This window comes from Lysobacter antibioticus (genome assembly GCF_001442535.1).
GTDB lineage: Bacteria > Pseudomonadota > Gammaproteobacteria > Xanthomonadales > Xanthomonadaceae > Lysobacter > Lysobacter antibioticus.
In genome coordinates this window covers 5,015,056-5,058,972 of the sequence record NZ_CP013141.1, presented here as the reverse complement: position 1 = coordinate 5,058,972, position 43,917 = coordinate 5,015,056, and the positions used below count along the sequence as shown (strand labels likewise).

General features: G+C 66.0%; 22 protein-coding genes and 1 pseudogene. 17 read left to right on the top strand and 6 right to left on the bottom strand.

Features of this window, described 5'->3' with window-relative positions; translation table 11 throughout:
• Positions 1-45 precede the first annotated feature (45 nt).
• The 9 genes from GLA29479_RS20460 (at position 46) to GLA29479_RS20420 (ending at position 12,817) form a co-directional block, all read left to right on the top strand.
• Positions 46-2,409 (top strand): DUF2339 domain-containing protein, encoded by a 2,364-nt coding sequence (locus tag GLA29479_RS20460; RefSeq protein WP_057972680.1) that lies wholly within the window; start codon positions 46-48, stop codon positions 2,407-2,409.
• Positions 2,406-3,794 (top strand): DUF3999 domain-containing protein, encoded by a 1,389-nt coding sequence (locus GLA29479_RS20455; RefSeq protein WP_057972679.1) that lies wholly within the window; start codon positions 2,406-2,408, stop codon positions 3,792-3,794. Before GLA29479_RS20460 ends, GLA29479_RS20455 begins: the two co-directional genes overlap by 4 nt.
• A 1,178-nt stretch (positions 3,795-4,972) precedes the next feature.
• Positions 4,973-6,148 (top strand): phosphoglycerate kinase, encoded by a 1,176-nt coding sequence (locus tag GLA29479_RS20450; RefSeq protein WP_057972678.1) that lies wholly within the window; start codon positions 4,973-4,975, stop codon positions 6,146-6,148.
• 2 nt (positions 6,149-6,150) lie between these two features.
• A complete protein-coding gene (locus GLA29479_RS20445; RefSeq protein ID WP_057920184.1) occupies positions 6,151-6,798 on the top strand; it encodes an HAD hydrolase-like protein in 648 nt (215 codons plus the stop codon).
• A 505-nt stretch (positions 6,799-7,303) separates the two neighbouring features.
• A complete protein-coding gene (locus GLA29479_RS20440; protein WP_057919018.1) occupies positions 7,304-7,525 on the top strand; it encodes a DUF6289 family protein in 222 nt (73 codons plus the stop codon).
• A gap of 148 nt (positions 7,526-7,673) precedes the next feature.
• Positions 7,674-7,892 carry a DUF6289 family protein gene (locus tag GLA29479_RS20435; protein ID WP_144436652.1) on the top strand — a complete coding sequence of 73 codons (219 nt, stop codon included), beginning with the start codon at positions 7,674-7,676 and terminating at the stop codon, positions 7,890-7,892.
• Positions 7,893-8,084: 192 nt separating this feature from the next.
• Positions 8,085-8,951 carry a PhzF family phenazine biosynthesis protein gene (locus tag GLA29479_RS20430; protein ID WP_057972677.1) on the top strand — a complete coding sequence of 289 codons (867 nt, stop codon included), beginning with the start codon at positions 8,085-8,087 and terminating at the stop codon, positions 8,949-8,951.
• An 878-nt stretch (positions 8,952-9,829) separates the two neighbouring features.
• Positions 9,830-10,906 carry a collagen-like triple helix repeat-containing protein gene (locus GLA29479_RS20425; protein ID WP_057972676.1) on the top strand — a complete coding sequence of 359 codons (1,077 nt, stop codon included), beginning with the start codon at positions 9,830-9,832 and terminating at the stop codon, positions 10,904-10,906.
• 204 nt (positions 10,907-11,110) lie between these two features.
• Positions 11,111-12,817, top strand: a complete 1,707-nt coding sequence (locus GLA29479_RS20420; protein WP_169795702.1) for a ShlB/FhaC/HecB family hemolysin secretion/activation protein — start codon at positions 11,111-11,113, stop codon at positions 12,815-12,817.
• 963 nt (positions 12,818-13,780) lie between these two features.
• On the opposite strand, the gene recQ is transcribed toward GLA29479_RS20420, so the two are convergent.
• From recQ to GLA29479_RS20405, 3 genes are all read right to left on the bottom strand, one after another.
• The gene (recQ, locus tag GLA29479_RS20415; protein WP_057919013.1) at positions 13,781-15,595 is read right to left on the bottom strand and encodes a DNA helicase RecQ; all 1,815 of its coding nucleotides are present in this window, start codon (positions 15,593-15,595) and stop codon (positions 13,781-13,783) included.
• A 96-nt stretch (positions 15,596-15,691) separates the two neighbouring features.
• Complete coding sequence (locus GLA29479_RS20410) at positions 15,692-16,141, bottom strand: nuclear transport factor 2 family protein (protein WP_057972674.1); 450 nt, start codon at positions 16,139-16,141, stop codon at positions 15,692-15,694.
• On the bottom strand, positions 16,138-17,046 hold the full coding sequence (locus GLA29479_RS20405; protein WP_057972673.1) for a nuclear transport factor 2 family protein: 909 nt from the start codon (positions 17,044-17,046) through the stop codon (positions 16,138-16,140). Before GLA29479_RS20405 ends, GLA29479_RS20410 begins: the two co-directional genes overlap by 4 nt.
• Before the next feature lie 185 nt (positions 17,047-17,231).
• On the opposite strand from GLA29479_RS20405, the gene GLA29479_RS20400 reads away from it, so the two are divergent.
• Positions 17,232-18,140 carry a LysR substrate-binding domain-containing protein gene (locus GLA29479_RS20400; protein ID WP_211265006.1) on the top strand — a complete coding sequence of 303 codons (909 nt, stop codon included), beginning with the start codon at positions 17,232-17,234 and terminating at the stop codon, positions 18,138-18,140.
• Between the two features lie 120 nt (positions 18,141-18,260).
• Here the strand turns inward: GLA29479_RS20400 and GLA29479_RS20395 are convergent, their stop codons facing one another.
• Entirely contained in the window at positions 18,261-18,842 is a 582-nt protein-coding gene (locus tag GLA29479_RS20395) for a Dps family protein (RefSeq protein WP_057919009.1), read from the bottom strand.
• 135 nt (positions 18,843-18,977) lie between these two features.
• On the opposite strand from GLA29479_RS20395, the gene hrpA reads away from it, so the two are divergent.
• The 6 genes and pseudogenes from hrpA to GLA29479_RS23925 form a co-directional block, all read left to right on the top strand.
• Positions 18,978-23,060, top strand: coding sequence for an ATP-dependent RNA helicase HrpA (gene hrpA, locus GLA29479_RS20390; protein WP_057972671.1), 4,083 nt, complete (start codon positions 18,978-18,980; stop codon positions 23,058-23,060).
• Positions 23,061-23,482: 422 nt separating this feature from the next.
• On the top strand, positions 23,483-25,618 hold the full coding sequence (locus tag GLA29479_RS20385; RefSeq protein WP_057972670.1) for a peptidase domain-containing ABC transporter: 2,136 nt from the start codon (positions 23,483-23,485) through the stop codon (positions 25,616-25,618).
• The gene (locus GLA29479_RS20380; protein ID WP_057972669.1) at positions 25,608-26,993 is read left to right on the top strand and encodes an HlyD family type I secretion periplasmic adaptor subunit; all 1,386 of its coding nucleotides are present in this window, start codon (positions 25,608-25,610) and stop codon (positions 26,991-26,993) included. Before GLA29479_RS20385 ends, GLA29479_RS20380 begins: the two co-directional genes overlap by 11 nt.
• Positions 26,993-29,140 carry a type I secretion system permease/ATPase gene (locus tag GLA29479_RS20375; protein ID WP_057972668.1) on the top strand — a complete coding sequence of 716 codons (2,148 nt, stop codon included), beginning with the start codon at positions 26,993-26,995 and terminating at the stop codon, positions 29,138-29,140. Before GLA29479_RS20380 ends, GLA29479_RS20375 begins: the two co-directional genes overlap by 1 nt.
• 74 nt (positions 29,141-29,214) lie before the next feature.
• On the top strand, positions 29,215-38,439 hold the full coding sequence (locus tag GLA29479_RS20370; RefSeq protein ID WP_082638843.1) for a C80 family cysteine peptidase: 9,225 nt from the start codon (positions 29,215-29,217) through the stop codon (positions 38,437-38,439).
• A gap of 119 nt (positions 38,440-38,558) precedes the next feature.
• Positions 38,559-38,831, top strand: a pseudogene (locus tag GLA29479_RS23925) (DUF3418 domain-containing protein); the annotation flags it as partial.
• Positions 38,832-38,867: 36 nt separating this feature from the next.
• On the opposite strand, the gene GLA29479_RS20360 reads toward GLA29479_RS23925, so the two are convergent.
• Positions 38,868-39,347 carry a hypothetical protein gene (locus GLA29479_RS20360; RefSeq protein ID WP_057972666.1) on the bottom strand — a complete coding sequence of 160 codons (480 nt, stop codon included), beginning with the start codon at positions 39,345-39,347 and terminating at the stop codon, positions 38,868-38,870.
• An 89-nt stretch (positions 39,348-39,436) separates the two neighbouring features.
• Positions 39,437-39,961, bottom strand: a complete 525-nt coding sequence (locus GLA29479_RS20355) for a hypothetical protein (protein WP_057919001.1) — start codon at positions 39,959-39,961, stop codon at positions 39,437-39,439.
• 76 nt (positions 39,962-40,037) lie between these two features.
• On the opposite strand from GLA29479_RS20355, the gene GLA29479_RS20350 reads away from it, so the two are divergent.
• Positions 40,038-42,227: a RelA/SpoT family protein gene (locus GLA29479_RS20350; RefSeq protein WP_057919000.1), complete on the top strand. Its 2,190-nt coding sequence runs from the start codon at positions 40,038-40,040 to the stop codon at positions 42,225-42,227.
• Positions 42,228-43,917: the final 1,690 nt, after the last annotated feature.

The following is a 43,917-nucleotide window of genomic DNA, read 5'->3' as shown; positions in this document are numbered from 1 at the left end:
GCGCCCGCGGCTTGGCGCGCGCCGGCCGCACCGCCGCCGCCGGACGTGTTCACGGTCGCCGCGCGTTGGCTGCGGCGTTGGTTCACCGAAGGCAACGTGCCGGTCAAGGTCGGCATGCTGGTGTTGTTCGCCGGCGTCGCCGCGTTGTTGAAATACGCGACCGACCAGGGTTGGCTGCACCTGCCGATCGAACTGCGCCTGGCCGGCGTCGCCCTGGCGGCCATGGCCGGGCTGGTGTTCGGTTGGCGCCAGCGCGAACGCAAGCGCAGCTTCGCCTTGAGCCTGCAGGGCGGCGCGATCGGCGTGCTGCTGTTGGTGGTGTTCGCGGCCTTCAAGCTGTACCAGCTGATGCCGGCCGGAGCGGCGTTCGCGATCAGCGTGGTGCTGGTGGCCGGCGCCGGCGTGCTGGCGGTGAAGCAGAACGCGATGGCGCTGGCGGTGTTCGCGATCCTCGCCGGCTTCCTCGCACCGATCTGGTTGTCGACCGGTTCCGGCAACCACGTCGCCCTGTTCGGTTACTACGCCGTGCTCAATGCCGGCATCTTCGCGATCGCCTGGTGGCGGCCGTGGCGGGTGCTCAATCTGCTCGGCTTCGTCTTCACCTGGGGCATCGGCACCTTGTGGGGCGTGCTCAAGTACCGCCCCGAGCATTTCTCCACCACCGAGCCCTTCCTGCTGCTGTTCTTCGCCTTCTATCTGCTGATCCCGGTGCTGTATGCGCGCAAGCGTCCGGCCGGGCGCCGCGACCTCATCGACGGCTGCCTGGTGTTCGGCACGCCGCTGGTCGCGTTCTCGCTGCAGGCCGGTTTGCTCGAAGGCGATCGCATGCCGCTGGCGTTCTGCGCGCTGGGGCTGGGCGCGTTGTACGCGGCGCTGGCGTGGTGGCTGCGTCGCGACGAACGCTTCCTCGCCCTGTCGACGCCGTATGCCTTGCTCGCCGCGGGTTTCGCGACTCTGGCCATTCCGCTCGCGCTCGCCGCCGAGGCCACCGCCTGCGTGTTCGCGCTGGAAGGCGCGGCGATGGTCTGGCTGGGCTTGCGCCAGCAGCGTCGCCTGCCGCAGTTGGTCGGCTTCCTGCTGCAGGGCGCCGCCGCATTCGCCTTCGTCATCGGCGCCAGCGATGCGGTCTGGGACGCCGAAGTAGCGGTGCTCAACGCCAGCTTCGCCGGCGCTCTGCTGATCGCCATCGCCGGTTTCGCCAGCGCCTGGAGCCATCGCCGCAGCGACAGCCTAGGGCCGGCCTTGCCGTATTACCTGTGGGGTCTGGCCTGGTGGCTCGGTGCGGTCGGCAGCGAGATCGCCGACTTCGTCCCCGACCGTCACAGCGCCGATGCGGTGCTGATGCTGACCGCGGTCAGCGGTTGGATCGCCGCCGAAGTGTTCCGTCGCCACACCTGGAAAGCCTTGTCGTTGACCGCGATGTTCGCCCTGCTGTCGGCGCTGCCCTTGTTGTTCGTGCAGGCCGACTTGCACGACTACCCGCTGGCCGGGTTCGGTTGGCTGGCCTGGGCGCTGTATGCGGTGCTCGGCTGGCGCAACCTGATCGGCCTGCGCGAGCGCGCCGGCGGCGAACTCGGCGTGGGCCATTCGGGTTGGTGGTGGGCGTGGGCCTTGGCGATCGGCGTGACCCTGCTGCGCGTGTCGACCTTGTGGGAGCGCAACGGCATTCCCGCGCTTGGCACCGGCTGGACCGTCGCGGCCTTGTTGCTGCCGATGCTGGTCATGGCCGCGGCGATCCTGTGGCGCCCGGGTCTGGTCGCACAGCCCTTGCCGCAGCGCTTCGCCGCTTGGCGCGCGCCGCTGATGGCCTCGTTCGCCATCGTGCTGGCGCTGGCGATCGGCTTCATCCTGGCCACCCCGGCCAATCCGCATCCGCTGATGTGGCTGCCGCTGGTCAACCCGCTCGGCCTGATGCAGTGCGCGGTGTTGACGGTGTTCGGCGCATGGCTGGCCTCGCCGCTGGTCGGGGCCGAACTGCAGCGCCGCCGTGTGCCCTTGCTGGCCGCCGCCGGCTTCGTCCTGGTCACCGTCGAAGTGCTGCGCAGCGCGCATTACTGGGGCGGGGTGGCGTGGTCGTCGTCGATGTTCTCGACCAGCCTGGTGCAGACCAGCCTGACCGTGGTCTGGAGCGTGCTCGGCGTGGCCGGCTGGATCGCCGGATCGCGCCGCGGCCAGCGCGGCCTGTGGCTGGCCGGTGCGGTGCTGATGGCGGTGGTGTTGGCCAAGTTGGTGTTGGTCGATCGCGGCCATCTCGGCAACCTGCTCGGCATCGCCTCGTTCATCGCCTACGGCCTGCTGTGCACCCTGGTCGGCTATTTCGCTCCGGCGCCGCCCGGTGCGCCGATGCCGCCGCGCGACGATACGCGGCCCGACCGCGATCCGCGCGACACTCACGAGGCCCAGGCATGAGCATGATTTCCAGATTCCGCCGCAGCGCCTGGTTGCTCGCCGTGGTGCCGCTGTTGGCCTGGGCCGGCCCGCGCGAGGACTACGCGCGGCAATGGCCCTTGAACCTCAGCCGCGACGACGGCGGCGCCTATCGCGTCGTGCTCGACGAGAATGTCTATCGGCAGGCGCAGAGCCCGCAGTTGCGCGATGTCGAGGTAATCGACGGTAGCGGCACGCCGGTGCCGGCTTCGGTGTTCGCCCCCGAACAGCCCTTGGCGCGCGCGCCGCAGCGCGTGGCCTTGCCGTGGTTCGCTTTGCCGGCGTCGCCGTCGGACTCGGCGACCCAGGGTTGGGAGTTGATCAGCGAAGTCGAGACCGACGGCCGCCTGCGTCGCGTCGAAGCGCGCAGCACCGCCACCGACACCACGCGTTTGCCGCAGACCGCCTTGTTGATCGACGCCAGCCGTTTGCGCCGGCCGATCCTCGCGCTCGAACTGGAATGGATGCCTGGCGCCGCGCTCGATGCGGCCTACAGCGTCGAAGCCAGCGACGACCTCGATCAATGGCGCAACCTGAGCAGCAGCGGTCGCCTGGTCGACCTGCAACGCGGCGGCCAACGCCTGCTGCAGCGGCGCATCGTCTTCGACAGCGTCGGCGAACAAGCGCGCTACCTGCGCCTGACCCCGCAAGACCCCAAGGCCGCCGCGCAGATCAGCGCGGTCAAAGCCGAGCTGGCCGGTAACGCCGCAGCCGCGCCGCTGCAATGGCGCGAGCTGAAAGGCCGTCGTATCGAGCAGAAGGACGGCGGCGTCGCGTTCGAATACGAACTCGACGGTCGCTTTCCGATCCAGCAGATCGATGTCGCCCTGCCGGGCAACCATGCCTTGGAATGGCGCCTCGACAGCCGCGACGCCGCCGAGCAGGGCTGGCATCCACAGGCCGGCCCGTGGATGGCATTCCGCGTCGCCGGCCAGGGCGAGGGCGATCGTTCCGCCGCGCGCCAACTCGCCGCGACCGTGCGCGACCGCCACTGGCGCCTGCGTGCGAACGCCGCGGTGCCCGGCGAACCGGTGCTGCGCCTGGGCTATCGTCCCGAAGTAGCCGTATTCCTGGCCCAGGGCGCACCGCCCTACGCTCTGGTTGCTGGCAGCGCGCGCACCGCCCGCGCCGATTCGCCGCTCGCGCATCTGATCGAAGCCCTGCGCCAGACCCGCGGCAAGGACTGGCAACCGGCCGAAGCCAGCCTCGGCGAACCCGCGCCTTTGGCCGGTCCCGCCGCCCTGGTGCCGCCGGAACCGAAGCGCGACTGGCGCTCGTGGCTGCTGTGGGCGGTGCTGGTCGCGGGGGCGCTGATCGTGGCCGGGTTTGCTTTCAGTTTGCTGCGTAGCTCGAAGCCGGTGGGGTGATGGGAGGGGCCGCGGTCGCGTTGCCTGGCCTTTAGCTGCAGCTCCAGCTCCGCATTCGCCACGGCTATGACTTCAGTTTTTCTATAGCGGTGACTTTAAGTTTTTTGCTGTTGCTGTTGCTGTTGCTGTTGCTGTGCGCAGTGCTGCACTCGCGAAGGCGATAGAAGACCCGGAGGGCGGCGCGCAGGGATGCGCGCCGTTTTTCATCGGGACAGGGATGTCCCGTATGAAAAATCCCTGCGTATGCATCGCTCGTGCGGGCCTGTGATTCAAAGAGAAGCATTTTTCTTTGGTTACCTTTGACCGAAGGGAATCCAGACGGACTTTTGTTGCTTATGACAAAAGAAAGTAACCCGCCGCTTTAGTGGCGGAAGCTTTTGGCGTTTGATCCTGATCTTGCTTAAAAGAGGCGCGGCAAGACCATCGCAGCGCGGTCGCGGCTTGCGCCGCTCCTACTCTGGCGAAAGCACGCCACTTCGATGGATGACGTTGGCCTTGCTACCTCTACGCGTCCCGCGGTCGCGACTCACGTCGCTCTACAGGGGTGGGTTCGCAGCGGCACGCCTATGGGGGCGCTCCAGGGTAGGAGCGACGCAAGTCGCGACCTCGTCCTGGCGACTGCCGGCGTGTTCTTCAAGCAAGTGCAGAGCTTCCGTCCGATGACGCGGCCGGGTTACTTTCTTTTGCTGGCCCAAAAGAAAGATAACCAAAGAAAAGGCCTTCCTTGACGAAGCTCCCCTGCGAGCACGCAGCCCGCGCCGGGATTTTCCGATAAGACGTCCCTGTCTTATCGGAAAACGCCGCACGTCCTGTGCGGCGCCCTCCGGGTCTCCACTTGACCGGCAAAGCGACAAATCAAAATCACAGCAACGACAACGACAACGGCAACGCGGTCGCTCTTGGGTAGGAGCGGCGTCCCACAGGGACTCCTTCGGTCACGAGCCGCGACCGCGCCACTTCGGTCTCGCCGCGCGGCCAGCGCCGAGCACAGGCCCAGTCGCCGGCCCCATGCCAAGCCGTTTTCACACGGATGAGCCCCGCCAATGCCTCCGTTCAGACACGAAGGTTTATTTCGGCCCCCCGCGCCGCGACAATAGCCACCCCGGCGCCGGCTCCCCCGAGCGAGCCACGTCCCCGTTCGACTCATTCCATCCCCCCGCAACGCCTCAGGAGGCCCCGTGCCCATCGTTCGCATGACCGATCTCGATCTCGCCGGCAAGCGCGTGTTGATCCGTGAAGATCTCAACGTCCCCATCGACGATGGCCGCATCACCTCCGAACTGCGCATCCTCGCCGCGCTGCCGACGCTGAAGCTGGCGCTGGAGAAGGGCGCGGCGGTGATGGTCACCTCGCACCTCGGCCGTCCCAAGGAAGGCCAGTGGAGCCAGGCCGATTCGCTGGCGCCGGTGGCGCAGCGCTTGTCGGAACTGCTCGGCATCGAGGTGCCGTTGATCAAGGATTGGGTCGGCGGCGTCGAGGTACAGCCCGGTCAGCTGGTGCTGCTCGAGAACTGCCGCATGAACGTCGGCGAGGGCAAGGACGACGAGGCGCTGTCGAGGCAGTACGCCGCGCTGTGCGACGTGTTCGTCATGGACGCCTTCGGCACCGCGCACCGCGCCCAGGCCTCGACCCACGGCGCGATCCGTTTCGCCAAGGTCGCCGCCGGCGGTCCGCTGCTGATGGCCGAGCTCGACGCCTTGGCCAAGGCGCTCGAACACCCGGCGCGTCCGCTGCTCGCCATCGTCGCCGGCTCCAAGGTGTCGACCAAGCTCGAACTGCTGTCCTCGCTGGTGTCCAAGGTCGACCAGCTCATCGTCGGCGGCGGCATCGCCAACACCTTTATCGCCGCGATGGGCCACAGCGTCGGCAAGTCGCTGGTCGAGCCGGACCTGATCGACACCGCCAAGCAGATCATGGCCGACGCCAAGGCGCGCGGCGCCGACATCCCGGTGCCGACCGACGTCGTGGTCGCGCCCAAGTTCGCCGCCGATGCGCCGGCGACGGTCAAGGCCGTCGATGCGGTCGACGCCGAGGACATGATCCTCGACATCGGCCCCGACACCGCCGCGCGCTATGCCGAGCTGATCAAGAACGCCGGCACCGTGGTCTGGAACGGCCCGGTCGGCGTGTTCGAGTTCGATGCCTTCGGTCATGGCACCGAGACCCTGGCGCGCGCCATCGCCGCGTCGAAGGCGTTCTCGATCGCCGGCGGCGGCGACACCCTGGCGGCGGTCGACAAGTACGGCATCGCCGACGAGGTCAGCTACATCTCCACCGGCGGCGGCGCCTTCCTGGAGTTCCTCGAAGGCAAGGAACTGCCGGCGGTGACCGCGCTCAAGCAGCGCGCGGGTTGATCGTGGGCGCACCGATCACCCTGTTCTTCGATCTCGACGGCACCCTGATCGACTCGGCCGAGGGCATCACCCGCAGCGTGTCGTATGCCTTCGAGCAGCTCGGTCATCCGGTGCCGTCGCAGGCCGAGCTGCGCGGTTGGATCGGCCCGGCCCTGCGCACCAGCTTCCTGCCCCTGCTCGGCGACGAGGCTCGCGTCGAGCAGGCGGTCGCGCTGTACCTGGAGCGCTACAGCCGCGAAGGCTGGACCGAGCTCTCGGTCTACGACGGCGTCGCCGAGATGCTCGATGCGGTCCACGGCGCCGGCCATCGCCTGGCCGTCGTCACCGCCAAGAACGAAGACAACGCACGCAAGATTCTCGGCGGCCTGCCGTTCGGCGACCGTTTCGACGACGTCATCGGTTCCAGCCGCGATGGCCGCCTGACCCACAAAGTCGATCTGATCGGCGAGGCGCTGCGCCGTTTCGAACTGTCGGCGGAACAGTGCCTGATGATCGGCGACCGGCGCATGGACATCGAAGGCGCGCGCGAGCACGGCATGCGCAATATCGGCGTGCTGTGGGGTTTCGGCAGCGAAGACGAACTGCGCCAAGCCGGTGCCCAGCACCTAGCCACCGCGCCGGCGCAATTGCCGGCCTTGCTCGCGGCCTGAGGGAGGCCGCGCGGGCATCCGAAGCCCGGCGGGTTTGGGGTAGGAGCGGCGTCCTACTGGATTTCCTTCGGTCACAAGCCGCGACCGCGCCGTCGCCCGTGGCGGCGTGAGCAACGGATTGCAGGCGAGTTTCAACGAGCGGGCGGAAGGCTGCGCGAGTTTGCTCGTGGCTGCACCGCCATCGGATCGGACGCGGTCGCGGCTCGCGCCGCTCCTACCCAGAGGCGGCGATGCAGTTGTCCGTCGTAGCGCCGCGCACCATGCATGTGCGCTGCAGCATCGTCCGTGCTGAATGCGCCGGCACGACCCCGCAGACTCGCCCGGACGCGTCGCGAGGAGTGCGATCGCAGGCGCTTTACGCAGCGGAAAAACAGCCAATAGCGATAGCAATCACGAATTCGATAAGTGGATACAAGCTCGGACGCCCGATCGCGCCGCTGCGCTCGCGCGCTGGCATAAGGTGCCCGAGCGGCGAATGACGCCGCGCAATCGGGAGAGAAATCGCATGCGTCGTATCGGATTGTTCGCTGCCGTCATGGCGGTGGCGATGGTGGGTGGCGTGTCGTTCAATGCACTGGCCTACAACTGGCAGGGCACCTGGTACTACTACGACGCCGAGGGCGCGCAGGTCGGCAAGTGGACCGCCGGTTGCGGCGCCGCCGACGGCCGTTGGGGCCAGACCACCGAGAACAAGCGTTTCGTGCAGGGCTGCGCAGCCGAAAGCTGAGGCGTCGCGCATACGGTTCGCGGCGTTCGCGCCGCAGGAAAGCTCCGGTCTTCCGGGGCTTTCCGCTTTGCGCGAGCGTCGCGGGGTTTCCAGCGCTCCGGCGAGGCATGGCCCGGCGGGGCACGAATCAAGCAAGGGGAGAACGACGATGCGTCTTATCGCAATTGCAGTGGCGACGGTGGTGTTGGGTGGATTTGCTCTGGCCGGCAGCGTCAAGGCCGCGCCTCCGTGGCAGGGTTATTCGATTCTGTATTTCAACGAGGCCGGCGAAGAAGTCGGCGGCGCCGTCGCAAGCTGCGGCGGCCAGTACAGCTCGTGGGGCGAGCGCACGGCGATCTTCCAGAAGCAGACCTGGTTCTGCGACTGATCGGCGAACCGCAGCGCAAGGGGCGGCTGCCTTGGCCGCGCCCTTGTGCTGCATCGCTGCCGCTTCGCTCGCACGACATCGTTCGCTTCGGCCGCACGCGTTCGCGCTAACGGCGTCGAACTCCTCATCGGTCGCGTCAATCGTGCCGAAGGCACATGAACGTACGCGCCGCGGGCTGTACGCTCGGCATCCATGAGCCTGCGCCGTTTTCTGCAACTCGATGTCTTCGCCCACCGCATCGGTGCAGGCAATCCGCTCGCGGTGGTGTTCGATGCGCAAGGCCTCGACAGCGAGGCGATGCAGTCGTTTGCGACCTGGACCCATCTGCCGGAAACGATCTTCCTGTTGCCGCCCGAGCAAGGCGCCGATTATCGGGTGCGTATCTTCACTCCGCGCCAGGAGCTGTCGTTCGCCGGTCATCCGAGCATCGGCGCGGCCTGGGCGGTGCTCGATGCGGGACGCGTTTCGCCGCGCAGCGAAGCCTTGGTGCAGCAGTGCGCGGCCGGGCATTTGCCGGTGCGCATCGTCCACGACGCGAACGGCCTGCGGGTCAGCATCCGCACGCCGCGCGCGCAGCGTTGCCTCACCGGCGACGACGAGCAGGCCTTGCTCGACGCGGCGTTGGCCGGAGTGCCATGGGGGCCGTTGGTGCCGGCGTTGTGGGACAACGGGCCGCGTTGGTGGGTGGCCGAACTCGCCGACGCCGCCGCGGTACGCGGCATGCGCCCCGACTTGGCGGCGATCCAGGCCTTGAGCGGCGAGGATGCGCTGGGGCTGGCGGTGTTCGCGCGAACCCGGGAGCCCGGATTCGCCTACGTGGTGCGGGCCTTCTGCCCGAGCGACGGCATCGCCGAAGATCCGGTGACCGGCAGCGCTAATGCGGCGATCGCGACGGCCTTGCTCGCCGCCGGCCGCATCGAGGCCGGCGATGCCTACCAGATCAGCCAGGGGCGCGAGGTCGGCCGCGATGGCTGCATCGAGATCCGCATCGACGACGATCGCGAAGTGTGGATCGGCGGACGCGTGCAGGCGGTGGTTCGCGGCACGGTCGAGTGGTGAAGCCGGTCCGGCACGAATCGTCGTGCGTAGTCCTGTTTGCGCCGATAACGCTTACTGCATAAGCGTTCGAAAGAAGAAAACCGTGCGACACCACTGAACAGATCGCGCCGCATCGGCGTGGCCGGGGCGTATGCATGCGCGCCCCGCAGAAGACACGTTCGAGTTGTGATTTAACACTTGCATTCAGAACGCTGAAGGGCGTAACCGTACGGTTACGCAGGGCGGTGTCCGCTCTTGTGCCGGTCGCTCGTTCCAGCGCTCATCGATGAACGAAAATCACCTTTTCTCACCGGTTTAACCGGCTATCGGAAATATGCGCACGTCTCCATATAAACGTGATGAACATCACATTTTATAAACGATGAATCGGAGCAGCCTTGGGCGACTACACACCAGAAAGGCAACTGTAAGTGTGATAGGGGAGCTTGCCCGTGTCGCCGCATAGAGCGAACGCAGGCGTAGCCACATATACGCGCACGAAGCAGCACGCGCTGCATTCGGAGGGACCTAATGGAATCTCACGGCATTCGTAAAGCCCTTTCTTACAGCCTGCTTGCAGCCTGCATCCTGACGGTCACGGTATCGACCACGGGTTGCTCGGGCTCGGGCGGCGTCAAATCGAGTTTCAATCCTAATCCCGGGGGGGCGGCGACGGGGGTGGCGGTTCGGGCGGCGGCGGCTCAGGAGGCGGCGGCACGGGTGGTGGAGGTTCCGGCGGCGGCTCGGGCGGTGGCGGCTCTGGCGGCGGCGGTTCCGGCGGCGGTGGCCCCGGCACTCCCGGTGGCCCCGGCACGCCTGGCGGACCGGGTAATCCACCCGGCTCCACCACGACCCCGCCCGGTAGCGTAGTCGGCTCGATCGGCACGACCGGCGGCGGCTTGCTCACCGGCGTCGGCGGCGCGATCAGCGGGCTCGGCGCGCAAATCCCGAACCAGGTACTGCTTGGCGGCAACACCCCGACCACGCAAGGTCTTGCGACCGTCGTCGACGATATCGGCGACACCATCACGGCTTTGGGGCAGGCGACCAGCGCCGGCATCGGCCAGACCGGCAACATCGCCAACCCGGTCGGCACGACCGCGGCCGGCGTCGACAACGTCGTGGTCAACGTCGGCAACACCGTGGACGACCTCGGCAAGACGGTAGCGACCGTAGGCGCCTTCCAGGGCTCGCCGATCCAACCGCTGACCAGCACCGCCGGTGGCTTGATCTCCGGCGTAGGCAACCAGGTCGAAGGCCTGGCGCCGAAAGTCGGTGGTCTGATCGAAGGTCAGACCGGACAGGCACTGACCGGCGCGGTCAGCAACGTGCTGACCCCGGTTGCCGGTATCGGCCAGGCCAACGGCGGCACCACCGGCGGTAGCGGCGGCAGCAACCTCGTCGCCAATGTCTCGCGCAGCGTAGGCGGCACGACCAGTGGCGTGGCCGCGGCGGGCGGCACGGTCGGCGCGCAGCTCAGCGGCGTTCCGGTTCCGGGCGGCGCGGCCGGCGTGATCGGTGGCGCGGTACAGAGCGTCAGTGGCAGCCTCGGCACGGTCGGCTCGGGCATCACCGCAGGCATGGGCAATGCCGGCAGCATCGCCAATCCGGTCGGGGTGACCGCGACCGGCGTGACCACCAGCGTCGCCGGTCTCGGCGGCACGGTCGGCGGCACCGGTGCGGCACTGACCAGCACCGGCGCCACCACGCCGTTGGCTCCGGTCACAGGCCTGGTCGGCGGTGCGGTGACGAGCGTCGGCGGCGGCGTGGCCACGGTCGGCACGACCGCGACCACCGTGGTCAATGGTCCTTTGCAGCCGGTTACCCAGGGGCTGAGCACGGTCGTCAACGGCGTAGCCGGGGCGACCGGGCTCAATGGCACCAGCACCACTACCGGCCTGCTCGGCGGCGCGTTGGGCGGTACCACCACCCAGGGTGGACTGCTCGGCACCAGCCTGCTGAAGAAAGATCCTTGAGCGCAGTTTGTGATGCAACGCGCGGGAACGGGCAAGGCCCCGTTCCCGTCGCGCAACAACGGCGTATGGTGACCGCATGAGTCTTGGGGAGGCGCGTTCCGCCGAACGGCGGACGCGCCATTCCAATGCAGATCTTCCCAGTGCAGATCTTCCCAATGCGAACCATTCGACTGGATGGACCACGCTAAACGCAGGGGCGCGTGCATGCGAACAGGCCTTTCGGGAAAACGCTACTTACTCGCGCTGACGGTCACCGCGCTTTTGTATTCGACCTTGCCGGCGTATTCCCAGGACCGCCTGCCGACCGGCAACCCGTTGCAGACCCTGCCGCAGGCGCCGTTGCCCAAGACCGACCCGAAAGTCAGCACCACGGTCGCGCCGCAACAGAACCCCGAAATGGCCGCCTTGCTCGCCGTGCAGATCACGCCGAGCAAGTTCGACGTGTCCGGCGTCAAGGCCATTCCGTTCGAGCAGGTCGCGGGGGTGTTCAGTCCGCTCGCCGGCAAGAACATCACTGTCGCCGAGCTGCTGCAGGCCGCCGAGGCCTGCAGCAAGCTGTATCGCGAACACGGCTACGCGCTGTCGTTCTGTTATCTGCCCACCCAGGATTTCGCCAACGGCGTGGTCCGCGTGATCGCGGTCGAAGGCTATGTCGCCGAGCTGCGCCTGAGCGGCAAGCCGGGCAAGCTCGAACGCAAGATCCGCGCGATCGCCCAGCACATCCTCGACGACCGGCCGCTGCGCCAGAGCACGTTCGAGCGTTACTCGCAGATCCTCGGCTTCCTGCCCGGCGCGAAGATGGCGATCAACGTGCCCGCACCGACCACCACCGACGGCGCGACCGCGCTGGAACTCAACGTCGGCGGCAAGCGCTACGACGCGACCTGGGCGCTGGAGTTCAACCATCCCGGCACCCAGGGGCTGATGAATCTGCAGCTCAACGCGCTGACCCCGCTGGCCGAGCAATGGACCTTGTCGACTCTGTATCCCGATGGCCGCGGCGACGAGCGTTTCTACGGCGCCGGCTATTCGCAGTTGTTCGGCAGCGACGGTTGGATCGGGCGCGTCGACGGCTCGCGCTATCGCGGCGAACCGGCCAGCCGCACGCCGTTGCCGGAGTTCCTCGATCACCGCGTCGAACAGGATCGTCTCGCGTTCGGCGCCCGCTACCCGTGGTTGCTGCGCAACGAACGCTCGATCTTCATCGGCGCCGGCATCTACGGTGCCGACCAGGTCGATGCCTACCGCAACACCGCGACCGGTGCGACCCTGGAGCAACGCTCCAAGACGCGCGTGTTGCAGGCGACCCTGGACTACACCAAAGCCAAGAAGAACAGCGCCCGCCAGATCAGCCTGTCGATCGCGCGCGGCCTGGATGCCTGGGGCGCTTCGGCGAGCACGGTCACCAACGTCGCCGGCGTCGAATTCGCCACGCCGAACGATGTTTCGTTCCGGCGCTACAACCTCGGTTACGCACAGAGCCGGAGCTGGGCCGAACAGCGTTATCTGGCGATCCTGCGCGGCACCGCCCAGTACAGCCGCAACCGCCTGCCTTCGTCCGAGCAGATCAGCTTCGGCGCCTCGCGTTTCGCCTTGGCCTACGACCCCGGCGAAGTGTCGGCCGACAAGGGCTGGGGGTTGTCGCTGGAACTCAGCCGCAACTTCCGCCCGCAATCGCGCTGGTTGAAATCGGTATCGCCCTATCTGGTCGTGCAACATGCCCAAGTGTCGATGACCCAAGGCCGCCCGCCGATCGACAAGCTGGGATCGGTGGGGCTGGGCATTCGTTTGTCCGACAACCATCACTACAACGTCGACTTCGCCTATGCCCGGCCGACCGCGGACCTGCCGCTGGAGGCCGACGACCGCAAGGCGCGCTGGAATCTGAGTTTCTCTTATCAGTTGCAGTAGGGGTGCGGCGCTGCTGTGTGAGGCGTCCTGTAGGAGCGGCGTGAGCCGCGACCGCGTTCTCTCGATCTAGCGTCGTCACTTGCCATCGCTTCAGGGTAGGAGCGACGCGAGTCGCGACCGCGCAGCTGACGGTTGCTGCGCTTCTTACCGCAGAGCGATGAAGCCACATCCACTGCAAAGCTTCCGCCCGCTGAAGCGGCCGGGTTACTTTCTTTTGCTAAGCCCAAAAGTCCACCTGGATTCCCTTCGGTCAAAAGTAACCAAAGAAAAGGGCTTTCCTTGCAAGGGCACAGGCCACGAGTGCGATGCCTGCGCCGGGATTTTCCGATAAGACGTCCCTGTCTTATCGGAAAACGGCGCACGTCCTGTGCGCCGCCCTCCGGGTCTACGGTTGCATCGTTAGTTCGGAACTGCGCCAAGCTCCACAGCAACAGCAACAGCAACGAATATTGCCGTTGCCGTTGCCGTTGCCGTTGCCGTTGTTTGCTGTGCGTCGCGACGAGCTAGCGAAGGCCATAGAAGACCCGGAGGGCGGCCTGCATGGATGCAGGCCGTTTTTCATCGGGACAGGGATGTCCCGTATGAAAAAGCCCCGCGTCCGAGTCGCTCGTGCGGGCCCTTGACTCAAAAAGAAGCATTTTTCTTTGGTTACCTTTCTTTTGTTGCTTATGACAAAAGAAAGTAACCCGCCGCTTTAGTGGCGGAAGCTTTTGGCGTTTGATCTTGGTCTTGATCTGATCTTGCTTGAGCGGTGCGCCGCGAACCGGACACAGCGCGGTCGCGGCTCGCGCCGCTCCTACCCCCCGCGGAAGTGCGCGGCTTCGATGGGCGTCATCGGCGTTGATGCTCTGCGCGTCCCGCGGCCGCGACTTATGACCGAAGGAAATCCAGTAGGACGTCGCTCCTACACGGATTCTATGGAGCTACGAAGCGAGATCACGTCCCAGCCCGCCAGCGCAGTCGTCACCCTTGATCGAACAAATGCTGCAACACCGCCTCGCCATAGCGATCCAGCTTGCTGGCGCCGATCCCGGGAATACGCGCCAGTTCGTCGAGATCGTCCGGCGCATGCTCGGCGATCGCGCGCAAGGTGCTGTCGTGGAAGATCACATAGGCCGGGACGTTCTGCTCGCGCGCGGTGGTCGAACGCCACTCGCGCAGGGCGTTGAAACGCACCAGCGATTCCGGGTCGAGGTCGATCATCGGCGCCGCGCTCGCACCGCCGCGGGACTTGCGCGCGCCGCCCGCGGCCTTCGGTGCTTCGGTGCGGAAGCGCAGGCTGCGTTCGCCGCGCAGCACCGGGCCGCTGTCGGCGGTCAGGCGCAGGGCGCCATGACGTTCGATGTCGGCTTCGAGCAGGCCGCCGGCGACCAATTGGCGGAACACGCTGCTCCATTGCTTGGCGTCGAGATCGCTGCCGATGCCGAAGGTGCTGAGCTGTTCGTGGTTGAAGCGGGTGATCTTCTCGGTCTCGGCTCCGCGCAATACGTCGATGACGTGGCCGGCGCCGAAGCGTTGGCCGGTGCGGTAGACGCAGGACAGGGCCTTGCGCGCGGCCTCGGTGCCGTCCCAGCTTTGCGGCGGCTCCAGGCAGTTGTCGCAATTGCCGCAGCCGCCCGGATGCGGTTCGCCGAACCACCCGAGCAGACTCTTGCGCCGGCACTCGGTGGATTCGCAGAACCCCAGCAAGGAATCGAGTTTGCGCAGTTCCAGGCGCTTGCGCTCTTCGCCGGCTTCGCCTTGTTGGATGAGCTGGCGCAGGTTGACCACGTCGCCGAGGCCGTAGCACAGCCAGGCCTCGGCCGGTTCGCCGTCGCGGCCGGCGCGGCCGGTTTCCTGGTAATAGCCCTCGATCGACTTGGGCAGGTCGATGTGGGCGACGAAACGCACGTCGGGTTTGTCGATGCCCATGCCGAAGGCGATGGTCGCGACCATGACCACGCCGTCTTCCTGCAGGAAACGCCGCTGGTTGCCGGCGCGCAGCGAGGCGTCCATGCCGGCGTGGTAGGGCAGGGCGCGGATGCCGGCGGCGACCAGTTGCTCAGCGATCGATTCCACGCGCTTGCGCGAGAAGGCGTAGACGATGCCGCTGTCGCCGCGATGCGCGCTGAGGAAATCGAGCAGCTGGCGGGTGCCGTTGTCCTTGTGGACGACGCGGTAGCGCAGGTTAGGCCGGTCGAAGGAGCTGACGAAGCGGCGCGCGTCTTCCAGGTTCAGGCGTTCGGCGATTTCGCGCTGGGTCGGCGCGTCGGCGGTCGCGGTCAGGGCGATGCGCGGGATGTCCGGCCAACGCTCGTGGAGGATGGTCAGTTCGCGGTATTCGGGGCGGAAGTCGTGGCCCCATTGCGATACGCAGTGGGCCTCGTCGATCGCGAACAGCGAGATCCGCGCGCGGTCGATCAGCGACAGGCAACGCGGGCTCAGCAGGCGCTCGGGAGCGACGTAGAGCAGGTCGAGTTCGCCGTCGAGCAACTGCCGCTCGACCGCCGCGGCTTCGGCGGCGTCGAGGGTGGAGTTGAGATAGGCCGCGCGCACGCCGAGCTGGCGCATCGCCTCGACCTGGTCCTGCATCAGCGCGATCAGCGGCGAAATGACCAGGCCGCAGCCTTCGCGCAGCAAGGACGGGATCTGATAACACAGCGACTTGCCGCCGCCGGTCGGCATCAGCACCAGGGCGTCGCCGCCGTCGATCACGTGTTGGACGATTTGGGCTTGTTCGCCGCGGAACGCGGTATGGCCGAAAACGCGATGGAGGAGTTCGAGTGCGGGCTGCTGCATGCGCCTAGTCTAGCGGCGCGGCGTCGCAGGCGGTCGCGACGACGCCGTGAGCGCCGCTGAAACGCTGTCGCCGTCAGGGTGCGCCAGGGCCGCGGCTCAGCGTGAGCGCCGCTTGATGTGCCAGACGTTGCAGATCTTGTCGTTACGGACCTGATAGACCGTCAGCCCGTCGACGGTTTTGCCGTCGGCGGTGCCGGTGACGCGTTCGCGCGCCACCACCATGTCGTCCAGCGATTGCAGGCCGAGGATCTCGACCCGCGGATGCGGGCGCTTGGCGAAAGCGGCGCGGTAATAGCGCGAACGCGCCTGCGGCGAGGCTTCGGCGACCAGGGGCTGGCCGGGCAGGTTTTCGTCGTCGCCGCGGCGCCAGGCGCCGGCATCGGCGGTGGCCTGGGCCAGGAAAGCCTCGGCGTCGGCGTCGTTCCAGGCCTGGACGTAGCGGCGGACCACGACTTCCTGGGCATTGTCGGCGGCGACGATGGCGGCGCCGGCGGCGCTCGCCGAGAGCGCCGACAGTGCAATCAGCAGGGCCCGCATCCGCTTCATGGCTGCGCCCCGGCGGTGGCCGTGACGAGCGCCGCATCGGCGGGGCGGGCGATCTTCTCCAGCGGCCACAGGTCGAGGACGCGACCGTCGCGGACCCGCAGGATCGCCAACATCTCGTAGCTTTCGCCGGCGCTGGCCGGGGTGCTGCGTTTGTGGATGCGTTCGTGGGTGACGACCAGGTCGCCGACCGCGAAGGCGTCGAGCAGGTCGACCTGCACCGACGGGCCGTGCGCATACAGCGCCCGGTAGGTCTTGACGCGGCTGGCCTCGTCGACGACCGCCCGCGAGGGCAGGTCGGCGAGCCGGTGCGGGTCTTCGGCGCGGCGGAAGTGGCGGGCGTCGGCGGCGAACAGGGCGAGGAAGCGCTCGGCATCGGCGCGGTTGTTGGCCTCGACCAGGGCGCGCGCGGTCGCCACGGCGCCGGCGGCCTGCGTCTGGTTGTCGGCGGTTTCCTTGCCGACATGCCACAGGTCTTCGATCAGGCCGTCGCGAACCCGGTACACCACCAGCAGCACCTGCGGCTCGGCGCGCTTGGGGTCGGTGATGTGGACCCGCGACACCACCAGTTCGCCGAGCGCGACGGTGCGGGTCTGCTCGATATGCGGGGTGTCGGGTTGCGCCATGGCCTTGGCGAAATGCGCGCGCAGGCGTTCGGCGCCGTACATCTGTTCCAGGCGCTTGCCGACCAGGACGTGCGGATCGGCGGGCAGGCCGAAGATCTGGGCCTGCGGGGCGTACAGGGCGAGGAAGGCTTCCAGGTCGTTGCGATTGAGCGCGTCGAAGTCGGCGGCGACCACGGCGGCGGGCTTGGCCGCGGAGCCGGTCCCGGCATTGGCCTCGGCCGGGATCGGGCCCGTCAGGCCCAGCAGGCCCAGCGAAAGCAGAAGCGTGAATCGACGTTGCATGGCGGTGCTCCGGAGAGAGAGGCGAGGCCTGTTTGCCCAAGCTCGGCTTTTGGCAGATAGTCGTGCCACGCGAGGCGTCGGCCGATCGTGGCGATGCTGGGCTTGAACCTCGGACTAGGCTAGGAGCGGGGGCGGCCGCCGGCAACGCGAAAATCGCGCCGGATATATAAGGTCAGATTATGGATATGCCGACATTACCGCCGCTCAGCGCAATCCGCGCCTTCGAGGCCGCGGCGCGCTTGCAGAGCTTCACCCGCGCGGCCGAGGAGCTGGACATGACCCAGGCCGCGGTCAGTTACCAGATCAAGCGGCTGGAACAGCGGCTGGGCCTGGTGCTGTTCCAGCGCCTGCCGCGCAAGGTGGTGCTGACCCGGGCCGGCGAACGGCTGGCGCCGACGGTGCTCGACAGCTTCCAGGCGCTGCGTTCGGCCTTCGCCCAAAGCCAGGCGCGCTCCGAGGCCGAACTGGCGATCACCTCCCTGCCGACCATCGGCGCCAACTGGCTGGTACCGCGCCTGGGCGGGTTCCAGTTGGCGCATCCGCAGTTGGCGGTGCGCCTGGACACCGGCGTGCCCCTGGTCGACCTGGCCCAGGGCGAGTTCGACGTCGGCATCCGCAACGGTCGCGGCGAGTGGCCGGGCTTGTGCGCGCATTTTCTGTTGCCGGGGTTGTATACGCCGCTGTGCAGCCCGGGCCTGCTCGAAAGCGGTGCGCTGCGCACGCCGGCGGATCTGTTGACCCTGCCGCGGATCGGCCGCGAACGCTGGTGGCGCAGTTGGTTGGAGGCGGCGGGTGTCGGCGACGCCGATCTGTCGGCGCGGCCCGGGGTCGAGCTGGGCGTCGAGCAATACGAGGTGACCGCGGCGATCGCCGGGCATGGCGTGGCGATCACCTCGCCGCTGTTCTTCCGCAGCGAACTCGCCTCGGGGCGGCTGGTGCAGCCGTTCGAGCCGGTGCTGCGCGACGAGCGCGACTACTGGCTGGCCTATCCCGAGGTGCGCCGCGGCAGCGCCAAGATCCGCGCCTTCCGCGACTGGTTGCTGGCGCAGGCGCAGGCCGACGCGCAGGGCTGGGACGGCGGCGGGCGGCCGTGAGAACCGGCGCCGAACCCGGCGCCAGGCAATGAAAAACCCCCGTCCCGCGGAGCGAAACAGGGGTTCGGTACGGCGCGGCCGGCCGGCACGGACGCTCCGCGCCGGCCCGTCTTCAACGCTTTACTGCAGCAGCGAACGCAGCATCCACGCATACTTCTCGTGGGTCTGCAGACGCTGGGTCAGCAGGTCTTCGGTCGGCGCGTCGTCGACGTCGTCGGCCTGGTCGAGTACCTTGCGCGCGGTGCGGCACACCGCCTCGTTGCCGACCACGAGCTGGCGGACCATCTCGCGCCAGTCGGCGCTGTCGGTCAGGCCCGGCTCTTCGCTGATCGAGGACAGCTTGACGAATTCGGCGTAGGAACCCGGTGCGTTGAAACCCAGGGCGCGGATGCGCTCGGCGATATCGTCCAGCGCGGTCCACTGCTCGGTGTACTGGGTCTCGAACATGACGTGCAGGGCGTTGAACATCGGGCCCGTCACGTTCCAATGGAAGTTGTGGGTCTTCAGGTACAGGGTGTAGCTGTCGGCCAGGAAGCGCGACAGACCTTCGGCGATCTTCTTGCGATCGCCCGACGAGATCCCGATATCGATCGAGGGTGCGCTATCGGCGGCCGACGGCGACGCGGCCGGGGTGACCGACACCTTGTCCGATTTGGTCTTGTCCGTTTTGCTGGTCTTGGCGGGCTTGTTGGGCTTGGCCATGTGCGACTCCTTCTCCGATGCGGGCGATCGAACGGTTTCGATCGGGGGTTTTTTAAACAATGCGGCGACAATAGGCGCAGTCGGCCGCGAAGTGAAATGGTTTGTGCCTAGTGTTGCGATACGAACGATCTATCGATGAAGAGTACCGATTTCAACCAGTCTAGCCACGAGAATGCTAGTGCCGCGTTACGACAGGCGCGGCATGCGATCGATGGCGCCTTGAGCCGCGACCGCGGTCGCTTGCACGGCCTGTGGTCGCGTTGGAGCGGCAAGCCCGGCGACGAGCGCGCGCGCGACGCATTCGCGCAGGCGCTGGCGGCGTCGGTGGCGCAACGCGAAGCGCGGGCGGCCTCGCTGCCGCGCGCGCCGGTCGACCCGGGTTTGCCGATCGCGGCCGAAGCCGAGCGCATCGTCGAGTTGATCCGCAAGCATCCGGTGGTGGTGATCGCCGGCGAGACCGGCTCGGGCAAGACCACCCAGCTGCCGAAGCTGTGCCTGGCCGCCGGGCGCGGCGCCGCCGGCATGATCGGCTGCACCCAGCCGCGCCGCATCGCCGCGCGCGCGGTCGCCCGGCGCGTGGCCGAGGAATTGCAGACGCCGCTCGGCGAGACCGTCGGCTACCAGGTCCGCTTCAACGACAACGTCGGCGAGCGCACCGCGATCAAGTTCATGACCGACGGCATCCTGCTGGCGGAGATCCAGTCCGACCGCTGGCTGTCGGCCTACGACACGATCCTGATCGACGAAGCCCACGAGCGCAGCCTCAACATCGACTTCCTGCTCGGCTATCTGAAGCAACTGCTGAAGAAACGGCCCGACCTGAAGATCATCGTGACTTCGGCGACGATCGACACCGAGCGCTTCGCCGCGCATTTCGACGGCGCGCCGGTGGTCAGCGTCGAGGGCCGCGGCTATCCGGTCACGGTGCGCTACCGGCCTTTGGACGATCTGGGACTCGTGACCCGGGACTCGGGACTCGCAGAAGCGGTTCGTCGCGGCCCTTCGAGTCCCGAGTCCCGAGACCCGAGCCCCGTAAGAAGCGTCAACGACGGCATCGTCGCGGCCTGCGACGAAATCACCCGCGAGGACCCGCGCGGCGATGTGCTGATCTTCTTGTCCGGCGAGCGCGAAATCCGCGACGCCCACCAGGCGCTGGAGCGGCGCAAGTACCGCGAGACCGAAGTGCTGCCGCTGTACGCGCGGCTGTCGGTGCGCGACCAGGACCGGGTGTTCAACCCCGGGCCGAAGCGCCGCATCGTGCTCGCCACCAACGTCGCCGAGACCTCGCTGACGGTGCCGCGGATCCGCTACGTGGTCGACCCGGGTCTGGCCCGGGTCAAGCGCTACAGCCCGCGCGGCAAGCTCGACCGCTTGCATATCGAGCCGGTTTCGCAGGCCAGCGCCGACCAGCGCAAGGGCCGCTGCGGCCGGATCAGCGAAGGCACCTGCTACCGCCTCTACAGCGAGGCCGATTTCGAGTCGCGGCCGCGCTACACCGATCCGGAAATCCGCCGCGCCGCCTTGGCCGGGGTGATCCTGCGCATGCTCTCGCTCGGCCTCGGACATATCGAGGACTTCCCGTTCCTGGAACCGCCGGATGGCCGCGCCATCGCCGACGGCTGGCAACAGTTGTCGGAACTCGGCGCGGTCGGCGAGGACAAGAAGCTCACCGCCACCGGCCGGACCATGGCGCGCTTGCCGGTCGACGTGAAGCTCGCGCGCATGTTGGTGGCGGCCAATGCCCACGGCTGCCTGCGCGAGATGATCGCCATCGCCGCCTTCCTCGGCATCCAGGACCCGCGCGAGCGTCCGTCCGATCAGCGCGCGGCCGCCGACAACGCGCATGCCGAGTTCGCCGACCCGCGTTCGGAGTTCGTCGGCATCCTTAAATTGTGGGACGCCTACCAGAGCGCCCACGAAGACCTGACCCAATCCAAACTGCGCAGCTGGTGCGAGAAGCATTTCCTCGGCTTCCTGCGCATGCGCGAGTGGCGCGAGCTGCACCGGCAGTTGAAGTTGGTTTGTGAGGAAACGGGGCTCGGGACCCGGGACTCGGGACTCGACAAGCTTGCCGTCACCGCTTCTGCGAGTCCCGAGTCCCGAAACCCGAGTCCCGAAAAATACGCCAGCCTGCACCGCGCCCTGATCGCCGGCCTGCCGACCCAGATCGGTTTCCGTGCCGACCGCGGTTTCTACGACGGCCCGCGCGGGCGCAAATTCCAGTTGTTCCCCGGTTCGCCGCTGGCCAAGAAGCCGCCGCCGTGGGTGTTGTCGGCGACCCTGCTCGACACCGAGCGGGTGTGGTCGATGACCAATGCCACGATCGAGCCGGACTGGGCGATCCAGGAACTGCCGCACCTGCTCGCGCGGCGTCATCACGACCCGCGTTGGGCGCGCTCGCAAGGGCGGGTGGTCGGCAGCGAGCAGATCAGTCTGTTCGGCCTGGTGCTCGCGCCGAAACGGCCGATCCACTATGGCGCGCTGTATCCCGAGGAAAGCCGCGCGATCTTCGCCCGCGACGCCCTGGTGACCGGCGAGATCAATACCCGCTCCGCGTTCCTGGCGCGCAACCTCGCCACCCTGGCCAAGGCCCACGACGAAGAAGCCAAGCAACGCCGCGCCGGCCTGGTGGTCGACGAGGAATGGATGGCGCAGTGGTACCTCGACCGCCTGCCGGCGCAGGTCCACAACGTGCAGGCGCTGGACGCTTGGTACAACAAGCTGCCGGCCGAGGAAAAAGCCAAGCTGGAGTGGTCGAACGCCGAGCTGATGATCGGCGGCGAAAGCGAGGCCGCGCGGTTCCCGCCGTATCTGCAGCTGGGCAATGCGCGGCTGGCGGTGAGCTATCGCTTCGAGCCGGGCGCGGCCGACGACGGCATGACCCTGGCAGTGCCGTTGCATCTGCTCAACGCACTCGACCCGGCGCAGCTGTCGTGGCTGGCGCCGGGGTTCGTCGCCGACAAGGCCGCGGCCCTGATCAAGAGCCTGCCGAAGATCCTGCGCCGCAACTTCGTGCCGGCGCCGGATTTCGCCAAGGCCTTCCATGAGGCGCACGGCAAGCCCGAGGCCGACGACCTGGTCGGCACGCTCGCGCGTTTCCTGCGCAAGCTGACCGGGGTCGAGGTGGCGGCGACGGATTTCGATCCGGCTTCGATCGAACCGCATCTGCGCATGAACCTGCGTCTGCTCGAAGTCGCCGAGCCGCGCGGCAAGGGCGGCGGCAAGGGCGAGGCCGCGGTGGTGTTGGCCGAGTTGCGCGATCTCGACGAACTGCGCGCGCGCTTCGGCGAACGCGCGGCGCGCGCCTTCGCCGCGCGCGCCGCCGACGGCCTCGGCCAGCGCGGCCTGACCGCGTTCCCGGAGCAGGCGATCCCGATGTCGGTGCCGGGCGCGGCCGGCGTGCCGGCGTTCCCGGCCCTGCACGACGACGGCGATACGGTGTCGCTGCGCGTGCACGCCGAGCGCGAGGCCGCGTTGCGCGCGCACCCGGGCGGGGTGCGGCGTCTGCTGGCACTGGCGATGGCCGACAAGCTCAAGCAGGCGCGCAAGCAACTGCCGGTGCAGGCCAAGACCGGCCTGCTGTATGCCGCGATCGAATCGGCCGCGCCGCGCCAGAACGGCTTGCGCGACAGCTACCGGCTGCGCGAGGACCTGGTCGACGGCGCCCTGCAGTCCCTGCTCGGCGACGATGCCGAACTGATCGCCGTGCGCGATGCGGCGGCCTTCGAGGCCCGCCGCGACGCGGTCGCGCGCAAGCTGTTCCCGGAGGCGACCGAACGCCTGGCCCAGGCCGAGGCCATCCTGAGCGCAGTGGCCGACGTGCGTTCGCGCCTGGAGTCGTCGTTGATGGGCTGGGCCAGCGGCAACCTCGACGACATGCGCGCGCAGCTCGCGCGGCTGACCCCGCCGGGTTTCCTGCGCAACGTCGCCACCGCGGCCTTGGCCGAATACCCGCGTTATCTGAAGGCCTTGGCGGTGCGCAGCGAACGCGCCTTGCGCGATCCGGTGCGCGACCAGGCGCGGATGCTCGAACTCAAGCCCTTCGTCGAGGCTTTCGATGCGGCCAATGCCGGCGGCCGGGCCGACGACGCCGGCTGGCAGGCGCTGCGTTGGGAGATCGAGGAACTGCGAGTGTCGTTGTTCGCCCAGGAGCTGGGCGTGCGCGGCGGGGTGTCGCCGAAGAAGCTCGCGCAACGGCTGGCGTCGTTGCGCGGCTGAGCGTATTCGGGTCGCGAGGGCTTCCCGAAGAAGGCAATTGCGTGCGCAGCGATTGTCGATGAGTGGGATGGCGCAGTTCACATTCGACTGAAGCCGGTGGCGCGACGGGCCGGCCGAAGTCGATGGCCGTCCGGCCCGCACTGCGATTTGCGCAGAAGCAGAAAGCGATCCGAAACTGCTCGTTCCGATTACGGAAGGGCCTGTGCGACCTCACCCGGCACTTGCGCCGACAGCGTGGGCGAAGCCGGTGCGGTGCCTATATGTGCCACAAGGCACATTATGAGTTTTTTACATCTAAGACTTTTCCCTATTGCAAGGCCTGGGGAAGCGGAGCAGCTTCTTCGATATAAGGGACATCCGTCACGTTTTTATGAGGCGCATCGTCGATAGCGCGCCGTGACTGGTCCCTTGGGGGGAGGGGGATGTCAAAAAACCAAGATATCGACGATCGAGCCCATGAGCTGAGTTCAGCCCTGGGTTGCTGCCGCATTCTGCTCTCCTTGGTGAAAGGGAAAGAGCAGGATCCCGGCTACGCGGCATCGGTCGTCGACCTGAAACATGCGATAGCGCTTTATGGCCGGGCGCACGATGCCAAGTTTTCCGTAGCCAGCCTGCGTTATTCGAGGCTGGGCACAGTCCGGTTGCCCGTGGCCTTTCGGACCGAGGCGGACGGGTACCAGGTGCTTCTGAACCGATCGCCCGCTCAGGCCCTGGTGTTTCAACCCGGCAGTGCGGCCCCGAAAGTGATCAGTAGCGAGGAGCTGCAAACGAGCTGGACAGGCGAGAGCATCAGGTTGCTCGATTCGCCGCCGAAGTTCGATATCCGCTGGTTCATTCCCGAGTTCGCCCGCCATAAGCGCCTGTTGGCCGAGGTGCTGTTCGTCTCTTTGATCCTGCAGCTGCTCGCGCTGGGGTCGCCGCTGGTATTCCAGGTGGCGATGGATAAGGTGCTGGTGCACAAAGCGTTGTCGACGCTCGATGTCATTACGGTCGCGCTGGTTGCGATCGCGGTGTGGGAAGCGGTCTTGACCGGACTGCGAGGTTACATCTTCACCCATACCACCAACCGGATCGACATCGCCATTGGTGTCAAGTTGTTCAAGCATTTGATGGGTCTGCCGCTGCGCTACTTCAAGGCGCGGCAGATCGGAACGATCGTCGCCCGTGTGCAGCAGTTGGAAGGGATTCGGTCTTTCCTTACCGGTTCGATGCTTACTCTCTGCGTCGACCTGGCGTTCGCCTTGGTATTCCTGTACTTGATGTCGCGTCTGTCGTGGAGCCTGACCTGCATCGTCCTTGCCGGGTTGCCGTTCTACTTCGCTGTCGCTTATGCGAGCACCGGCCCGCTGCAGAGCCGGATCGAGCGCCAATTTCAGGTCGCTGCGCTGAACAAGTCTCTGCTGGCCGAGTCGGTTGCCGGGGTGGAGACGATCAAGAGCATGGCGGTCGAGCCCGGGATGCTTCGCCGTTGGGAGGCGCAAGCCGCGGAAGCGGCGGAGGCGGGATTCCGGACCCAGAGTTTGAACAGTCTGGTCAGTCATGGAGTGACGCTCCTGCAGAAGGTGATCTCTGTCGCCATCGTCTGGTACGGAGCCCAGTTGGTGACTTCGGTGCAAATCACCATCGGGCAGCTGATCGCCTTCAACATGATGGCGTCGCATATCAATGCGCCGATCTCGAGGCTCACCGATCTCTGGCAACAGTTCGTTCAAGCTCGGGTCGCGGTGGACAGGTTGGGCGACATGCTGAACTTGCCGGTCGAGCAGGATCGGGCGGCAGTGGAGCCGGCTGGGCCGATCAGTGGTTCGATCGAGATACGCCAACTGGTGTTTCGCTATCAACCGAACTCGGAGCCGGTACTGAAGGGAGTGTCGCTCCGCATCGAGCCGGGAGAGAGTATCGGCATCGTCGGCCCCTCGGGGTCGGGAAAGAGCACCCTGGCCTATCTTCTGCAGAAACTCTATGCCCCGGACGCGGGCGAGATTCTTGTAGACGGAATACCGCTGCCGAGGCTGAGCGCCAAGTACCTGCGCAGTCAGATAGGCGTGGTGCAGCAGGAAAGCTATCTCTTCAATCGAAGCGTTCGCCACAACATCGCCATTCGGGACGCCTCGGCGCCGCTGGAGGATGTCATAAGAGCCGCGAAGCTCGCCGGCGCCCACGACTTCATCCTGCAGCTTCCGACGGGGTACGACACTATCTTGGCCGAAGGAGGAAGCTCCTTGTCCGGTGGGCAACGCCAGCGCGTCGCTATCGCTCGCGCACTGATGGCCGATCCGAGAATCCTGATACTCGACGAGGCGACCAGCGCTCTCGACGACGAATCCCAAGCGCTGATCCAGCGGAACATGGCGGAGATAGCCAAAGGGCGCACCGTCGTCACCATCGCCCATCGTCTTTCCGCGGTGCGGCGATGCGATCGCATCGTCTCGTTGGAGCACGGGCGCATTACCGAGGTGGGAAGCCACGACGAGTTGGTCGCGCGAGGCGGGTGCTATGCCAAGTTATGCGATCTGCAACGTTCATTCGGAAATCCGGGGGCGGGGCATGCTGCTTGATCGCGTCAAATCGGTTCTCAAGACTGCCTGTCCAGCCGGTAGGACGGTGTCCGGCCCGAACAAGACGCGGGACGAACACGAGTTCCAGCCGGGCTATCTGGAAGTCATCGAACGTCCGCCGGCGCCTTGGTCGCGCCGCACCGCCGTTGCGCTGGCGGCGACCTTCGCGGCAGTCCTGGTTTGGGCGATTTTCGGGCACCTGGATATCCAGGCCAACGCGTCGGGGCGCCTGTTAGTCCCCAGCAACTCCAAGGTGGTCCAGTCCGTCGAAGGCGGCGAGATAGCCGCGATCCACGTGCGCGACGGCGCACGCGTCGAAGTCGGCGACGTACTGGTCAGCCTGAATCCGATCGGCGCCGACGCAGAGTTCAGAGAGTTGCGCGGCCAGCTGAACTTCAAGTTGCTGGAGCAGGCCAGGCTGCAAGCGCTGCTGACCGACGACCCCGTGGCTAACTTCATCGCGCCGGAGGATGCGTCAGCGGAGCACGTGGCGATCGCCCGCGAACATCTGCTCAGCATATCGAGAGAGCTTCGGGCGAACATAGCCGGCATCGAAAGCGAAATGGCGGTCAACCGGGCCAATCAGAACGGGCGCGAAGCGGACATCGCGGCCTTGCAAAAGCTGGCGACGAACGTCATGCAGCGGTTGGATGCGTACCGCGTCCTGGCTGCCGGAAAACTTATTTCCAATGTGGAGCTGCAGCAGCAAGAACGAGAGCGTCTGGAGATAGAACGCGCGGTCTCGCAGCAGCGATCCGAACTGGGGGTGATGAGGGCCCAGTATCAGTTGCTGGCCCATCAGCGCAGCGCCTACCTGGCGAAGACGGCGAAGGAATACCAGGACAGTTTGGCTTCTGTGCGGGTGGAGGTTTCAAATCTCGCTCAAAAGCTGGTCAGGGCTAAAGAGAAAGTGCGTTTGCAAACCTTGAGGGCGACCGTCGGCGGCGTGGTGCAGCAGCTTGCAGTGCATACCCGGGGAGGTGCGGTGCAAGCCGGCCAGCAGCTGATGGTGATCGTGCCCAACGAAAAATCTCTGCAGGCCGAAGTCATGGTGCTGAACGGGGATGTGGGATTCGTAAGGCCAGGGCAGTCGGTCGAGCTGAAGATCGATTCTTTCGCTTACACGCGATATGGCACGGTGCCGGGAAAGATACTCAACGTATCGCGCGATGCGGTGAAGGACGATCGGCTCGGGTTGGTGTTCCCGGCCAGGGTCGAGTTGCGCCGGCTGCATATGGCTTCGGACGGCAAGACTTTTCCTTTGCAGGCGGGCATGGGCCTGAGTGCGGAAATCCGCACGGGCAGACGACGGGTCATCGACTACGTTCTCGGTCCTTTGCGCGAATACCAGTCCGAAGCGCTTAAGGAACGATGATGTCCAAGTCGACCGAAAGCTCTCGCCCCATCGAAGGCGTCGGCGGTGCCTTCGTCGATGAAGGCTTGGCGGCTCTGGCCTACGCCGCCCGCCATTACCAGATTATGGTCGAGGCCGAGCAGCTCTGCCATCAACTCGGCCGAGCGCAGGGGGCGGCCAGCGGAGTCGACATTTGCCGTTGCGCGCGTTCGATCGGATTGAGAGCGAGAAGTATCGACAGCGGCATCGAGCGGATCGCGGCATTGCCGCTGCCGGCGTTGTTGAAGACTGCCGACGGATGGCGAGTTCTGGAATCGGTGAGCGAGGCTGGCGCGCTTGTGCGTGTTCCGACGACAGGGGAGCGCCAGCTCTCGTCTTTCGACGACCTTGCCGAGCGCTGGCAAGGCCACACGATCCTTCTGGGCGAAAAGAGCGAACCATCGGGACGACAGGCGTTCGGCTTCGCCTGGTTCATTCCGTCGGTGATCAAACACATCCGGCAGTTCAGAAATATTCTGTTGGTGTCGATGATGCTGCAACTGATCGCGTTGGTGACGCCTGCGGTGTTCGAGAACGTCATTGATCGGGTCTTGCTGAATCGAAGCACCTCAAGCTTGCAAGTGCTGGGAATAGCGCTGCTCGCATTGGCGGTATTCGATTTCGTCTATGGATTCCTGCGTTCCTGGTTGTTCTCCAATCTCGCGGCGAAGATCAACTCGGAGCTATCCGCCCGCGTCTATCGGCATCTGATGGCGTTGCCCATCGGCTACTTTCGCAAGCGGCAAACCGGCGAAATCGTCGCTCGCATGAGCGAGCTGGATAGCATCCGCCAGTTTCTGACCGGATCGACGCTGACCGTGGTGCTGGACCTGCTGTTCCTGGGGCTGTTCGTCGCGGTAATGCTTTCCTACAGCGTCGAGCTGACGTGGGTCGTCCTGGGAACTTTGCTGGTCTATTTTTCATTGTGGATGGTGTTCGGCCCTGTGTTGCGCAACCGCACCGAGCGCGAATACGAATTGAGCGCCGATAACACCGCGTTCTTGACCGCGTCGGTCATGGGCATCGAGGTCATAAAGACAACGGCCACGGAGGAGAGCTCCCTGCGTCAATGGGAGAGCGGGTTCGCCAGGTTCGTACGCGCCTCGTTCCGGGCCAGCGTGCTGGGCATATCGATCGGTCAATCGGTCGATCTGGTGCGGAAGCTGTCCAGTGCGCTGCTGCTGTGGTGGGGCATTAGCCTGGTGATGGAAGGCAAGCTGAGTCCGGGCGAGCTGGTGGCGTTCAATATGCTCGCGGGGCATTTGACCCAGCCGATTCTGCGCCTGGCCCAGGCGTGGCAAGACTTGCAGCACACGACCATCTCCTTGCGCCGCATAGGCGACGTGCTCGATGAGCCGACCGAGCACGGCAACGGCGGGTTGGCTTCGATCCCGGCCCTGCAGGGCGGCGTCTGCTTTCGGAATGTGCACTTCCGCTATGGCGAAGACGGTCAAGAAGTGTTGCGCAATCTCTGTCTGGACGTGCGCCCCGGCGAGTTCGTCGGTATCACCGGGCCCTCCGGATCGGGCAAGAGCACGATCAGCCGATTGTTGCAACGTCTCTACCTGCCCCAGCGCGGCCAGGTACTGGTGGACGGAATCGACATCGCGATCGCGGATCCGGTTGCGCTGCGTAGGCAGATCAGCGTGGTTCCGCAGGAAAGCGTGCTGTTCTCGGGAACGGTGAGCGAAAACATCAGCTTATGCAGGCCGCAAGCGTCCGAAGCCGAGATCGTCGAGGCAGCTACCCTAGCCGGTGCCGATTCGTTCATACGATGCCTGCCTCGCGGGTACGACAGCCAGGTCGGCGAAAAGGGATCGGGTTTGTCGGGCGGGCAGCGCCAGCGCATCGCGTTGGCCAGGGCGCTGCTTGCCCGTCCCAGGCTGTTGTTGCTCGATGAAGCCACCAGCGCGCTGGATTACGAATCGGAGGCGGCGATCATGGCCAATCTGGAGGCCATCGCCAGAGGACGCACGGTGATCAGCATCGCGCACCGGCTAAATACGCTGCGCTATGCCGACCGCATCCTGGTGGTCGATCGCGGAGCGGTCGTCGAAAGCGGGTCGCATCGCGAGCTGGTCGCGCGCGACACGGCCTATGCCCGATTGTGGCGATTGCAAATGGGCTGAACGGAAGCGGCTGTCAGTGGATCAGCCAGCGAGCGCGAGACAACTAGAACCGATCGACAACAGGGGGCTTCGTCATGGCATACAAAATCTTCAAAGAGAGGCTGAAGAATGGCAATACGGTGGAGCTGGTCAGCTGGGAGGGCGTGGTGCCGCCCAACCACTCCTCAACAATAGCCGGCAGACCCTGGTTGGGGACCGAACCCCGCTCCAGCTTCAGCTTCTACGATGCCACTAACGAATACATGCGCAACGATTGGGCGAGCCTGAACATGCAGCCGCAGTCGTTCACTTTTCCGTCTGCGTCGGGACAGAACGCCGCTACCGTGATGCTGTACCACCACGCCGAAAGCAATACCTGGCACACGAGCGATGCACTCGATATCGACCACATCGTGCAGTGGCGCGACTATTTCGGCCAGCTCGGGGTGGCGAATCACGCCGAAGCGAATATGGCCTACAACGACGTGCATAATTTGCGGATGCTGCCGTCGGTCATCAATCGCGCCCGCGACAGCGCCGATCGGATACTGGCTATCTTCGGCGCCGACTCGAGGGAGTGGCGCACCTGGGTCGACAATCACTTTGCATTCGATCCGACAAAGAATCATCCGGATTTCGACCCGGACCTGGATTGGGCGGGCCGGACAGCGGCCACACAGGACAAGCACTGGGTGCCGGAGGACGGCCGCGTTGGATTGAGGTTCGATACCAAGGTGCTCGGGAAATGGTTCGAGGCCGAGCTGCAAAAGTCCTATGTGCGCAGTGTGACGGTAACCAATGCCGCGGGCCAGACGCAAGAAGTGCCGCTGTTTCGCTGCGCAGCCTCCGGGCAACTCGTCACTCGGGACGCGCTCGACATCGATCATCATGTGCCATTCGACGTACTGTCGAAGAAGATAGTGGAAGATGCGGCGGGCCGCGCGGTGAGCGTGGCCGAAATGTTGGATGCCTATAACGACGTGAGCAACCTGCGCTTGGTCAGTCGTAGCGTCAACAGTTCGCACGAGTTCGAGGTCGACGCCCACAACGAGTTTCCGGACGAGGAAATGCCGGAGATCCCAGGCGAGTTCGACGACTTCATCGACGACAGTCCGCAGTTGGGCGTCGCGCCGCGATTGGTGACCGGAGTCGATGTCGAGGAGTGGGCTACTGCGCAGGTCGGCACGAGCTATGCGGACAGCGATAGCCGCTATGGCCGGCAGATCATTATTCAGCTCGAGAACGACCCGGCCGCGGCCGAGGCCGCCGCCCGCCTTGCGGCGAAGCATCCCGGCACCAGCGTCATTGTGCAACTGGACGAGCTTGGCAATTACCGGGTGGTCTACGGCGATATGGCGGCTTTGGCCCGCGGCGATGCGCCGATGCGTTGGCAGATAGTCGGCCACGGCCGCAGCGATGCGAACGGCCGACGCACGCTGGGCGGGATGGGGGCCGCGAATCTGGCTCAACACCTGACGGCTTTCCACGCCAAGTTGACCGAGACCATCCAGAAGCCCATCGGTACGCCGGCGCGGATCAGCCTGGTGGGGTGCACCCTGGAGCGAAACGGCGAGCAGGAAGGTTTCGGCCACCGCTTCGCCAGCGCGCTCAAGTCACCCTTGATCGAGGTGTCGATCCACACCTCGGACTTGGCGATCGATCGCGAAGGCCGCAAATGGCCGACCTCTGCGTCGGGAGAGATCGCGTCGGTCGTAGACGACAATAAAGTGGTCTATCGATGGCGCTGGGAGGGCGGCGTCGTCCAGACCCGTGAACAGTCCAAGCGGATTGTGCTGATCGGGCCGGACCGGATCAACGTCGAGGAGCTGGTCGAAGACATCCGCGCCTCAAACAGGCCGCTGTCACAGCTCAACGCCGCCGAGAGGGAGGCCCTGAGTCGCTTCTACCCGAACGCGATGGGGGCCGGTCTCGACGAAACCGGATTGTTGACGGCGCTGGCAAGTCCCGTCGAGTACGCCAAGCTGCTTGATGTCATCGAGCGCATCGGCACGGTACACCTTGGCTTGCCCAATACTGTCGGTCTGGGCGACCGTGCACTGGTGAACGCCGAGGACGCCCCCGCGTATCGCGCCGCCGCACGTCAGCAACTGGCGTCGAGGGGTACAGTCAGGATCGATGGAGCGGATATTTCGCTGGCCTTGTTGTTCGACCTGGGGGCGACGTTCGATGGACGTCCGCTTACTCCGGAACTTGCGACAACATTAGGTGCGGAGGTTTCCGGCAAAAAGATCGCTTTCGACCCGGTTCGGCTGGTTAGCACGATGGCCGAGGTGCCGACGCAGGCGGAGCTCGAGGCGTTGGCGAGTATCGTGAAACGCCAGTTGTCGGGTAACGGGGGCAATATCGCGATGCTGCTGCGCGACGGGCCGTTGACCGATGCGCGAGCCGGCGATCTGCTCGAAACCCTCAAGAACTCGGTCCCCTCGGCCCTGGAGGTTACGGTCGCCGACAGGATAAAAGGTTGGTACGGCGACAGCGCATCGGTGCGCGCGAACTGGTTGTCCATGGCGCAGGGCTTGGATCCGGCGCAACGGCAGCTGGTGCAGAAGCTGTATATCGAGGCCAGCGAGGCGTCCGGCTTCGATGTCGCAGAGTTCAAGAAAATCAGTACCGCCAATCCCGGTCTGTCCCAGATCGAAATCCTGCAGAGGATGGCGATGGATGCGGCCGAAAGGAGGGTCCGGTACGACAGCGATGCCAGCGCCGCGATGAAGATAGCGGCATGGACCGAACAGGATGCCGGGCAATTCCTGATTCATTCCAAGTTAGCCACGCGAAGCGAAATCGGTGGTATCAACATCGATGTCGCCAGAATGAATCAGTTCATCGACTCGGCCAGTGCAATGGATCGCATCCGCATCACTGCGGCGATGCTGAAGCTGTCGGGCGAGGCATATCGGACGCTGCGGGGGCAGGTGGAAGGGACTGGCACGCAGGCTTCGAAGGAGTTCTTCAGCAAGCTAGATAGCGAACGCACCGTCCTGTCCAATCATGGTGGGGAGATCGCAGTTAGCCGAGCCGGCCATGCACTGAACGCGTTCGTGACCTTGAACTCGGTGCGCCAGCTGGTGGGCGATTGGAACCGGATGAGCGCCAGCGACAAGTCCCTCGGCCTGGCGATGACGGTCGGCGGTGTCGCGATGTCGCCGCTGAGCACCGGGATCGCGAAAGCCCTGGGCCAGTTCGGCAAGGCGCTCAACGCCGTCGACAGGTTCGGCCAAGCCGCCAGGGTGGTCGAAGCCGGCATATTGGATCTCGCACTGGCGCCAGCGACGTTCGCCGCGATCGGGCTGCAGTGGAAGTCGTTCTGGGCCAATAGCGGCGACACCCAGAGCTTCGAATACAAGTCCTTGGTGGCCAATACGGTCATGACCACGGTGACCACCGCGGTCGGCCTGGCGCTGACCGGAGTGTCGATCGCCGCTTCGCTCAGCACCGTCGTGGCCGGTTCGGTGCTGGGTACCATCGCCGCTTCGGCGGGGCCGATCGGCGTGGCCATCGCCGCCGCCGGATTCATCATCAACGGCATCGTCCAGGGCGCCCTGGTGGTGGCCGAGTACGACGAGTACTTCGCCAACACCTCGGCCAAGGTAGAAGCCTTCTTCGCCGCCTGGATCGGTGTGGAAACCGACGGCGTCAAGCGCGCGCGCGAAGAAAAGGCAGCGCAGGAAGACGCCACCCGCTTGCAACAAAGCCTCAATAGCGAGTGGGAGCAGCTCAAGAGCTACTTGTCCGATCTGTTCTCCAAGGACGGCTACAAGACCCTGAATTACCGCGAGCGCGAACACCAGGTTAAGCACGGCACGATCAAGGCACAGAACGGCGAATTCACTCATGTGCTGCAGGACCGCCCGGAATACCGCGCCATCGGCTCGGTCGTGTCCAGCCGCGTCGCCGACGGCGGCGGCGTCTGGGCGGATCTCGGCAACGGCGGCGCGAATTACGAAGCGGTAGGGGTCGAAAGCAAGCGCAACCTGTTCAATCTGAGCGGCGCGACGCTGAAGAGCGCCAAGGGCGGCAACGAGGCCGACGCCTTCAATCTCGATGCCGCGACGAACATCGGAACGATCGATGGCTCGGGCGGACACGACACGCTGGTGCTGGATGCGGGTGGGCTTAGTGTTTACTTGAAGACCTTCGACATGGCGACCAGATTGGCTTACAAGGGGCGGACGGTCGTGCTCGATCAGGTGACCGAGTCCGGGAATCTTGCGGCCGAGGTCTCCGACGTGACCCAGCCGGTCGACCGCGTTGTCGACGTACGTGGCGTCGAGGCCTATGTCATCAGTAACGCTGGGGAAAAGTCCCTTATCGAGGGCGCGGCCGGCGACGAGTTCTTCGACATCTCCGGAACCGATGTGGCAATCGCCGGAGGCGACGGCAACAACACCTATGCGCTGAACCAGGGCAACCGGATCACCAGCACCAGCAACGATATCGTGCTGTGGAACGGCAAGGTCGATGCGACCGTGAGCTTGCGTGGCGTGAAGGACAAGGCCTCGCAGACCCTGTTGATCGACCTGCCCGCGGATTATCGCGACATCAGGATGCGCCGGGTCGGCAACGACCTTCAGCTGTCCTACGAGACCGAAGTTCGAAGCCTCAACCAGCTCGCGATCGCCCTGCCGTCCAGCGTCCAAACCCGCACTCTTACCGTCAGCGGCCTGTACGGCATGGATGGCGGGCTCGATGCCAGCAAAGGCATTCGTTTGCGCGATCCCCACGGCAACGACTTCGCGCCGACCTCACTCGGCCTGATCGACGACCAGTGGCGGTCGCTGTCGGCGGTAGCCAAGAGCTTCGTGTTCGCCACGACGACCGACACGGAGCCGCGAAAGTTGGTGAACGATGCGGCAAGCAGTACCTATTCGTTGAAAGCGGGATCTGGCCGCTTCGTCGCCGAGGCGCATACGACTCAATCGATGCAGTTCGTGCTGGAAGCCAACCTCGAGGATCTGTACTACAGCGTCTGCAGAGGGACGCTGACCATCATTTCGGCTCCCGGTAAGCCCAAACTCGAGCTCCAGATACCCGGCTATGCCGAGGCCGTCAAAGCGGGCGTCGTCAGCGTTTGGCTGGTGCCTCCGCGTACCGCAGGCCAGCAGTCCATCATAGGCGTCGAGTTACCGCCGACGACCGTCGATGCGATCGGCCAGTTGAAGGCGATCAGCAATCCGTTGGTGCAAGCGCGAACGGACGCCCAACTGACCGCGGCCGCCCAACCGGCGTACGCGCATGTTTACGACGCTGCGAAGGAGCACTCAATCTGGCTCGAAGCCGTCGGCGATCTGCCTTATACGCAACTGCGAATCGGCAACGATCTAGTCTTGTACCAGGGCGAATTCTCTTCTCCGGAAAAAATACGAATTGTCGGTTATTTCGACGGTTCTAAGCCTTTCATCAATGTTAAACGCAATGGCGAAACAAGTAGCCTTGTGTTGAATACAACCAAGTATGTCGGCGATGCTTATGGCAACGACATGATCGCAACTAACGAAACAGAACTCGCCGGCCTCGATGGCGTCGATGTCTACCATATTAGTGCCGGGCGTCCTGATATCAGCCGCTGGGTCGTCGACAACATGGCCACGGATATGAGGGTGGACACTCTCGATCTCGGAGCCATCTCTTCGGCCAGGGTGCGTGCACTGAGGCGCGCGGGAGACGATATGGAAATCGTCATGTCTTTCGTCAACCCCAACGACAACACTCCGTACGAACAGACGGTGGTCCTGCGTAACTACGTCATCGACCCCCGCGCCAGGCATCTGCAGCTCAAGGTCGACGGAGTCGTGTTCGCCCTGCCATTGGTGGACGCGGACACCGGCTATTTCCTCTACGAGGCCGGAAGTACCGCTTTGGTCGCGGGCGACGGCGTGCACCAACTGCGGGTGCCCAGGACGGGAGCCTTGCATCTGTACATAGCCGGTGGGCCGCCGTCCGCAAACTATCGGCTGACGGTGGAGGGCTACGACCTCAAGCTGGTCAAGAACGGCCAGACGATCTACCTGCGCGACTATTACCGCAATCCGGGCAGCGTGCATTTCGTTTCGTCGCAGACCGGGTCGCACGATGAAGGCAGTGCTCAGCCGATCCTCGTTCCGGAAGACTTCGCTCCAGATGCGCAGGCGCTGTTCAAGAAGCATAACGTACCGCGCGACAAGTGGGTCCCTTACATTCTCAATGAAGTCGATAGCGAAGCGGAGTTGCGGTCGCTGGCGGCTTTGGCCGGAGAGGGCGAGCTGGCGACCGATTTCAATGTCTTGCCCGACCAACAGGACTTCAGTGTCTATCTGCAGGCCTGGCCCAACTCCGGAAGCGGAGAGCGGGTATTGTTCGCGACGGGACAGAGCGGCAAGAACGGCTTCAAATTCTATCTCGATGGACAAAACTACCTCTGCTACAAGGCCTACGTAAATATGAGCGGGTGGGAGGGAGTCGAGGTCACTCTTTATTCCCAGTCCGCGAGGATTTACGAGGTCGGGCCTATCGCGCGCGCGCGCGACACCGAGTTCGTGCTCAGATTCAGCGGAGGCAACACTCTGGATGTGATCGCGAGCGGGCCGAACGGGCCGATGGCGACGAACAACATTCGCCTGGATCCGGCAGGCGCTTCGCCTTACTACTTCAGCGTGACCCGGGGGCTGAACGGTGCCTTGTTGAACCACGCCAACCTTGTGCGCAAGGTCATGCCGGGTTCGGCCAGCGCCAGCGAGGTTTCGAGCATTCTTGAAACGGACGGAAGGACCTGGGCCATTCCAAATGCGCAGGCGGCGACGGATCTCAAGGAGTTGCCCGACTCGCAGGGGTTTACTGTTTATTTGAGCGGACCTTCGAATCCCGGAGATTCCGAACGGGTTTTGTTCGCGACGGGAGGAGTAGGGCGGAACGGATTCAAGTTCTATCTCGATAAGGACGGCTATCTCTGTTACCAAGCCTATGTCACCGAGAACGGAATCAATGGGGTCGCCAAAACCCTCTCTTCCGACTCCGCGAGAATTTACCAGGGCCGTCCGGTCGCGCGGGCGAACGACACCGAGTTCGTGCTTGCCTTCAAGGACGACAAGACGCTGGAGGTGACCGCGCGTGGGCCGAACGGGCGGATTACGACTCGCGGCATCGCGTTGAATCCGTTCGGGGCGGCTGCTGGAGTCGATTTCGGAGAAACTCGAACGCTGAGCAAGCTTCTGCTGCCGGATTCCAACAGCATTCGCAAGGTCATGTCGGGTGCGGCCAGCAGCGACCAGATCGACGGCATTTTCTGTTCGAACGGACAGGCCTGGAGTTGCGATCCCTCGAATACCAGGCTGTACTACAAGGTCAACGGCTTCTCCGAGGCGAAGGCCAACGCGGCCTTCCTCGCGGGCCTGACCTCGTTGGCGGACATCGACGCTGCATGCCTTGCGCTCAGGCAGTCCGAAGGACGGCTGTCCGAGGATTTCGTCATCGCCTATGCCAAGGCGAAGCAAAGTTGGCTGCACGTGCAAGGCGGATTGGGGTACGCCGAAGCCTTGGAGGCACTGGGCTATCGCCCCGAATCCATTCTGGATGCCTACCGCTATGGTCTCTCGGTACAAGACATGCAGGTCTACGCTTCATGGGAGAAGCAGCGGCCGGACAAGGTGCGTGTGGTCGATTTCGCCTTGGCCTTGTATGCCGAGAGCAAGCCCTATCTGATGGTGCATGCCAAGCCCGTCGAATTCTTGAACCTGTACGACGAACGGTTGCTGGCGTCGCTGATGGATGCCTTGCACCTTCCGGATTGGGACCGGGCAAGGATATTCCACGGCGTAGCGGCGAACGCCACCTCGGCACAGCTCGGGAGTTTGGCGGTCTTGATCGGCAGCTCGTATGCCTCGAACGAGCAAAAGAAGCGCGACCTGGAAGGCTGGTTGGTCCAGGCCATGGGCGGCAGCCTGGAGCGGCAGGCCAGCTTCATGCCCGACTCGCAACAGGCCGAACGCGCGGCATTCTTGAAATCAGTGCTGATCTACAAGGGCTTCCTGCCCCGGCGCGCGGCGGTGCTGTCCACGATGATGGCCTTGTCCGAGGTGCTGGACTACGAGATCGTCGAGAGCCTGTTGAATGCGGGGGTTGAAGACACCGGGCAGCTCGGCAAGCTGGCCAGGGCCGGGGTGGACGGCGGCGACCTGGTCGAGGCCAACAGCCAGCGTTTGCAGTACGAAACCGGCAACCGCGGCGCCTTGATCCGGATCTCGACCAGCCTGCCGCTGTTGCAGCGCACGCCGTCGGCGTCGGACACCTACCTGGCGCTGGAGTATCTGGGTATCGGGCCGAACGGTCAGGTTCTCAAGCTCGGCGAGGATCTTCAGCAAGCGAACAAGGAGATGGAAGCGCGGGGTTGGACGCAGCTCATCCATCCCGGCCCGGTGCTCAGCCTGGGCGGCTCGGTGCCGTCCACCAGCAACACACAGGACGGGCTGGTCTGGATGTGGCAGCAGGGCTATCTCGTTCACGGACTGAGCCATGCCGACTCGACCGAAACCGGATTCGGCCGGAGCACTGTCCGCAACCTGCTCGACGGCAGCGAGTACAGCGGCGAAGCGTTCTCGTGGCGCGGCGCGAATGCGACCGAAGCGGCCACGGAAACCAGGCAGGAGGGCGGGAAGAGCGTCGAGAAAAGCGTGGTCAGGATCAAGGATCTGTCTCTCGCTCAGACCGATTCGACCAGCAGCGAGATCGTGGCCATCCGCTTCGATATGAAGCACAAGATCGCGCTGTCGTCCTTGACGTTGAAGACCAGCTACAACCCTGCGGATACGACGCAACTGGATACCACCCGTAATGGCGCCTACATCGTCGAAGCGCTGGGCGTGGACAATGCCTGGGTGAAGGTATCCAAGCAGGATCTGCAATGGACCGCCACGCCGGGCGAGAAGGTGGGCGATAGGGCGCTCATGACCGTCGCGCTGGATACCGGCGGCATTCCCTATCAGACCTATCGCATCCGCGGTATTTCGGGCAGCTATGATCGCGATCGCTGGATCGACGAAGTCGAGTTCACGACGGCGCCGATCGAGCTGCTGCAAGCGCCCAGCGACTTGCCCGAGTGGGCCGCCTCGATCGGAGACGGGCCGGATTCCCGGAGCACCGAGTTCGAGACGGGGCCGAGCCGCACGGCGCCAGCGTCCGATTGGTCGGCCGACAAGTTGTTCGACGACATTGCCGCCTTCGACCCTGAGGCCGGTGTTGATCTGGGTATTCCGCAGAGGGAGAAGAGCGCCGTCAAGCCCGCCATGCTGGCACCGCCGATGGCCGACAACTTCGTTCTGCAGTGATGCACGAAGACGGCCGAGGGATCGGCCGTCTTCCGGGTACGAGGGCGCCTAGAGGATCTCCGCGCGCCCTTTCGCAAGTGCCGCGGGTGTCGCAGCGTGCCCGCTTGGGCCGATCGCGCAATGCGCCGCGTTATCTGAAGGCCTTGGCGGTGCGCAGCGAACGCGCTTTGCGCGATCCGGTGCGCGACTAAGCGCAGATGCTCGAACTCAAGCCCTTCGTCGAGGCTTTCGATGCGGCCAATGCCGGCGGCCGGGCCGACGACGCCGGCTGGCAGGCGCTGCGTTGGGAGATCGAGGAACTGCGAGTGTCGTTGTTCGCCCAGGAGCTGGGCGTGCGCGGCGGGGTGTCGCCGAAGAGGCTCGCGCAACGACTGGCGTCGTTGCGCGGTTGAGTCCCCGAGGGACGCTGCCGGATGGCGCGCCTGGCTTCAGTCGAGGCGGCGGACCTTGGCCTTCGGCGTCTGCCCTTCGACTTCCAGGAACCAGCCGCCCATCAGGCCAGGCTTGATGGTGACCTTCGGCGGCGGCACCGGCTTGCCGAGGAACAGCGAGCCTTCGGTCACCCGCCAGCGCTGGCCGTTTTCGAGCTCGAACACGGTGCCGATAGACCAGCCGCGGAACTCGCCCTTGAGCGCGCTCTGCACCGGTTCGACATCGCCGCGATCCAACAGCCCCTTGCGTTCCGAACGCACCGCCTTGGTGGCCTCGGCGACGGCCGCGGTCTGCTCCTGCGACAGCAACTCGTTGAGCAGGGCCAGTTGCTGCGGCGACAGGGTGTCGAGCCCGGTGGCCTTCATCTGTTCGGCATTGAAGCGTTGTTCGACCGCGACATAGGGACGCTCGGCGCCGAACGCGGCGGGCGCGATCGCGAGCAGGACGGCAACGGTCAACGAGGACAGCACACGCATGTCGGACTCCGGACGGGGCAGCGGCGAAACGGCGAAGGAGAGCGCCCGCGCGCCGACCCCGTGGGGCGTCGGCGCGCGGGCGGCATTCATTACTTGACGCGGGTGACCTTGGCGCGGGTGTTGTAGCCGTCCACCGAGAGGAACCAGGCGCCGCCGATCACGCTGGGGTTGATGCGCACCTGCGGCGAATCCAGGTGCACGCCGGGCAGGTCGACGCCGTCGACCTGGCGCCATTCCTGGCCGTTGTCGAGCACGTAGATCTGGCCCTGGCCGTAGCCGTCGAACTTGCCGTTGAGGCGGGCGACCACCGCTTCGCGCGAGCCCGAACCGAGGAAGCCGCGGTTCTCGTGCTTGACCAGTTCGCGGGTTTCTTCCTTGGCCTTGACCACGGCCTTGCTGGTCTCGGCGTCGAGGGTGCGGTTGAGCCAGGCGTTCAGATTGGCGAGCTGTTCCGGGCTGAGCTGGTCGAGGCCGGCGGCCTTGAACTGTTCGGCGCTCATCTGCTGTTCGATCTTGGACTGGGCGAGGGCGGCCGGCGCGCTCAGCGCCAGGGCGATCGCGACACCGGCGGCGATCAACAAGGGACGCAATGCGGAAGGGTGAATCGCGGACATCGTGCTGTTCCTCGGGGCGGTTGCTCGCTAGTGTAGTCGCTCGTCCCTTGCGCTTCGAACCTCTTCTGCCCCCGTTGTGAACGCGTCTCCCACCGAGCCCCGCCATTCCCCTGCCGACGTGCTGGCCCTGCCTGCGGCGGCGATCATCGCCGGGCCCTTGCGCAAGGCGCTGGAAGCCGCTGTGCAGGGGCCGGAGGCCGGCGAGGGCGCGCTCGATTCGCCGGCCGTCATCGCCGCCACCCTGGACGCGTTGGCCCTGCTCGACGCCGACAGCGACACGGTTGCGGCGGCGATCCTGCACGCCTACCCGGGCTGGGCGAAGGCGTTGGGGCCGGGCTTCGAACGCGAGCATCCCCTGTTGGCGGCCCTGCTCGACGGCCAGCGCGCCGCCGGCCAGGTCTGGGCGCTGCACGCCGAACAGGGCCGGCGCTCGGGCACCGAAGGCCTGCGCCGGCTGTTGCTGGCGATCGTGCGCGACTTGCGGGTGGTGCCGATCCTGTTGGCGCGGCAACTGGCGCGCATGCGCCATGCCGAACGCCTGCCGCCGGACACCCGGCGCGAATTGGCCGCGTTGACCCGCGACATCCACGCGCCGCTGGCCAACCGGCTCGGCATCTGGCAGCTCAAGTGGGAGCTGGAAGACCTGGCCTTCCGCTACCTGGAGCCGCAGACCTACCAGAAGATCGCGCGCCTGCTCGACGAGAAGCGCGGCGACCGCGAGCGCTACATCGAACAGGTCAAGCGCACCCTGCGCGAGGCGATGGCCGCGCAGGGCCTCAAGGCCGAAGTCGCGGGCCGGCCCAAGCACATCTACAGCATCTGGAAGAAGATGCAGCGCAAGGACGTGCCGATCGGCGAGCTCTACGACCTGCGCGCGGTGCGGGTCATGGTCGAAGACCTGGCCTCGTGCTACGCCGCGCTCGGCGTGGTGCACGCGCAGTGGGCGCCGATCCCCAGCGAGTTCGACGACTACATCGCCCGGCCCAAGCGCAACGACTACCGTTCGCTGCACACCGCCGTGGTCGGGCCCGAGGGCAAGACCCTCGAAGTGCAGATCCGCACCGAAGAGATGCACCGCCAGGCCGAACTCGGCGTGGCCGCGCACTGGAAGTACAAGGAAGTCGGCAGCCACAGCGCCGACGCCGCGTTCGACCGCAAGATCGCCTGGATGCGGCGCCTGCTCGACAGCAAGAGCGAAGGCGGCAGCGACGGCGCCGACGCCGCGCTGGCGAGCGAGCTGGACACCGAGCTGGTCGAGGACCGGGTCTACGTGCTGACGCCGAAGGGCGAGGTGATCGACCTGCCGACCGGCGCGACGCCGCTGGATTTCGCCTACCACGTGCACACCGAGGTCGGGCACCGCTGCCGCGGCGCCAAGGTCGACGGCCGCATCGTCCCGCTCGACCACAAGCTGCGCAGCGGCGACCGGGTCGAGATCCTGACCGCCAAGACCGGCGAGCCGCGCCGCGACTGGCTGGTCGTGGCGAACGGTTTCCTGGCCAGCAACCGGTCGCGGGAAAAGGTCCGCAACTGGTTTCACAAACTCGACCGCTCGCGCAACGAACAGGCCGGGCGCGAGCTGCTCGACAAGGAGCTGCGCAGGCTCGGCGTGCTCGGCGCCGACCTGGCCCCGGCGCGCGCGCGGTTCAACCTCGCCAACGACGAGGACCTGTACGTGCAGGTCGCGCTGGGCGACATCGGCCCGCACCAGATCGGCCGCGTTCTGCTCGAACACGAACGCGCACTGTCGGCGCCGCCGCCGTCGGCCGCGCCGACCTCGACCACCACGACCCCGCCGGCACCGCGCAAGACTCCTGGCAAGTCCACCGACTTCACCGTCGAGGGCGTCGGCAACCTGCTGGTGCAGATCTCGCGCTGCTGCCAGCCGCTGCCGGGCGAGCCGATCGCCGGTTACTTGACCCGCGGCCGCGGCGTCAGCGTGCACCGTCCCGACTGCAGCGCTTTCGTCCGCCTCGCCGCGGCCCAGCCGCAGCGCGTGCTGCCGGTGGAGTGGGGCCGCAAGGGCAGCGGTTACGAAGTCGACATCGAAGTGCTGGCGCTCGACCGCAAATGGCTGCTGAAGGAAGTCACCAACGTCATCGCCCAGGCCAATGCCCACGTGATCAGCATCCGCAGCGACGTCGAGCGCAGCAGCGCCCAGGTCCGCCTGCGCCTGCGCCTGCGGGTGGCCGACTACGGCCAGCTCTCGACCCTGCTCGGCAAGCTGTCTTCGCTGCCGGGCGTGGAGTATGCGCAGCGGCATTGAGTCGCGTGCGCGGTAAGCCTCCGTCTTGGGGAGGAGCGGCGCGAGCCAGGACCGCGGCAATAGAACCGCGACGTTACCGTCAGGGGATTGCGGACCCGGCGAGGGAGAGCGGCTGGTTTTCCGCGCGGGACCGATTTAGCGGTCGGGTGACGATTCGCGGTCGCGGCTCGCGCCGCTCCTACCCCGAGGAGGGGGCCGGAGACCGTTAGCACACCCAGCGACGAAGACGCGGCAGTCATGCCGCGGCGTTATCCTGTCGCGGTGAAGCGCGACCCGCCGTCTCCCTCCGATACCTCTGCCGCGCGCATCGAACCGCTGGGCGGAGATTACAGTGCCCTGCGCTTCGATCGGGCACCGCCACGGGCGCGCGACAACGGCTTGCTTGCCCGGCGCTGGGGTCTGCGTGGCGCGATCCTCGTCGCTGCCGGTTTACTGCTGGCGCTGGTCCTGGGGCGGCAGGCGATGTCGGAATGGCTGTGGCCGGACACGCGTGCGCAGAGCCTGCGCGAAGAAGCGACGCGGGCCTTGGCCGAAGGCCGGCTGAGTTCGGCCGATGGCCACGGCGCGCGCGAGTTGTTCGAGGCCGCGCTGGCCCTCGACCCCGACCGCAGCGATGCCCGCGAAGGCCTGGTCAAGGTCGGCAGGGTCGCCCTCGATCAAGCCCGCCAGGCGATCGACGGCGGACACTTCGACTTCGCCCGACAACGGTTGGATCTGGCGCGTCAGCTGGCGACGCCGCGCGACCAGGTCGAGGCCATGGCGCGTCGGCTGCGCGAACGCGAGGCGGCGCATGCCGGGCTCGACCGGCTGGTCGCCGACGCCGCGACCGCACGCGCGCAGGGCCGGCTCGACGGCTCGCCCGATGCGGCCTTGCCGTTGTATTTGCGCGTGCTCGCGCTGCAACCGCAACGCAACGACGCCCTCGAAGGCCGCGACGACACCCTCGCCGATCTGCTGCAGTCGGCGCGCAAGGCCTTGGCAGACGGCGACCTCGCGCGCGGCGCGGTGGGCATCCAGCGCGTGCAGGCCGCCGACCCCGGTCATGCCGATCTGCCGGATGCGCTGAACCTGCTCGAAAGCCATGTCGAACGCCGCCGCCGGGAAAGCGACCTGGCCCTGCGCCGGCAGCGTTTCGACGACGCGCTGGCCGGTTACAGCGACTTGCTCGCGGTGCATGCCGACGACGACGCGGCGCGGCGCGGGCTGGCCGCGGTCGCCAACGCCTACGCCGCGCGCAGCGAGCGCCTCGCCGCGGATTTCCGTGTCCCCGAGGCCGAGACCGTGTTGCTGCGGGCGCGCGGCATCGCCGAGAGCGCGGCGATCGAGGTGCCTGCGATCGCCCTGGCCCAGCAGCACCTCGACCGCGCCCGCGAATCGCGCAAGCGCTTCGACCAGCAGGCACCGGCCGCGCAACGCCAGTCGCTGCGCCGCCTGTTGAGCGAAGCCGCCGCCGCCGAGCAGCGCGGCGACTTGCTGACCCCGCCGGGCGACAGCGCCTACGACAAATTGCGTGCGGCCCAGGCGATCGCACCGCAGGACCCGGCGGTGCGCGCCGCTGCGGCGCGCCTGTTGCCGGCCGCCAAGCGCTGCTTCGACAAGGAACTCAGCGCCAACCGCCTCTCGCGCGCCGGCGAATGCCTGGATGCGCGGCGCGCGCTCGAAGGCGCCGGTGCGCCGGCCCGCGAGGCCG

What these genes read in the sequence shown, in the direction of transcription:
- GLA29479_RS20440 (WP_057919018.1), top strand. Translation starts at nt 7,304, where the DNA reads ATGCGTCGTATCGGATTGTTCGCTGCCGTCATGGCGGTGGCGATGGTG.
- hrpA (WP_057972671.1), top strand. Translation starts at nt 18,978, where the DNA reads ATGAAGAGTACCGATTTCAACCAGTCTAGCCACGAGAATGCTAGTGCC.
- recQ (WP_057919013.1), bottom strand. Translation starts at nt 15,595, where the DNA reads ATGCAGCAGCCCGCACTCGAACTCCTCCATCGCGTTTTCGGCCATACC.
- GLA29479_RS20360 (WP_057972666.1), bottom strand. Translation starts at nt 39,347, where the DNA reads ATGCGTGTGCTGTCCTCGTTGACCGTTGCCGTCCTGCTCGCGATCGCG.
- GLA29479_RS20430 (WP_057972677.1), top strand. Translation starts at nt 8,085, where the DNA reads ATGAGCCTGCGCCGTTTTCTGCAACTCGATGTCTTCGCCCACCGCATC.
- GLA29479_RS20355 (WP_057919001.1), bottom strand. Translation starts at nt 39,961, where the DNA reads ATGTCCGCGATTCACCCTTCCGCATTGCGTCCCTTGTTGATCGCCGCC.
- GLA29479_RS20370 (WP_082638843.1), top strand. Translation starts at nt 29,215, where the DNA reads ATGGCATACAAAATCTTCAAAGAGAGGCTGAAGAATGGCAATACGGTG.
- GLA29479_RS20405 (WP_057972673.1), bottom strand. Translation starts at nt 17,046, where the DNA reads ATGCAACGTCGATTCACGCTTCTGCTTTCGCTGGGCCTGCTGGGCCTG.
- GLA29479_RS20375 (WP_057972668.1), top strand. Translation starts at nt 26,993, where the DNA reads ATGTCCAAGTCGACCGAAAGCTCTCGCCCCATCGAAGGCGTCGGCGGT.
- GLA29479_RS20435 (WP_144436652.1), top strand. Translation starts at nt 7,674, where the DNA reads ATGCGTCTTATCGCAATTGCAGTGGCGACGGTGGTGTTGGGTGGATTT.
- GLA29479_RS20410 (WP_057972674.1), bottom strand. Translation starts at nt 16,141, where the DNA reads ATGAAGCGGATGCGGGCCCTGCTGATTGCACTGTCGGCGCTCTCGGCG.
- GLA29479_RS20455 (WP_057972679.1), top strand. Translation starts at nt 2,406, where the DNA reads ATGAGCATGATTTCCAGATTCCGCCGCAGCGCCTGGTTGCTCGCCGTG.
- GLA29479_RS20380 (WP_057972669.1), top strand. Translation starts at nt 25,608, where the DNA reads ATGCTGCTTGATCGCGTCAAATCGGTTCTCAAGACTGCCTGTCCAGCC.
- GLA29479_RS20385 (WP_057972670.1), top strand. Translation starts at nt 23,483, where the DNA reads ATGTCAAAAAACCAAGATATCGACGATCGAGCCCATGAGCTGAGTTCA.
- GLA29479_RS20420 (WP_169795702.1), top strand. Translation starts at nt 11,111, where the DNA reads ATGCGAACAGGCCTTTCGGGAAAACGCTACTTACTCGCGCTGACGGTC.
- GLA29479_RS20400 (WP_211265006.1), top strand. Translation starts at nt 17,232, where the DNA reads ATGCCGACATTACCGCCGCTCAGCGCAATCCGCGCCTTCGAGGCCGCG.
- GLA29479_RS20395 (WP_057919009.1), bottom strand. Translation starts at nt 18,842, where the DNA reads ATGGCCAAGCCCAACAAGCCCGCCAAGACCAGCAAAACGGACAAGACC.